At 52.8% G+C, this 57,509-nt stretch carries 53 protein-coding genes and 7 pseudogenes; 42 read left to right on the forward strand and 18 right to left on the reverse strand.

Annotated features, from left to right (window positions below; translation table 11 throughout):
• Positions 1 to 550: 550 nt before the first annotated feature.
• From trxA to yaaA, 4 genes are all read left to right on the forward strand, one after another.
• Positions 551 to 877, forward strand: a complete 327-nt coding sequence (gene trxA, locus ACK8P7_RS07220; RefSeq protein ID WP_410043549.1) for a thioredoxin — start codon at positions 551 to 553, stop codon at positions 875 to 877.
• Positions 878 to 1,039: 162 nt separating this feature from the next.
• Positions 1,040 to 1,972, forward strand: a complete 933-nt coding sequence (gene trxB / locus ACK8P7_RS07225) for a thioredoxin-disulfide reductase (RefSeq protein WP_410043550.1) — start codon at positions 1,040 to 1,042, stop codon at positions 1,970 to 1,972.
• Positions 1,973 to 2,013: 41 nt separating this feature from the next.
• Entirely contained in the window at positions 2,014 to 2,469 is a 456-nt protein-coding gene (bcp, locus tag ACK8P7_RS07230) for a thioredoxin-dependent thiol peroxidase (RefSeq protein ID WP_410043551.1), read from the forward strand.
• Positions 2,469 to 3,233, forward strand: coding sequence for a peroxide stress protein YaaA (gene yaaA / locus ACK8P7_RS07235; protein WP_410043552.1), 765 nt, complete (start codon positions 2,469 to 2,471; stop codon positions 3,231 to 3,233). The genes bcp and yaaA overlap by 1 nt, the downstream gene beginning before the upstream one ends.
• A gap of 30 nt (positions 3,234 to 3,263) precedes the next feature.
• Here the strand turns inward: yaaA and ACK8P7_RS07240 are convergent, their stop codons facing one another.
• The gene (locus tag ACK8P7_RS07240; RefSeq protein WP_410043553.1) at positions 3,264 to 4,376 is read right to left on the reverse strand and encodes a linear amide C-N hydrolase; all 1,113 of its coding nucleotides are present in this window, start codon (positions 4,374 to 4,376) and stop codon (positions 3,264 to 3,266) included.
• A gap of 758 nt (positions 4,377 to 5,134) precedes the next feature.
• Here ACK8P7_RS07240 and ACK8P7_RS07245 point away from each other — a divergent pair.
• From ACK8P7_RS07245 to ACK8P7_RS07265, 5 genes and pseudogenes are all read left to right on the forward strand, one after another.
• Positions 5,135 to 5,674: a flavodoxin family protein gene (locus tag ACK8P7_RS07245; protein ID WP_410043554.1), complete on the forward strand. Its 540-nt coding sequence runs from the start codon at positions 5,135 to 5,137 to the stop codon at positions 5,672 to 5,674.
• A 207-nt stretch (positions 5,675 to 5,881) separates the two neighbouring features.
• The gene (locus ACK8P7_RS07250) at positions 5,882 to 6,337 is read left to right on the forward strand and encodes a low molecular weight protein-tyrosine-phosphatase (protein WP_410043555.1); all 456 of its coding nucleotides are present in this window, start codon (positions 5,882 to 5,884) and stop codon (positions 6,335 to 6,337) included.
• A 360-nt stretch (positions 6,338 to 6,697) separates the two neighbouring features.
• Entirely contained in the window at positions 6,698 to 8,293 is a 1,596-nt protein-coding gene (locus ACK8P7_RS07255) for a diguanylate cyclase domain-containing protein (protein ID WP_410043556.1), read from the forward strand.
• A 97-nt stretch (positions 8,294 to 8,390) separates the two neighbouring features.
• Positions 8,391 to 8,642: pseudogene (locus tag ACK8P7_RS07260) on the forward strand (LysR family transcriptional regulator); the annotation flags it as partial.
• A gap of 68 nt (positions 8,643 to 8,710) precedes the next feature.
• Positions 8,711 to 8,995 (forward strand): annotated as a pseudogene (locus tag ACK8P7_RS07265) (flavodoxin); the annotation flags it as partial.
• Here the strand turns inward: ACK8P7_RS07265 and ACK8P7_RS07270 are convergent.
• Positions 8,965 to 9,219, reverse strand: a pseudogene (locus ACK8P7_RS07270) (cupin domain-containing protein); the annotation flags it as partial. The pseudogenes ACK8P7_RS07265 and ACK8P7_RS07270 sit on opposite strands and share 31 nt — an antisense overlap.
• A 142-nt stretch (positions 9,220 to 9,361) precedes the next feature.
• On the opposite strand from ACK8P7_RS07270, the gene ACK8P7_RS07275 reads away from it, so the two are divergent.
• The 7 genes from ACK8P7_RS07275 to ACK8P7_RS07305 all read left to right on the forward strand — a co-directional run bounded on the left by ACK8P7_RS07275 (position 9,362) and on the right by ACK8P7_RS07305 (position 14,607).
• Complete coding sequence (locus tag ACK8P7_RS07275) at positions 9,362 to 9,700, forward strand: winged helix-turn-helix transcriptional regulator (RefSeq protein WP_410043557.1); 339 nt, start codon at positions 9,362 to 9,364, stop codon at positions 9,698 to 9,700.
• Between the two features lie 20 nt (positions 9,701 to 9,720).
• A complete protein-coding gene (locus ACK8P7_RS07280; RefSeq protein WP_410043612.1) occupies positions 9,721 to 10,218 on the forward strand; it encodes a methylated-DNA--[protein]-cysteine S-methyltransferase in 498 nt (165 codons plus the stop codon).
• 721 nt (positions 10,219 to 10,939) lie between these two features.
• Positions 10,940 to 11,224, forward strand: coding sequence for a hypothetical protein (locus tag ACK8P7_RS07285; protein ID WP_410043558.1), 285 nt, complete (start codon positions 10,940 to 10,942; stop codon positions 11,222 to 11,224).
• Between the two features lie 3 nt (positions 11,225 to 11,227).
• Positions 11,228 to 11,641 carry an EamA family transporter gene (locus ACK8P7_RS07290; protein ID WP_410043559.1) on the forward strand — a complete coding sequence of 138 codons (414 nt, stop codon included), beginning with the start codon at positions 11,228 to 11,230 and terminating at the stop codon, positions 11,639 to 11,641.
• Positions 11,642 to 11,699: 58 nt separating this feature from the next.
• The gene (locus ACK8P7_RS07295; RefSeq protein ID WP_410043560.1) at positions 11,700 to 12,023 is read left to right on the forward strand and encodes an LPS biosynthesis protein; all 324 of its coding nucleotides are present in this window, start codon (positions 11,700 to 11,702) and stop codon (positions 12,021 to 12,023) included.
• Between the two features lie 238 nt (positions 12,024 to 12,261).
• Positions 12,262 to 12,909, forward strand: coding sequence for a hypothetical protein (locus tag ACK8P7_RS07300; protein ID WP_410043561.1), 648 nt, complete (start codon positions 12,262 to 12,264; stop codon positions 12,907 to 12,909).
• A 342-nt stretch (positions 12,910 to 13,251) separates the two neighbouring features.
• Positions 13,252 to 14,607 (forward strand): hypothetical protein, encoded by a 1,356-nt coding sequence (locus ACK8P7_RS07305; protein WP_410043562.1) that lies wholly within the window; start codon positions 13,252 to 13,254, stop codon positions 14,605 to 14,607.
• A 152-nt stretch (positions 14,608 to 14,759) separates the two neighbouring features.
• Here the strand turns inward: ACK8P7_RS07305 and ACK8P7_RS07310 are convergent.
• A pseudogene (locus ACK8P7_RS07310) lies at positions 14,760 to 15,434 on the reverse strand (uracil-xanthine permease family protein); the annotation flags it as partial.
• A pseudogene (locus ACK8P7_RS07315) lies at positions 15,418 to 15,579 on the reverse strand (xanthine phosphoribosyltransferase); the annotation flags it as partial. The pseudogenes ACK8P7_RS07315 and ACK8P7_RS07310, both read right to left, overlap by 17 nt.
• A gap of 331 nt (positions 15,580 to 15,910) precedes the next feature.
• Between ACK8P7_RS07315 and ACK8P7_RS07320 the strand changes: the two are divergent.
• The 26 genes and pseudogenes from ACK8P7_RS07320 to ACK8P7_RS07445 all read left to right on the forward strand — a co-directional run bounded on the left by ACK8P7_RS07320 (position 15,911) and on the right by ACK8P7_RS07445 (position 44,150).
• Positions 15,911 to 17,278: an NAD(P)/FAD-dependent oxidoreductase gene (locus ACK8P7_RS07320; protein ID WP_410043563.1), complete on the forward strand. Its 1,368-nt coding sequence runs from the start codon at positions 15,911 to 15,913 to the stop codon at positions 17,276 to 17,278.
• A 217-nt stretch (positions 17,279 to 17,495) separates the two neighbouring features.
• Positions 17,496 to 18,866, forward strand: coding sequence for a sodium-dependent transporter (locus ACK8P7_RS07325; protein WP_410043564.1), 1,371 nt, complete (start codon positions 17,496 to 17,498; stop codon positions 18,864 to 18,866).
• Between the two features lie 201 nt (positions 18,867 to 19,067).
• A complete protein-coding gene (locus ACK8P7_RS07330) occupies positions 19,068 to 21,158 on the forward strand; it encodes an elongation factor G (protein WP_410043565.1) in 2,091 nt (696 codons plus the stop codon).
• Between the two features lie 247 nt (positions 21,159 to 21,405).
• A complete protein-coding gene (locus tag ACK8P7_RS07335) occupies positions 21,406 to 22,536 on the forward strand; it encodes a GGDEF domain-containing protein (protein ID WP_410043566.1) in 1,131 nt (376 codons plus the stop codon).
• 201 nt (positions 22,537 to 22,737) lie between these two features.
• Entirely contained in the window at positions 22,738 to 23,790 is a 1,053-nt protein-coding gene (plsX, locus tag ACK8P7_RS07340) for a phosphate acyltransferase PlsX (protein WP_410043567.1), read from the forward strand.
• 88 nt (positions 23,791 to 23,878) lie between these two features.
• The gene (gene acpP, locus ACK8P7_RS07345; RefSeq protein WP_410043568.1) at positions 23,879 to 24,115 is read left to right on the forward strand and encodes an acyl carrier protein; all 237 of its coding nucleotides are present in this window, start codon (positions 23,879 to 23,881) and stop codon (positions 24,113 to 24,115) included.
• Positions 24,116 to 24,414: 299 nt separating this feature from the next.
• Positions 24,415 to 25,122 (forward strand): ribonuclease III, encoded by a 708-nt coding sequence (rnc, locus tag ACK8P7_RS07350; RefSeq protein WP_410043569.1) that lies wholly within the window; start codon positions 24,415 to 24,417, stop codon positions 25,120 to 25,122.
• Positions 25,103 to 28,387, forward strand: a complete 3,285-nt coding sequence (gene smc / locus ACK8P7_RS07355; protein ID WP_410043570.1) for a chromosome segregation protein SMC — start codon at positions 25,103 to 25,105, stop codon at positions 28,385 to 28,387. The genes rnc and smc overlap by 20 nt, the downstream gene beginning before the upstream one ends.
• A gap of 282 nt (positions 28,388 to 28,669) precedes the next feature.
• Complete coding sequence (gene ftsY / locus ACK8P7_RS07360) at positions 28,670 to 29,542, forward strand: signal recognition particle-docking protein FtsY (protein ID WP_410043571.1); 873 nt, start codon at positions 28,670 to 28,672, stop codon at positions 29,540 to 29,542.
• Positions 29,543 to 29,640: 98 nt separating this feature from the next.
• Positions 29,641 to 29,955, forward strand: a complete 315-nt coding sequence (locus ACK8P7_RS07365; RefSeq protein WP_410043572.1) for a sigma factor-like helix-turn-helix DNA-binding protein — start codon at positions 29,641 to 29,643, stop codon at positions 29,953 to 29,955.
• An 81-nt stretch (positions 29,956 to 30,036) separates the two neighbouring features.
• On the forward strand, positions 30,037 to 31,422 hold the full coding sequence (ffh, locus tag ACK8P7_RS07370; RefSeq protein ID WP_410043573.1) for a signal recognition particle protein: 1,386 nt from the start codon (positions 30,037 to 30,039) through the stop codon (positions 31,420 to 31,422).
• A 223-nt stretch (positions 31,423 to 31,645) separates the two neighbouring features.
• A complete protein-coding gene (rpsP, locus tag ACK8P7_RS07375) occupies positions 31,646 to 31,885 on the forward strand; it encodes a 30S ribosomal protein S16 (RefSeq protein ID WP_410043574.1) in 240 nt (79 codons plus the stop codon).
• A 23-nt stretch (positions 31,886 to 31,908) separates the two neighbouring features.
• Entirely contained in the window at positions 31,909 to 32,136 is a 228-nt protein-coding gene (locus tag ACK8P7_RS07380; protein WP_410043575.1) for a KH domain-containing protein, read from the forward strand.
• A gap of 32 nt (positions 32,137 to 32,168) precedes the next feature.
• Positions 32,169 to 32,693, forward strand: coding sequence for a ribosome maturation factor RimM (rimM, locus tag ACK8P7_RS07385; RefSeq protein ID WP_410043576.1), 525 nt, complete (start codon positions 32,169 to 32,171; stop codon positions 32,691 to 32,693).
• Between the two features lie 147 nt (positions 32,694 to 32,840).
• The gene (trmD, locus tag ACK8P7_RS07390) at positions 32,841 to 33,593 is read left to right on the forward strand and encodes a tRNA (guanosine(37)-N1)-methyltransferase TrmD (protein ID WP_410043577.1); all 753 of its coding nucleotides are present in this window, start codon (positions 32,841 to 32,843) and stop codon (positions 33,591 to 33,593) included.
• 99 nt (positions 33,594 to 33,692) lie between these two features.
• Entirely contained in the window at positions 33,693 to 34,061 is a 369-nt protein-coding gene (locus ACK8P7_RS07395; RefSeq protein ID WP_410043578.1) for a CAP domain-containing protein, read from the forward strand.
• A gap of 271 nt (positions 34,062 to 34,332) precedes the next feature.
• Positions 34,333 to 34,680, forward strand: a complete 348-nt coding sequence (gene rplS, locus ACK8P7_RS07400; RefSeq protein ID WP_410043579.1) for a 50S ribosomal protein L19 — start codon at positions 34,333 to 34,335, stop codon at positions 34,678 to 34,680.
• A 274-nt stretch (positions 34,681 to 34,954) separates the two neighbouring features.
• On the forward strand, positions 34,955 to 35,482 hold the full coding sequence (gene lepB, locus ACK8P7_RS07405) for a signal peptidase I (RefSeq protein ID WP_410043580.1): 528 nt from the start codon (positions 34,955 to 34,957) through the stop codon (positions 35,480 to 35,482).
• Positions 35,483 to 35,605: 123 nt separating this feature from the next.
• Positions 35,606 to 36,442, forward strand: a pseudogene (gene ylqF / locus ACK8P7_RS07410) (ribosome biogenesis GTPase YlqF); the annotation flags it as partial.
• A gap of 124 nt (positions 36,443 to 36,566) precedes the next feature.
• A complete protein-coding gene (locus ACK8P7_RS07415) occupies positions 36,567 to 37,235 on the forward strand; it encodes a ribonuclease HII (RefSeq protein ID WP_410043581.1) in 669 nt (222 codons plus the stop codon).
• A 113-nt stretch (positions 37,236 to 37,348) separates the two neighbouring features.
• Complete coding sequence (locus tag ACK8P7_RS07420) at positions 37,349 to 37,774, forward strand: YraN family protein (protein WP_410043582.1); 426 nt, start codon at positions 37,349 to 37,351, stop codon at positions 37,772 to 37,774.
• Between the two features lie 44 nt (positions 37,775 to 37,818).
• A complete protein-coding gene (gene trpS, locus ACK8P7_RS07425; protein WP_410043583.1) occupies positions 37,819 to 38,973 on the forward strand; it encodes a tryptophan--tRNA ligase in 1,155 nt (384 codons plus the stop codon).
• Positions 38,973 to 39,545 carry a Holliday junction resolvase RecU gene (locus ACK8P7_RS07430; RefSeq protein WP_410043584.1) on the forward strand — a complete coding sequence of 191 codons (573 nt, stop codon included), beginning with the start codon at positions 38,973 to 38,975 and terminating at the stop codon, positions 39,543 to 39,545. The genes trpS and ACK8P7_RS07430 overlap by 1 nt, the downstream gene beginning before the upstream one ends.
• Positions 39,546 to 39,637: 92 nt before the next feature.
• Entirely contained in the window at positions 39,638 to 40,999 is a 1,362-nt protein-coding gene (trkA, locus tag ACK8P7_RS07435) for a Trk system potassium transporter TrkA (protein WP_410043585.1), read from the forward strand.
• Positions 41,000 to 41,012: 13 nt separating this feature from the next.
• The gene (locus ACK8P7_RS07440; protein ID WP_410043586.1) at positions 41,013 to 42,464 is read left to right on the forward strand and encodes a TrkH family potassium uptake protein; all 1,452 of its coding nucleotides are present in this window, start codon (positions 41,013 to 41,015) and stop codon (positions 42,462 to 42,464) included.
• Positions 42,465 to 43,070: 606 nt separating this feature from the next.
• Entirely contained in the window at positions 43,071 to 44,150 is a 1,080-nt protein-coding gene (locus ACK8P7_RS07445; protein ID WP_410043587.1) for a tyrosine-type recombinase/integrase, read from the forward strand.
• Positions 44,151 to 44,351: 201 nt separating this feature from the next.
• Here the strand turns inward: ACK8P7_RS07445 and lexA are convergent, their stop codons facing one another.
• From lexA to ACK8P7_RS07515, 14 genes and pseudogenes are all read right to left on the reverse strand, one after another.
• On the reverse strand, positions 44,352 to 45,047 hold the full coding sequence (lexA, locus tag ACK8P7_RS07450) for a transcriptional repressor LexA (protein WP_410043588.1): 696 nt from the start codon (positions 45,045 to 45,047) through the stop codon (positions 44,352 to 44,354).
• Positions 45,048 to 45,219: 172 nt separating this feature from the next.
• Positions 45,220 to 45,948 carry a DUF554 domain-containing protein gene (locus tag ACK8P7_RS07455; RefSeq protein WP_410043589.1) on the reverse strand — a complete coding sequence of 243 codons (729 nt, stop codon included), beginning with the start codon at positions 45,946 to 45,948 and terminating at the stop codon, positions 45,220 to 45,222.
• 2 nt (positions 45,949 to 45,950) lie between these two features.
• Positions 45,951 to 46,304, reverse strand: coding sequence for a ribosome silencing factor (gene rsfS, locus ACK8P7_RS07460; RefSeq protein WP_410043590.1), 354 nt, complete (start codon positions 46,302 to 46,304; stop codon positions 45,951 to 45,953).
• 113 nt (positions 46,305 to 46,417) lie between these two features.
• Positions 46,418 to 47,053: a bis(5'-nucleosyl)-tetraphosphatase (symmetrical) YqeK gene (gene yqeK / locus ACK8P7_RS07465; RefSeq protein WP_410043591.1), complete on the reverse strand. Its 636-nt coding sequence runs from the start codon at positions 47,051 to 47,053 to the stop codon at positions 46,418 to 46,420.
• 262 nt (positions 47,054 to 47,315) lie between these two features.
• Entirely contained in the window at positions 47,316 to 47,936 is a 621-nt protein-coding gene (nadD, locus tag ACK8P7_RS07470) for a nicotinate-nucleotide adenylyltransferase (RefSeq protein WP_410043592.1), read from the reverse strand.
• 283 nt (positions 47,937 to 48,219) lie between these two features.
• A pseudogene (locus ACK8P7_RS07475) lies at positions 48,220 to 48,513 on the reverse strand (YhbY family RNA-binding protein); the annotation flags it as partial.
• A gap of 95 nt (positions 48,514 to 48,608) precedes the next feature.
• Entirely contained in the window at positions 48,609 to 50,075 is a 1,467-nt protein-coding gene (gene obgE, locus ACK8P7_RS07480; RefSeq protein WP_410043593.1) for a GTPase ObgE, read from the reverse strand.
• A 354-nt stretch (positions 50,076 to 50,429) separates the two neighbouring features.
• Positions 50,430 to 50,693: a 50S ribosomal protein L27 gene (gene rpmA, locus ACK8P7_RS07485; protein WP_410043594.1), complete on the reverse strand. Its 264-nt coding sequence runs from the start codon at positions 50,691 to 50,693 to the stop codon at positions 50,430 to 50,432.
• Positions 50,694 to 50,718: 25 nt separating this feature from the next.
• Complete coding sequence (gene rplU, locus ACK8P7_RS07490; RefSeq protein ID WP_031553068.1) at positions 50,719 to 51,024, reverse strand: 50S ribosomal protein L21; 306 nt, start codon at positions 51,022 to 51,024, stop codon at positions 50,719 to 50,721.
• Positions 51,025 to 51,246: 222 nt separating this feature from the next.
• Positions 51,247 to 53,838, reverse strand: a complete 2,592-nt coding sequence (locus tag ACK8P7_RS07495; protein ID WP_410043595.1) for a C40 family peptidase — start codon at positions 53,836 to 53,838, stop codon at positions 51,247 to 51,249.
• A 73-nt stretch (positions 53,839 to 53,911) separates the two neighbouring features.
• Positions 53,912 to 54,844: an RluA family pseudouridine synthase gene (locus ACK8P7_RS07500; protein WP_410043596.1), complete on the reverse strand. Its 933-nt coding sequence runs from the start codon at positions 54,842 to 54,844 to the stop codon at positions 53,912 to 53,914.
• Position 54,845: 1 nt separating this feature from the next.
• On the reverse strand, positions 54,846 to 55,358 hold the full coding sequence (gene lspA / locus ACK8P7_RS07505) for a signal peptidase II (protein ID WP_410043597.1): 513 nt from the start codon (positions 55,356 to 55,358) through the stop codon (positions 54,846 to 54,848).
• 114 nt (positions 55,359 to 55,472) lie between these two features.
• Complete coding sequence (gene aroB, locus ACK8P7_RS07510; RefSeq protein WP_410043598.1) at positions 55,473 to 56,558, reverse strand: 3-dehydroquinate synthase; 1,086 nt, start codon at positions 56,556 to 56,558, stop codon at positions 55,473 to 55,475.
• A 401-nt stretch (positions 56,559 to 56,959) separates the two neighbouring features.
• Complete coding sequence (locus ACK8P7_RS07515) at positions 56,960 to 57,490, reverse strand: cell division protein SepF (protein WP_410043599.1); 531 nt, start codon at positions 57,488 to 57,490, stop codon at positions 56,960 to 56,962.
• Positions 57,491 to 57,509 lie beyond the last annotated feature (19 nt).

Genomic DNA, 57,509 nt, shown 5'->3' on the forward strand with positions numbered 1-57,509 from the left:
ACAACAAAAAGGTAGCGTTTTAATTCTGCTCAAAATCAATACCGCTGAAGGAGTTTCTTAACGAAGCTCTGTTAAAGCGCGCCTTCTTTAAAGATTTTTCGCTGGTATTCAATTTTTCGCCACCTTTGTTATATCATCCTTCTGGTAACCAATCTTAAGTTGACCTTGGGTTGACTACATTGGGGTCTGACCCCATAAACTTCAGTTTAGATTCTGTTTAGAAAAATTTAATAGGGTCAGACCCCATTAACTAAAAAACGGCACCGCAACAGGGATAAACCTGTCGTGGTGCCGTTTTTCAATTCATCATTTTATAAGGCGAGCAACGCATCTTAAGAATTTCGTAATGGGGTCAGACCTCTTTTTAGATTTCGCAAAATCTGCGTTTTAGCCTTCCTGGACATTCAAAATCAATAATTATTATTACTTTCTATTGACCAAATCAGGCTTATGCAGTATAACATTAATAGGAATAGTTCTTAATAAAAAATAGTAACAAAGCATAGTTAGATACCCATACAGGGTTAAACAGAAAATGGAGGTAATGTCTATGTCAGCCATCAATATGAATAAAGCTCAGTTTGAACAGTCCATGCATGAAGAGAAGCCGGTCTTAGTTGACTACTGGGCACCGTGGTGTGTCTACTGCCGCAGGATCGCGCCGGCCTATGAGAAAATCGCGGAAGAGTACGGTGATCAGCTTGTCATCGGAAAGGTAAATATCGATGAGGAGTCGCAGCTTGCAGAAGCGGAGAAGATCGAAGTGATTCCGACGCTGGTTTTATATCGCGGCGGAAAGGCGGTCGATTCGATCGTTGCGCCGGATTCGAAGGCTGCGATCGAGCGCTTCATCCAGACCGCTATGGAAAGAGCGTGATCGCATCAGTGATGTCGCCACAGGTGGCCACTTCATCCAGGACGCTATGGAAAGAGCGTGATCGCGTCAGTGATGTCACCTTAGGTGGCTACTTCATCCAGGACGCCATAGAAAGATAGAAGCGCAGGTAACGTGAACGAAAGTGAGCAGGAGGGAAGTTCTATGAATCCGAATCATGTATACGATATGATCATCGTGGGCGGCGGTCCGGGTGGCTATACATCCGCACTCTATGCCGCCAGAGCCGGTCTCGACACGGTGGTGCTGGAAAAGCTGTCCGCAGGTGGACAGATGGCCCTGTCTCAGCAGATCGATAATTATCCTGGTTTCGAGGATGGCATCGACGGCTTCACGCTGGGCGAGAAAATGCAGCAGCAGGCGGAGAAATTCGGTGCCGTTACAGAGTACGCGGAAGTCTCGAAGCTGGAGTTAAGCGAAACGCCGAAGCGAGTGGTAACCAGCTCCGGCACCTATCTCGGAAAGACGGTCGTGATTGCGACCGGCGCGACACCCCGGGTGCTCGGAATCCCCGAGGAGCAGGCCCTGGTCGGCCGTGGCGTCGCTTACTGTGCGGCCTGTGATGGGATGTTCTACCGAGGAAAAACCGTGGTCGTCGTAGGCGGTGGAAACTCCGCCGTCGCCGACGCACTCCTTCTCAGCCGTATCGCGCAGAAGGTCATACTCGTTCATCGCAGAGACAGCTTACGTGCAGAGAAAATCTATCATGACCAGCTCATGCATACGGCCAATGTTGAGTTCCGGTGGAACAGCACCGTCACGGAACTGCTTCATGACGAGCACTTGACCGGCGTCCGCCTGAAGGATACCGTCACGGGCGAAGAGTCAACACTCGCCTGCGACGGCCTGTTTGTCAGCGTCGGTAGAAAGCCCGCCACCGAACTCGTCGACGGACAGCTCACGCTCGACGATCACGGCTATATCGCAGCCGGTGAAAGCACGGAAACCAGCATCCCAGGCGTGTATGCCGTCGGCGACGTCCGGACGAAAGCCCTTCGCCAGATCGTCACCGCGGTGGCCGACGGTGCCGTCGCCGTACACATGGCGGAAGAGTATATCGCGAGAAACGCAAAGTAATACACTATAAAAAGAATGTCACAAAGACGGAGGAATACATAATGCTGGACGTAGGAATGAACGCACCGGATTTCGAGTTACCTGATCAGAATGGAACGATGCACAGATTATCAGATTATGCTGGTAAAAAAGTAATTTTATATTTTTATCCGAAGGATAATACCCCTGGTTGCACGAAGCAGGCATGTGGTTTTTCTGAGAGATATCCTCAGTTTACGGAGAAAGGCGCTGTCATCCTGGGCGTCAGTAAGGATTCTGTAGCTTCGCACAAGAAATTCGAAGAAAAATATGGCTTAGCGTTTACACTATTAGCGGATCCGGAGCGCAAGGTAATCGAGGCATACGATGTTTGGAAGGAAAAGAAAAACTATGGCAAGGTCTCTATGGGCGTCGTACGAACCACATATTTGATTGATGAAAATGGCGTCATCATAAAAGCCAACGATAAAGTCAAGGCTGCTGATGACCCAGAAAAAATGCTTCAGGAATTAAGCTGATGATAATTATACTGTCTCCTGCAAAAAAGATGATTTCAAATGATGACTGCATAGAAGCGGAAGGATTACCAGAATTTCTCGACCATACAGCTGAGATACTCAACTGGATGAAGCATACATCCAAAGAGGAACTGAAAGACATCTGGAAATGTAACGACCAAATCGCAGACGAAAACTTTCACCGACTGGAGTGTATGGATCTTCATCACAGGTTGACGCCGGCGGTCATCGCCTATGATGGCATCGCATACCAGTATATGGCACCATCGGTTTTTGAAGACCATCAGCTGGAGTATATACAGCATCATCTAAGAATACTGTCCGCCTTTTATGGTGTTTTAAAGCCGATGGATGGCGTGACACCATACCGCCTTGAAATGCAGGCCAGGGTCGGAATCGGCGGTACGAAAAACCTGTATGATTACTGGGGAGATACGCTGTATCTCTCCGTGATCGATGACAGCAGAACCATCATAAATCTGGCATCAAAAGAATACTCGAAATCTATCGAAAAATATCTGACACAACAAGATCGGTACATCACGATTACCTTCTGCGAGCGTTCCGGCGATAAAATGGTCACGAAAGGCACCTATGCCAAGATGGCACGCGGTGAAATGGTCCGCTTCATGGCGGAAAATGGCATCGAGAATCCGGAAGACATCAAAAAGTTTGACCGACTTGGCTATATATTCAGAGCTGACTTATCAAGCGATACCGACTATGTTTTCGAACGAAAAATCGCCTCTAGTCTGGCAAACTGAGGCGATTATTTTATCAAATCAGTATGCGGACTAAGTTTCGTTCGTCGTCAGTCCGTAGTGCGTGATATCGTTCCAGTGTCTTCGCAGGACAATGTCGGCGGTAAGGTCGGTGTTGTTGTAGGCGATAGACCATTGCGTGTTGCTCGTGATATCTTCGGGATCTGGCTCCTGCGAGGCTGCAATCAGAGCCGCCCATACGGTATCGTCCGTATAATTTCCGCTTTGCTGTTCAAATACATCTAATACGGCATCATAACGTTCTCTGCCGTGACCATAAATACCGTTTTTCTGATTCGGCAGCACCTTTTCTTTGTATAAGCCGTAAAAGTTTGTTATGGCGTTTATCGGCGTTGCGACAAACTCACGCGCTTTGCTCTCGCAGTCGTATTCGATCACTCTGCCGTCGCCTGTGGCATCGGTGATATAGAAATGATAATCCCTGCCGCTCGAAGCAAACATATCGTATTGCCTGAGAAGCTCAACCGCCTCCTCCGTGCTTGCCGCCCGATCCAGCACCAGGCGGATTGCAAGCGTGGTCGCGATGACGGGCTTCCCCGTATCCTGATGTACAGGCTCACTGTCAAGCGTCAGGACAGCGATGGATACGCCCTTTTCATTTATTCCGTCGAGGCAGATGAACGGAGCAGTCAGGGTTGCGAGCCTTTTTTGCATGCTTTCGTCAGGGGCATTTGCCGATATATTATCGAGTGCCGCGCAGGCGACCGATTTATACCCGCCCTTTGGAGTGCAATAAACAAGCATGCCCGAGCTGTCATTCTTGAAATCGTAGTTGCGCCCCATATGGACATCGCCGTCGGTGTCAGTCAGCGTAAACGCCGTGCAGCCGAAGTCGGGAACCTTGATACTCACGGGGAGCATCGGAAGCGCCTCGTTCAGAATGGCATCGATCATCGTCTGATTATCGGTAATGCCGTAATTAATGACGTCGTCAAGGCTGTAATTGTATTTTACATCCATTCGGTAAAGGTTGTACCCATCGTCATAACTGGTCAGCTTCTCTATGCTGCCAGCTGTTTGAAAACGGGTAAAATACACGCCCGTAAACACAAGCACGCCAGCGAGTAAAACGGCAAGAACCGCACCCAATGAGATCAATGTGATTTTAAGCGGCTTTTTCATCATATTCTTTCCTTTCCGCCGTCTCCGGCAGGGCGTTCACATCCAATCGCTGTAGATAGATGCGCTCACAGTTCCATAAAAAGTATACCATATCCTAAAGGAAGTTTACGGCTTGAACCCTCGTTTTAAAACATTTTTTGCGAAGCGGCATCAGGTCAGAGATAATTTTTTCTTTATAATATGAGAATTTCGTTCCGTGTAGCATGTACAGGAGTGGTTCTGAAATCTGGTGAATGTGTAATCCAACAGCATAGGGCTTCGGCTCTATGCTGTCCTGTGTCTTTTTCGTTTTGACACAAGAGAAAAAGCGTGTTAAGATGAAACTACAAAAGGTGCTACCGATAGACGGTTAGTCCGCATACTAATTTGATAAAATAATCGCCTCAGTTTAGCAGACTAGGGGGCGATTATTTTTTGTGTGATTTATGACCTAGTGTATAGCCAAGCTCAAAGCAGGTTAAGCCGAAGCTTAATACAGCAATGAGACTTTCAATGGTTAACATTGGCACCCCTCCTTTACAAAAGATTTTGTCTATGTAATCAGAGGGTCACAGTCCCTCTGTCGAAGGACTAACCGCCTACCGTATATGATAGCACCTTCTATTATACTACCATAAAGCAAACACATGTTCAAGTTATGGGATATAAAACAACCATATAAAAAATGCATAAAATAATCTTAATAGGGTCATACCCTATAAACCAGCGTCAGGTGCTATCATGAGCATAACGAAAAAATAGAATGTAAGGAGTCTAGTACAATGAAGAAAAAAGTATTGATCATTTCCTCGAGTCCGCGTCAGGGCGGCAATTCTGAAACGCTTGCGGCGTCCTTTGCGAGAGGCGCGCAGGAGGCCGGGCACCTGGTAGAGACAGTGTATCTGCGGGAAAAGCAGATTGGTTTCTGCAATGGCTGCTTTGCCTGCCTCAAGCTCGGTCGCTGCGTGATCAATGATGATGCCGTGGACATCGTCGCCAGAATGCACGATGCCGATGTGCTGGTGTTTGCTACCCCTGTCTACTATTACTGTGTAAGCGGTCAGCTGAAGACCATACTGGACCGCGCCAATCCGCTGTATGATACCGATTATACATTCAGAAAAGCCTACCTGCTCGCAACTGCAGCAGAGGACGCAGCGGAGACCTTCGAGGGCACCGAGAAGGCTGTCCAGGGCTGGGTCGACTGCTTCCCACGCTGCACACTGGCCGGCACGGTGTTCGCTGGCGGCGTAAACGAAGTCGGCGATATCGCCGGTCGCCCAGCATTGGATCAGGCGTACCAGATGGGCAGTGATATCTGACGCCTGGTCGTTCCCGCCGTGTAACTTGAACATGAGTTGTTCTAAAATCTGATACATTTGATCACACAGCATAGAGCTTTGGCTCTATGCTGTTATCGGCGATTTGACTGCTAATTCCAGAGAAGAATTGCCGGAATATGTAGAACGTAGTTATCACGAAGCTTAAAGTACAACGTCCCTGAGAAATAATTAAGGATGATTAAAAATATGATGAAAGTATTATTCGTTTGCCACGGCAACATCTGTCGCAGTGTTTCTGCGCAGTACATTTTTCAGGATCTGGTGAACCGGCGGGGGCTGGCATCGGAGTTTGTGATCGATTCAGCGGCGACGTCGACGGAGGAGATCGGGAATACGATTTATCCGCCGATGAAGGCGGCGCTGGAGCGGAGGGGTGTGCCGGTCGGTACGCATCGGGCGCGGCAGCTGAAGCGCTCGGATTACGAGGCGTATGATCTTCTGATCGGGATGGATGAGGAGAATATGTTCTATATGAAGCGCATCCTCGGGGAGGATCCGGAGGGGAAGATTCATTATCTTATGGAGTACTCCGGTCGCCCGGACGAGATCATCGACGATCCGTGGTACACGCGGAAGTTCGATGCGTGCGCAGCGCAGATAGCAGAGGGGTGTGACGGACTGCTGGCGAAGACATTGGCCTGATGCTAGATGATGTGTAAGACAGAAGAACTGGTTGTGGCATTTTGTCCTAGAAAGTAATTTGTGCAATTTTTGCACGAGTTGCCGATAACGAAAAAACGACGAACAACAGAAGCCTGCCAGAATCACTCCAGCAGGCTGATACTTATGACAGTTTACGGAGTTGACAGAAATAAACTTAGAACTTATTCTAATGTCCGAAAATGACATTGCTGAATTTAAGAAAAATGTACAGTGTGCATTTTAAAAAGGATTTGAAGATGTGTTTGGTAAATGTGAAGAAACGATTCTTCCAGAAAAGGACATAGACCAATCCTTAAATGGTAAAGCGGTAATTGAACAGAGTTTGAAGAGAAAAAACGTATGAATCAAATTGTTTCGTTGTTTATGTTTAGTCGTGGTGATTATGAGAAAGTAAAACAGGATGTATGGGAAGAAAACTGGAAAGCCATGCGGCTGTATTCTGTTGTGGCGCTTGTTGCCTTTGGAGTCATAACGCTGGTGAGTGTGTTTTCTCTGAGTATCGGAAAATATGAATGGGTGTATCTGGTCTATACGTTCCTTTCTTTGGTCTATTTTTGCATTTCTCGTTGTCAAATTAGAAGCTTCTTGGGGAAAAAACTGGTTGTATACAGCTTTTTTGCCGCGCTGCTGCTGTTCGGCATTATTACGGGAACGCTGATTGCACCGGAGGAGCTCACTGTTAACTACATTGTGTTCATACTGGCAGCGCCGCTGCTGTTTACCGCCAGAACGGCGGTCATGAACGGGCTGATTCTGAGCAGTATGCTGCTCTATATCGGACTTGCTTTCTTTGCGCAGCACACCCCAATTCTATCCAAAAACCTAGTGAATGTTATTCTGTACGGGGTGCTGAGTATGCTTCTGACTGCCACGATGATGCGAAGCAAGCTCCAGAAAATCCTGTACCATAAGGAAAAGGAAATGTTGGAAGTCAGCAAGCGCGAATCGCAGGAACGAATCCTGAATTACGAGAGATTCCTCACGGACATGGTTCGGTATGCCGCTTCAGAAGAAAATCCGGACAAAGTACTGAATCAACTGGTGGAGTATATCGGACAGCGTATGACCGCCGATCGAGCGTACATCTTTGAACAGAATGACCGCGGAACGTTTGACAACACCTACGAGTGGTGCAAAGCGGGCGTATCCAAAGAAAAAGATAACTTGCAGGATGTGCCGTATGAAGGCATCATTGAAGCGTGGTTTGCACAATATCAAGAATCCAACAATGTCATCATCCATGACATTGAAGAATGCAAAAAAACAAGCGAAGCCATCTATGAACGGCTGAAACCTCAGGGTGTCAATACCCTTGTGACAGGGCCAATCAAAATCAACGGCAAGATGGTCGGATTCTACGGTGTGGATAATTCTCCCGAAGAGAAATTGCATGAGATCTCGAATCTGATAGATATGATCGAGTTTATGATCTCTTTTATGATAAGACTGCGCGATAATGCAGATGCACTGGAGCACAGTGCATTATATGACCAGCTCACAGATTGTAAAAACAGAAAAGCTCTGGATTGGGCGTACACAGAAAAGCTGGAGAAGTACTTTCCCCTGGCGATTGTCATGTGCGACATAAATGGCCTAAAGGAAATAAATGACCAAAAGGGACATGACGCCGGTGATAAATTCATTGTGCAGACCGCACAGACGCTGAAATCTGTGTTCGGAAAGCGTCATGTGTATCGGTTTGGCGGAGATGAGTTCATTGCGGTTCTGCCAAACATCACATATCCGGCGTTTCAGAAACTACTGGAAACGGCAAAAAGACAACTGGGTGCTACCGCGTCCCTCGGTACGACGATAAGCGGTACAAAGGACACGGATTTTGAGTCGCTTCTGAAAGCCGCAGATGCGGAAATGTATGAAAACAAGAAGCAATACTACATCGTGACAGGAAAAGATCGGAGAAAGCACAGCTTGTGAGAGGGAAAGTCTTGTTTTGATGCTTTATCGCCTTGGTTCACATTCTGAGCTGTTTAAGAGAAATACGTACAAATTGGAAGTTGTGGGAATAAAAAATATGGAATTAAGACTATTGCGATATTTTCTGACGGTGGCAAAAGAACAGAGCTTTACAAAAGCAGCAGAACAATTGCATATTACCCAGCCAACGCTATCCAGACAAATGGCGGCATTTGAAGAGGAGCTTGGAGTAATATTATTTATTCGAAGCGGGAAGAAAATTTCGCTTACTGAAGAGGGGATTTTATTAAAAAGGCGTGCCAATATAAGCATTAGACATAATAAAAATATCAGGTATAAAATAGATGTATAAGAGAGATTCAAATCTTATACATCTATTTTTATACGAAAAATTCGCAAAGAAAGGGGATTTTTATTATGAGTAAAAATTTAGTCGCATTTTTCAGTGCAAGCGGGACAACAAAAAAAGTAGCAGCAATGATTGCAGAGGAAGCAAAAGCGGATTTATTTGAGATTGAGCCAAAAGTTCCATATACAAAGGCGGATCTTGACTGGATGAATAAAAAATCCCGCAGCAGTGTGGAAATGAGTGATAAGAAATACAGACCGGAGATTATAAAGAAAAAGATGGATATGAGTTCTTATGACGAGATCCTTCTGGGATTCCCAATCTGGCGCTTTGCAGCAGGTGCGATTTTCAGCCAGTCTCCCGTTGAAAGACTGATTTCTTCTCCATCAATTATGGCTTTGCCGTTACCTGAAAGAATTCCATAGATTTCTTCATTTTCTTTATGAGAATGAACGAATGGGACACTTGCTCCTGCAGGTAGTTCGTTTAAACTGATTTCTGCACCAGTTAAAGACAGCTTTTCATGCAGCTCAATTCGATTTTCCTTTCCAATCGTTGTTTTTGTGTAATTTGCCATAATAATACCTCCATAGTGAATTTGTAGTTTCTGTTTGCCAGGTATTAGTATGGTGTGAGACACATACAAAAACAAGTACGCACCTTTTTATAACTGCACACTTAAAATTGAATGTGTTACAATAGACGCGGAGGTAAGAATTATGCGAACAAAAGAAGAATTACCAGAATGCCCAGTTGCAACAGCAGTATCTCTCATCGGAGGAAAATGGAAACTGCTGATTTTGCGTAACTTGAAAGATCGTCCATGGAGATTCAATGAGCTACAACGAAGTCTAGATGGTATTTCACAAAAGGTTTTGACAGATAGTTTAAGACAAATGATGAGTGATGGACTGGCATATCGCCACGATTACCATGAACAGCCACCGAGAGTTGAATACGGTTTAACAGAACTCGGAACAAAAATGCTTCCAATTATTAATTCACTTGCTGACTTTGGTAACTACTATAAATCAATTATTGAACAGAATTTGGCATAGCTTATGAGGTGACAATTAAAATGACATCTATTCAATACTATGATTCGCCGTTGGGGCGCATACGGATGGAGGCAGATGAGGTCGGTCTGACAGGACTATGGTCTGAAGGCTCAAAATACGATCGGATACCGAATGAATACTTAGAGCAGGAGACGGAGATTCTGTTGGAAGGGAAGCGATGGCTGGATCAATACTTCTGTGGGCAGAAACCGGATTTCCTACCGCCATTACATCCGAAGGGATCCGCGTTCCAGATGACGGTCTGGGATATACTTCTGAAGATTCCATATGGTGAGACGATAAGCTACGGTGAGATCGCACATAAAATAGCTGAGAAGCGAGGGATTTCCAGGATGTCAGCGCAGGCCGTCGGCGGAGCAGTCGGACATAATCCCATCGCGATCATCATTCCATGTCATCGGGTCGTGGGCGCAGATGGCAGCTTGACGGGGTATGCCGGCGGGCTTGATAAAAAAATCAAACTGCTGGAACTGGAGCATACTGCCTCTGTATTGTGAGATGATGAACATTCCATGGTGTGCATGGAATTGACAAGAAGAATCAACAGTACAAATTGGAATTTATGTAGGTGTTTAGAATGAAACAGAAAGTACCTATGATAGGCAACATTGTGAGTCTCATTCTGTTGATTGTATTTGTTATTAAGAGCATCGTTGATTATACTCAATACTCAACATCGCTAAACTCTGCGCCTTTTTATTTGTGGGTGTTAGTAAATGCTTTGTTTTTGGTAATTCCTGCAATTATTGTGTTCGTTATTGGTTTCGTTGTAAAGAAGAAACAGTAAACAATTTTCAGCTTGTCTCTGCCACGCTGATGAAAGCGTCTGGAAGTCAAGTGGAAGTTCATCTATTCCTATGGTATATTGAACGAGGTGCTTCTGAATCGAATACGGTGAAATATGGAGCACAGAGCATTTTCTACCCTGTGCTTCTTTTTATAAAGACCTATCGTTAAAAATGCAACCCCCTAGAGAAATTTTGCACCCCCTAGGGTAAAAAACGGGAAGTCTACCTTATAACGATAGAAAATGCGAAAAATGCGCGGTATTCCTGCACCCCCTTGGAGACTACGATTTGACTACTATCGACTTCCGCATTTTGCTCGTTTACGCCCTTTTATGCGGTTTCTGTAAAAGAACGCAGATGTCGAGCAAATGCAGACACTGCGCATAAAGCGCAAAAATACGTCGTTTTAAGGCATAGAAGGAGAAAAATAATGAGACATCGCATACTTTTCGTGTGCCACGGCAACATCTGTCGCAGCGTTTCTGCACAGTACATTTTTCAGGATATGGTGAACCGGCGGGGGCTTGCCGGAGAGTTCGTGATCGATTCGGCGGCGACGTCGACGGAGGAGATCGGGAATGCGATTTATCCGCCGATGAAGGCGGCGCTGGAGCGGAGGGGTGTGACGGACTACTGGCGGAGACATTGGCCTAAGGTGTATGATAGGGGCATACGCTTTCAGAAAGCGCAAATGAATGACTTGAATGGAGGCTAGGTTATGTGGTTTGTTTTCGCGTTACTGTCTGCGGTGTTTGCGGCGCTGACATCGATTCTTGCGAAGATCGGGATCGAAGGTGTGAATTCGAATCTTGCGACGGCGATTCGGACGATGGTAGTTCTCGCGATGGCATGGGGAATGGTGTTTCTGACGCATGCGCAGAGTGGGATCGGATCGATCAGTCGGAAGAGCTGGCTGTTTCTGATTCTGTCCGGACTCGCGACCGGTGCGTCGTGGCTCTGTTACTATCGTGCGCTGCAGGTCGGAGAGGCCTCAAAGGTGGTGCCGATCGATAAGCTGAGCGTGGTCATCACCCTCGTGCTGGCATTTTTGCTGCTGCATGAAGAGGTATCCGTGAAGGATGTTGTAGGCTGTGTACTGATCGGGGCAGGTACGCTGATGATGGTACTATGAGATAACTTGGAATTTATCAAAAAATGAGGAATAGTTGAAATGGAGGCGCTATAATAACATGAAGATTGAAGGGAACCAGAAAGAACTGGATGCAATGGTAGAATTTCATAAGGGAAACCGTGTCGAGGGGCTGAGACTGCAAGAAGAATTTGCAGCGGAATTTCGTAAGGAGTATAGAGACAAAGATCACTGTCCTTGCCCGAAAGCCTGTCGTTACCACGGAAACTGTAAGGAATGTGTAGCAATCCACAGAGCCCATCAGGAACATGTTCCAAATTGTATGCGACCATTGATTAATAAAAAGTTGAAATTGATGTCAGAATTGACAGAGCATACCCTGGCAAATGAAATAGAAGCTCCACATGAGATTTTAAGAAAATAGGCAAGTCAGATTCCAGCTTGTCTCTGCAATGCTGATGAAACACGCTGATGAAAGCAGATATGATCGAAAAGGCGATGGGGATAATAGACATAGATCGCGGAGGGATGTGACGGACTGCTGGCGGAGACATCAGCATAAAAGCCTTGAGCTCAGATGGTAAAATCAAGAGAAAAAAGCTGATACCATGTTATAATAAATGCAGGTAGGAATTCAGACTTTGCAGAACAGGAGGCAGCATATGAAGAAACTGGTGATTGCAGCGGGCGGAATCGTGATCGTCATCGTAGCAGCTTTCTTCCTGTACCGTCATTTTGTTATAAACAGCATTACGGATGGACCATTCATGGAAAATATAACCCCGGATGAAAGCGAGGCGGAGCATGAGTCAGCAAGAGAACCAGAGGCAGCGTCAGCACAGAAGCCAGCGCCAGCGTCAGCGCGGGAGCCGAAGCAGGCGATGACGCTGGCGCTTTCGAAAACAGCAGCTCTGGTGGAGCTTTCCTGGCATCAGAGTGCGATGAATCATGACGAGTGTTTCGATTTCTGTTTGAAGACCACGGAGGAGAATCCGGATCAGCCGTATCTTTACTGCTCCTATACAGATCCAGAGACGCGTGAGCGCTTCGAGCTCGGAGATGAGATGTTCATCTACAAGCTGGAGCGCTGCCCGCGTATCCCTCATGAGCGCTGGCAGGAGCTGGCGAACTATCTGCGAAAAGCAGAACTCGCTCCATATCAGTCACCGAACCCGGAGCTTCTCGACGGCACCGACAGTAAGCTGGAGCTCACCTGGTCTGCAGACGGACAGCAGCTCACGGAAAGCTTCGATGGCAGATCTGCCGACGGCCTCCTCGAACTGCTGCAGGACATCACGAAAGGGGTCTGACCCCATTAAATATTTCTAAACAAAATCTAAAATTCAAGTTTATGGGGTCAGACCCCCTTACAAAATTCTTAAGAAAAGAAGTGCGGAGATCCGTTTCCGGCACTTCTTTTTCGTATCTTAAAAATCTGTAAAACGAGGTGAAATTTCTTAAGAAACTATGGTGAAACTGTAAGATGTGCGATATTGATATCAAGAATTTTATTCTGTAATATGGATGATAGAAGAAGATATTTTTATCTATCATGTTCGCAATTGCAGGTTCGATGCGAAGCCGACACGCAGCAGGCCCTCTCGCTTACTTATGCCGACTGCCTTTGCACTCTATGATGAAAGGAGCATCCTATGAAGCACCGTACATTTAAACTTTTCGCTTCGGCTGTTGTTTTCGCGGCATTGACCTCATTCACCGCACTGGCAGCTACGGCGATCAACTCCGTGAATTTCACCTTTACGATCGACGGCGACACGAACATCGCGGATGGCTACAACGAACCGACGATCGACATTAGCTCCCAGTATGGCTATGAGGTGTACGACTGCACCGTATCCGCCAGCGACACTTCCCTCGCTTCAGGTAAGAACCCGGTGAGCTATACATTGACCCTCACCGCAGACCGGGGCTACTACTTCCCGAACGCGAACAGCATCCAGGTGACCGGAAACGGCATCACGGAAATCACGAAGAAAACGACGAGCGACTGGGACGACAGTGAACTGACCATCAAGTTCAAGGCCTATCCATATGTCCGTCTCGCGGCACCGTCCTTCGAAACAGATTTTGACAGTGTGAAGGGCAGCAAATCGAAGACCCAGTCCAGCGGGCGGGACACCTCTGTAAGCATTAACAAAAACGGCGCTTCGAAGATCGAGTTCGTGGTGAGCTACGTCGATCAGGACGGCGAGTACCGGACGAAGGGCGGCAGCGTCACCGGCTCCACAATCCAGGTCGGCAGCTACAACAAGCAGTACACCGGCAGTAACAAGTATAAGCAGTCCGCCTATATCCGCGGCATCGCGATCCGGGCGGCGGATGCGAAGAGCTCGAACCCGCACCTCGCGCCGAGTAAATGGGTTTACATCTCCAGCGGCATCACCGGTATCGACACCGACGAGTACTTCACCGACTATGCGACCTGGTACGATGTACTCGCACGCAGCGGCGGCTCCGGCAGCACCACCTCCCCGTCGACCGGTGGAAGCGTAGGCAGCAACGGCTGGCAGGTGATCAACAACTACTGGTACTACTTTAGTAACGGTCGCATGATGACCGGCTGGGTTTACGACGGCAGCAACTGGTACTACTGCAATCCGCAGAGCGGCGCGATGATGGCAGGCTGGATCCAGGATCCGACGGGGCACTGGTTCCTTCTGAATCAGGCACATGACGGCAGCTACGGACGCCTCCTGTCCGGCTGGCAGCAGGATGGCGGTCGCTGGTTCTACCTGAATCCGAACCACGACGGTACCTTCGGCGCCCTTCAGACGGGCTGGCTCAATGTAAACGGCCAGTGGTACTATCTCAATCCGAATCATGATGGCAGCTATGGGGCCGTGATGACCGGATGGCTGAACCTGAACGGTGCGTACTACTACCTCGACCCGAACAGCGGTAACCCGCGCGGTGTGATGACGACCGGCACGAAGTACATCGACGGACGCGTCCGCGTCTTCGGATCGAACGGCGTACTGATCCGTTGAGATCAACATAGAACGGTTTATAAGAAAAGAGGGATGCGTCGCATCCCTCTTTTTTTCTTCGTCATGGGGTCTGACCCCATTAAATTTTTATAAACAAAATCTAAAGTTTCAGTTTATGGGGTCAGACCCCATAAACTGCCGGTGGATATAGATTACTCCTGTACCGCTTCCATGTTGGCCGGGAGGATCAGGTTCAGAATGATCGCCACGACGAAGACGACTGCGACGCAGTTCTGCGCGAAGACGGTCTGGATGATATCCGGGAAGATCGCGAAGCGGTCCTGGCACTGGGTGAAGCCGAGTCCGATACTGAGCGACAGGGCCGCGATGACGGTGTTTCGCTGTGAGAAGCCGCACTTACTGATCATCTGAAGGCCGCTGACGACGATGGTGCCGAACATCATGATGGTGCAGCCACCGAGTACGGCATCCGGAAGGGTCGCGAGAAGCGCACCGAACATCGGGAAGATCCCGGCGAGAATCATGATCACAGCGCCGGTCGCGATGGTGAAACGGTTGACGACCTTCGTCATCGCGACGAGTCCGACGTTCTGGCTGAACGAGGTGATCGGCAGGCAGCCGAAGAGCGAGGACAGCGAGCTGATGAAGCCGTCGCAGCAGATGGAGCCGGAGGTTTCCTTTTCCGTCGCATCACAACCAAGGCCAGACGCTGCCAGCGCTGAAGTATCACCGATGGTCTCTGTCGCGGACACCAGGAAGATCAGGATGGTCGGAAAGATCGCATCCGCACGGAACTCCATATGGAACGGCATCAGCTGCGGGATCGCGATGATCGAGGTGCCCGCAAGAGAAGAGAAGTCGACCATGCTCTGCGTCCATGCTCTCGACGATGGCGAGCGACTCGAGCTGATATCCGAGGTTACGGATAATCCGTCCGCCCTGCTGGAAGCCCTTCTCAACCGCGATGCCGATGCCCTCGACCGTGCCGCCGGCCTGTGCGACGATGTCCATACGCATGGTGCCGGATGTAGGCATTGCTCAAAACAGCGTTTCGAAAGTTGACAGACTGTGCTATACTTATAAAGGTATAGTCTGCAAAACGGGCAGACGTTTCTACCAGGCGCCAAACAGCTTGACTACCATCACGATAGTCAGCTTTTTTTATGCCATTTCACACGCATGCAGAGCGTCTCGAGGGGGCTTCACGCCTCCGTAAAGAAGTGATGAATCCGAACGAAACCGCTCGCAAACAGCAGCGATACGTCTCGCGTCCGTAACGAAGCGCAGGCGGTAGTCTGAAAACCGGCATATATGAATGATTTTTATTTTTGGAGGTAATCCTATGAGTATGTATGATGTCTTAATTATCGGTGCGGGCCCGGGTGGTATTTTCACTGCCTACGAGCTGATCGAGCGCCGTCCTGATCTGAAGATCGCGATTTTCGAGCACGGTCACGAGCTCAGCCGTCGTAAGTGCCCGATCGATGGTGAAAAGATCAAATCCTGTATTCACTGTAACTGCTGCTCGATCATGAGCGGTTTCGGTGGTGCCGGTGCTTTCTCGGATGGAAAGTACAACATCACGAACGATTTCGGCGGCACGCTCTACGAGTATATCGGAAAGAAAACTGCCATCGAGCTGATGGAGTATGTCGACAAGATCAACCTCAAGTTCGGCGGCGAGGGTACGAAGCTCTACTCGACAGCCGGCACGAAGTTTAAGAAGACCTGCATGCAGCATGGTCTCCATCTCCTCGATGCCTCCGTACGTCATCTCGGCACCGACATCAACTATGTCGTGCTCGAGCATCTCTACGATCACCTGAAGGATAAGGTCGATTTCTACTTCGACTGCTGCATCGACACCGTCGAGAAGACCGAAGAGGGCTATAAGATCTACAGTGGTGAGCGCTCCTTCGAAGGAAAGAAGTGCGTGATTTCAGCTGGTCGAAGCGGCAGTAAGTGGATGGAGAAGGTCTGTGCGGACCTCGAGATCCCGACGAACTCGAACCGTGTGGACCTCGGCGTACGTGTCGAGCTGCCGGCCGAGATCTTCTCAGACCTCACCGACGAGCTCTACGAGAGTAAGATCGTCTACCGTACCGAGAAGTACGAGGATAACGTCCGTACCTTCTGTATGAATCCGAAGGGTGCCGTGGTCAATGAAAACACCAACGGGATCGTCACCGTAAACGGCCATAGCTATGAGGATCCCGCGAAGCAAACGAAGAATACGAACTTCGCCCTGCTCGTGGCGAAGCACTTCTCCGAGCCATTCAAGGATTCGAACGAATATGGTGAGAGTATCGCGCGTCTCAGCAACATGCTCGGCGGCGGTGTGATCGTGCAGCGCTTCGGCGATCTTATCCGTGGTAAGCGCAGTACCGAGCAGCGTATCCGGGAATCCTTCACGGTTCCGACGCTGAATGCTGCTGCCGGTGACCTGAGCCTCGTGCTTCCGAAGCGTATCCTCGACGGCATCATCGAGATGATCTACGCCCTCGATAAGGTCGCACCAGGTACTGCAAATGACGACACCCTGCTTTATGGTGTCGAGGTCAAGTTCTACAACATGGAGGTCGAGGTCGACGAGAACCTCATGACCCGTCACGACGGACTCTACGTCATCGGGGACGGCAGTGGTATCACCCACTCCCTGTCGCACGCCTCCGCCAGTGGCGTATATGTCGCACGTCAGCTGACGAAATAAAGAGAGCACCGGACCGGCAACTGTAGTTCTTTGCTGCAGTTGCCGGTCTTTTTACGCAACCATCTCGAATATAACAGTTCAGGCAGGGGTCCTTGCCTGAACTGCTGTGTTTAAGCTATAGAAGACAGAAGTAAATTTCATGCAAAGCCTTGTTTATAACTTCTCTTTATGTTAATGTTTGACTTTAGTGCTTTAAATTAAAGGGAGACATGTGATTATGAATCAGCATAAAAAGAGAAGCTCGTTCTCCGGCAAGATCGGTTTCGTTCTGTCGGCAGCAGGCGCTTCGGTAGGACTTGGTAATATCTGGCGATTCCCATACCTCGCGGCGAAGTATGGTGGAGGTATCTTCCTGATCGTCTACATTTTTCTCGCGATGACCTTCGGTTATACGATGATCATCGCTGAGACCGCACTCGGTCGTATGACGAAGAAGAGCCCGGTCGGTGCGTATGACAGCTTCGGAAAGTCGAAGTGGCTTTCCCTCGGTGGCTGGATCAATGCGATCATTCCGATCCTCATCGTGCCATATTACTCTGTCATCGGCGGCTGGGTCATCAAGTACCTCGCCGAGTACCTCGGCGGGCAGACACAGCTCGTCGCGCAGGACGGTTATTTCGGCGAGTTTATTTCCAACGGGCTTTCACCGGAAATCTGCTTCATCGTCTTTTCCGTCGTCGTCATCGCCATCATCTATGCCGGTGTACAGAACGGAATCGAACGTGTTTCGAAGCTTATGATGCCGATTCTCGTCGTGCTGTCCGTGATCATCGCCGTCTATTCCGTGACGAGACCAGGTGCCTTCGAGGGCGTGAAGTACTTCCTCGTACCAAATGTGAAGAACTTCTCCTGGATGACCGTCGTAACCGCGATGGGCCAGATGTTCTACTCCCTGTCGATCGCCATGGGTATCCTTGTCACCTTCGGCTCCTACATGCGGAAGGAAACCGAAATCGAAGCGGCGACCGAGCAGGTTGAGATCTTCGATACCGCGATCGCCATCATGGCGGGTCTCATGATCATCCCGGCGGTCTTTGCCTTCAGCGGCGGAGATGCCGCGACCCTTCAGGCGGGTCCGTCTCTCATGTTCATCACGATCCCGAAGGTCTTCGCAAGTATGGGCTTCGGAACCCTGACCGGTGTGATGTTCTTCGTGCTGGTGCTCTTCGCGGCCCTCACCAGCTCCATCGCGCTGACCGAGAGTGCGGTTTCGACCTTCGAGGATGAGTTCAAGTGGAGCCGTAAGAAGTCGACGACCATCATCGGCCTCATCATCGTATCCCTCGGCACCCTGTCCGCCCTCGGCTACGGTCCACTCGCAGAGGTCACCATCATCGGCATGCAGTTCCTGGATTTCTTCGATTTCCTCACGAACACCGTCATGATGCCGATCGCCGCGATCGCCACCTGCCTGCTCGTCTCAAGAGTGATCGGTGTAGAGAAGATCGAAGCGGAGGTCACCGCAGACGGTGCACCGTTCAAGCGGAAGAAGATCTTCGCTTTCATGATCCGCTTCCTCTGCCCGGTCTTCGCCGCCATCATCCTGATCAGCTCGATCGCAAACGCCTTCGGCTGGATCTCGATGTAAGATTTTACCTCGTAACGATTAAAAAGCTGACGCTTCTGCGCCAGCTTTTTTTGTTCACGGATCCGATTCCGGCCACCTGTCTGAACTCTAATAAACCTCCATCTGATTTGGTATAAAATTCACAAATTTCTTGTATTAGGCTTTATTTTTTAGTAGAATACTAACTAATGAATACTTCGTATGCACAGGAGGGAAAGACTTATGAAGGTATATGACACCGGAAACATACGTAACGTTGTTCTTTTGGGACATGGCGGCGCAGGTAAGACGACCGTAGCAGAGGCTCTGGCCTATGTCACCGGCACCACCACCCGGATGGGAAGCGTCCCTGAGGGCAACACAGTTTCGGATTACGACAAGGAAGAAATCAAGAGAAAGTTTTCGATTTCCGCAACCACCGTTCCGATCGAGTATAAGGGTGAGCACGGAGATCTCAAGATCAATATACTGGACACTCCGGGTTATTTTGATTTCGTGGGCGAGGTGGAGGAAGCGATTTCTGTAGCGGATGCTGCCATCATCGTGGTGAACTGTAAGGCTGGCATCGAGCCGGGCACACTGAGAGCATGGGACATCTGTGAGAAGTTCCGCATCCCACGTCTTTTCTTCGTGACGAACATGGATGACGATCACGCATCCTTCCGTCAGCTGGTACTGAATCTGGAGAAGCAGTTCGGACGTTCCGTCGCACCGTTCCAGATCCCGATCCGCGAAAATGAGAAGTTTGTCGGCCTCGTAAATGTCGTAAAGATGGAGGGCCGTAAGTTCACGAAGCCGAACGAGTATGAGCCTTGTGAGATCCCAGAGTACGTTAAGAAGAACCTCGGTATCGCAAGAAATGCTCTTCTGGAGGCCGTTGCAGAGACCTCCGACGAGTTCATGGAGAAGTATTTCGGTGGTGAGGAGTTCACCGTCGAGGAGATCCAGACCGCACTTCGTCAGAACGTGAAGACCTGCAGCATGGTTCCGGTGCTCATGGGCTCCGGCGTAAACGTACAGGGCTTCAATGTCCTTCTTCAGGTCATCGACAAGTACTTCCCGGCACCGGACGAGTTCGAAACCGTCGGCGTCGATGTATCGAACGGCGAGCGTTTCACCGCGAAGTATAATTCTGATGTAACCCTGACTGCGAAGGTATGGAAGACTATCGTGGATCCGTTCCTCGGAAAGTACTCCCTCATGAAGGTCTGCACGGGTACCCTGAAGCCGAACACTGAGGTCTATAACGTAAATAAGGAAACCACCGAGAAGATCGGTAAGATCTACGTTCTCCGCGGTAAGGAATCCATCGAGGTTCCGGAGCTTAGGTCCGGTGATATCGGTGCCGTTGCGAAGCTCAGCGTCACGGCGACCGGTGATACAATGGCAGTTCGTAATGCGCCGATCATGTACCACGGCCCGCAGTTCTCGACCCCCTATACCTTTAAGGCATACGCTGCCGAGAATAAGACCGAGGAAGATAAGCTCGCGACCGCTCTCGCCCGCATGATGGAAGAGGATAAGACCCTCAAGACCGTTTCCGATCCGGAGAACCGTCAGTCCCTCATCTATGGTATCGGCGACCAGCAGCTCGACGTCGTGGCTTCTGAGATCAAGGAGCGCTACAACGTAACCCTCGTCCTGTCGAAGCCTCGTTTCGCATATCGTGAGACCATCAAGAAGAGCGCGAAGATACAGGGCAGATATAAGAAGCAGTCCGGCGGACACGGCCAGTTCGGTGATGTCATCATGCAGTTCGAGCCGTCCGGTGATCTCGATCATCCATACGTATTCGAGGAGAAGGTATTCGGCGGATCCGTTCCGAAGAACTACTTCCCGGCGGTTGAGAAGGGCGTACAGGAGGGCTGTGAGAAGGGTCCTCTGGCCGGATATCCGGTAGTCGGTGTGAAGGCGATCCTCCTCGATGGTTCCTACCATCCGGTTGATTCCTCCGATATGGCGTTCAAGACGGCCTCGAACATGGCGTTTAAGGATGCCTTCATGAAGTGTCAGCCGATCCTTCTCGAGCCGATCGCGTCCATCAAGGTCACGGTTCCGGATGCCAATACCGGCGATATCATGGGTGATATGACGAAGCGCCGCGGCAGAGTCCTCGGTATGGAGTCGATCGGCCATGGCAAGCAGGTCATCCAGGCGGAGGTTCCGATGTCCAATCTGTACGGCTACGGCACCGACCTTCGTTCCATGACCGGCGGTACCGGCGATTATGAGTACAGCTTCGCTCGCTATGAGCAGGCACCGGGCGACGTTCAGAACCAGATCGTAGAGGAGAACGCAGCACAGGGAAACTAAGCCACTGTCATACGTAGTAAACCATATTCGGGCAATGTCTACATCAGGCATTGCCCGTTTTTTGCCGAATAAACAGGGCACAGCGGGCGGTGATAGACGCTCCTGCAGAAACATTGGCCAAACAACTGCCTGTTTTTTCACGTAAATTTCTGCATTCGAATTGCATTAAAGGCGTCGAAATTTTATACTTTAAGAGCAAAAGTGTCGATTTACTGAATGAAATAAAGAGATTGAGCAGGACAAAACTATGATTTTTGAAGAGATTTTTATGGTGAATGGCACCGCTATCATCATGATGGCGTTTCTGTTGTATTGCCGCCATCGAAACAGAGAGAGCATACATGGGGATGATCGAATCTATGACTGGATGACGCTCATCACGCTGCTGGGGGCCGTGAATGACACCCTCACGTTCCTCGTGGATGGGCAGAGCTTCGTCGGCGCGCGCTTCCTGAACTATCTCACGAACAGCCTTGCGTATATGGGCACGGTCGTTATCGGTTTCCTCTGGTGTCTCTATGTCGACCTGCATATCTATAAGAACCATGCGCGGTATCGGCGGAACCTCCGCTACGTCGCGCTCCCGCTCCTGTTCGAGTTCGGCTGTCTCCTGTATAACCTGTGCGGGAACGGCTTCATGTTTACGATTTCAGCGGACAATATGTACAGCCGCGGCTTCTACTCGATCATCGGTTTTACCTCGGTTTATCTGTATCTGCTCTACAGCATTTACCTCGTATATCACTCGAGGGAAGTAGGCATAAACCTCGATTTCTTCCCGATTTTCTACTTCATAGGACCTTGCGTGCTCGGTATCGTCATTCAGTTCCTGTGCTATGGCATCACGAGCTCCTGGATTTCGGTCGCCATTTCGCTTACCTTCGTGCAGATGCAGGTGTACTCCGAGAATATCTCGACGGACTCGCTGTCGGGACTCTATAACCGACGTTACCTCGACCGTGTGCTCGCAAATAAGGAAAGACTATCGCGTTTATCCGTCTTCGGGATCATGATGGATGTCAATGACTTCAAGCAGATCAACGACCACTACGGTCACAGCATGGGGGACCAGGCGATCCGCGTGATGGGCAATATCCTCTCGAAGGCTCTTCCGGACGGGGGAATTCCGATCCGCTATGCTGGTGATGAGTTCGTGGCGCTGCTGATCTGCGAGGACTCGAACGAGGTCTTCGCGACCATGACGGAAATCAACCGTCGCCTCGATGTCTTCAACCGCTCCGGTGCGGAGCCGTTTAAGATCAGCGTCTCGATGGGTTATGCGAAGCTCGACCCGAGTGACACCGAAACCTTCCTCCGCGAGATGGACGAGCGGATGTATGAGGAGAAGCGACGCTATCATCAGCTGATACATGCGTGATTACGTGATTTCATGCTTTCAGAGCCCCGGAGGGCCTGCCTGAACCTTAAATGCAATTCTTGCAAAATGACTGTGTTCATATTAGAATAAAATGATGTTTTGATGTTAAATTCGAGATGTTTGCATCCAGAGTCTGAGCGATAGCGATGAATAGCAGCACGAAATTCCGGATACGGCAGTTCTCGAACAAAAAGGAGTATTATGGTCAGAATAGCAATCGACTGTATGGGTGGTGATCAAGCGCCTTCCGCGATCATGGATGGTGCGCTTCGTTCCCTTGCAGCTACGAAAGATACGAAGCTTTTTCTTTTCGGTCCGGAGGGACTTCTGAAGGAGGAGCTTCAGAAGAGTGCGAAGGCAGCCGGGGTGTCGGAGGCGGATCTCGCGGCGCGTGTCGAGATCTGTGATGCGGCGGAGGTGATTTCTCTGCATGAGGCACCGGTGCTTGCAATCCGTCGCAAGAAGGATTCCAGCATCGTGAAGGGTCTTCATTTCGTGAAGGAGGGCCATGCGGATGCCTTCATTTCCGCGGGCTCCAGTGGCGCGATTCTCGCCGGTGGTCAGCTCATCATCGGACGTGCGAAGGGTGTGCCACGTCCACCGTTCGGCGCACTGATTCCGACCAGCAGGGGCGTGACCCTGCTTCTCGACAGTGGTGCCAATGTTGACGCCAAGCCGGAGTGGCTGGTCCAGTACGCGAAGATGGGCTCCATCTATATGAAGGAGGTCTGCGGTATCCAGAACCCGACGGTCGGCCTCGTCAATGTCGGTGCCGAGGAGGAGAAGGGCAATGCCCTCGTGAAGGAGACCATGCCGCTCCTAAAGGAAGTGAAGGACATCAACTTCATCGGTTCCTGCGAGGCACGTGAGATTTCCTTCGGTGCCTGCGACGTCGTCGTATGTGACGCCTTCGTCGGCAACTGTATCCTGAAGATGTATGAGGGCGTCGGTAAGATGCTCCTCGGTGAGATCATGAGTGCCATCAAGTCCACCCCGATCTCACTCATCGGCGGTGCCCTCATTAAGGGCACACTCAAGGGTACGCTGAAGAAATTTGATGCGAAGCAGTATGGCGGTGCACCGATCCTCGGTCTCCGTGGCCTCGTCGTAAAGGTGCACGGTAACACCGACGGTCGCGAAATCACACACGCCATCCAGCAGTGCTACGACTTCGTCCACGCCGACGCGGTGCAGAAGATCGCCGCCAGCATCGAAGCCGAGAACGCCCGTGCGGAAGAAGCCGCGCAGCCGTAAAAGGGGGTCTGACCCCATTAAATTTTTATAAACAAAATCTAAAGTTGAAGTTTATGGGGTCAGACCCCATAAACAGATAGGAGAAACCATGGAATTTGAGAAGCTGAAGCAGATTATCGTGAATGAGGTACCGCGTGTGGATCCTGCGAAGATCACCCCGGAGGCTCGCTTCGTGGATGACCTCGAGATGGACTCCCTCGATGTCGTACAGGTCGTGATGGCCATCGAGGATACCTTCGGTATCCAGGTGCCGGATGACGCCACTGAGCACATGAGCACCGTTCAGGACGCGGTCGACGCCATCCGGGAAGCGGTCAATCAGTAATTCTTAATCAAGCGGACGAAGTCGGAGCACAGTATGCACGGCGCTGAAGATGTTTTGCCTACGGCAAAACTCTGAATGCGTTCGCCACTAGGGCATCACGGGGGACCCCGCGCTTTAGGCGCACCCCCGTGATCAGCCTTAGTTCAAAGTACAGAACCTTCAGCGCTGTTCGTGACTGACATACAGGCAAGCCAATCTGTCAGTCACGGACATCTCTGAAGAACCTGTTCTTTGAATGCGCAAGCTCGTGCATACTGTACCTCCGACTTCTGTGTAATGACGATCCTAAAAGGAGTTTTATGGAACAGAATTTAGATGTATTACAGGAGGCGATCGGTTATCGCTTCCGGGATGTGTCTCTTCTGAAGCATGCGTTGACGCATCCTTCGTATAGTAATGAGAGCGGAGAACCGAAGGAGGCTTCGAATCAGCGTCTGGAGTTTCTCGGGGATGCTGTGCTGGAGCTGGTTTCCAGCGTTTTTCTTTTTAACCGCCGTCCGGTGATTCAGGAGGGTGTCATGACCAAGATTCGTGCCGCACTGGTATGTGAGCCGACGCTCGCAGAGGCAGCCCGAAAGGTGAACCTTGGTGATTACATCATCCTCGGAAAGGGCGAGGCGCGCGAGGGCATCAACCGTCGGGATTCCGTCATTTCCGACGCCTTCGAGTCCGTGATCGGCGCGATGTACCTCGATGGTGGCTTCGCACCGGCGGAGAAGTTCGTGCGTCGTTTCGTGCTCTGCGACATCGAGAACGCAGGGCTCTATCGTGATGCGAAGACGGTGCTTCAGGAGTACGTGTCACAGAATAAAAAGTCCCTCGAGTACCGTGTTATCGAGGAATCCGGTCCATGTCACGACCGCTACTATCGAGTCGAGGCAGTGATTGATGGAGAGGCCTACGGGATCGGCGAGGGCTCCAGTAAAAAGAAGGGCGAGCAGGGCGCAGCGTACCAGACACTCAAGCGCATAAAGGCGGAAACAGGTTATGTATTTAAAATCTATTGAGATTCAGGGCTTCAAGTCCTTTGCGAACAAGACCGTCCTGGATTTCAGTAAGGGCATCACGGGCATCGTCGGCCCGAACGGCTCCGGAAAGTCGAACATCTCCGACGCGGTGCGCTGGGTACTCGGTGAGCAGAAGGTGAAGCAGCTGCGTGGAAGCTCCATGCAGGATGTCATCTTCGCCGGCACACAGCTCCGCCGCCCGCAGAGCTCGGCCTTCGTGGCGATCACCCTCGATAATTCGGACCGCATCCTGAACATCGATTACGATGAAGTCACGGTTTCCCGTCGCCTCTACCGCTCGGGCGAGTCCGAGTACATGCTGAACGGCACCGAGTGTCGTCTGAAGGACATCAACGAGCTTTTCTACGATACCGGTATCGGTAAGGACGGCTACTCCATCATCGGACAGGGGCAGGTCGACAAAATCCTCTCCGGTAAGCCGGAGGAGCGTCGTGACCTCTTCGATGAGGCCGTCGGTATCGTGAAGTTCAAGCGCCGGAAGGCCCTTGCCGAGAAGAAGCTCAGCGACGAGGAAGCGAACCTCACGCGTGTGACGGACATCCTCACCGAGCTCGAGCGCCAGGTCGGCCCGCTGAAGCGCCAGTCCGAGCAGGCCCGCGAGTACCTTTCGATCCGTGACGAGCTCGTAAACGCCGACGCGAACCTTTTCGTACGCGACATGGAGGACACGCTGAAAGGCCTAGACACGGTAAATGCGAGTGCAGACACCGTCGAGCAGGACCTCGCCGCAATCAAGCAGGAGTCCGAGCAGCTGAATGGCAAGTACAACGCGCTCGAGGAGCAGATTCACGCCCTCGATGAGAAGCTTCAGCAGGCGAAGGATACCGTCAGTCAGTCGGATGTCCTGAAAACAAACCTCCAGGGACAGATCGATGTCCTGAACGAGCAGATCAACACCGAAAAGAACAACGCACTGCACTACACGCAGCGAATCAACGCCCTCGGAAAGGACGTGTTCGACCGTATCGCGCAGATCGAGGATAACCGGAGTCTTCTTCGCTGGATCCGTGATCAGATCACCTTCATCCGTGACAACAAGGCGGCGACCGACGAGATGATGGAAAACATCGATCTCGATCTCGAGATGATCGGCTCCACGATGGACGAGACCGAGCTCACCGTGTCGAGCTGCATGGGCCCGGACTTCGAGCTCGAGGAGCGTCCGGTGAAGGAAGCCGAGTCGAGCTCCCCGGTGAAGAACGACCACTTCCTCACGAACATCGAGGACCAGCGGAAGGAGCTCGCCGCGCTCGGTCAGCGCCTCGAGGAGGTCAATGCCATCATCGCGAGTGATACCGCGCTGGTGGATCGGCTCGGCACCGAGAATCAGCAGCTGCGTGAGCGGATCGTCGAGAAGAACCGTGAGCTCGATCGTCTCAAGAACCGCCTCGAGACCCTGCGTAACCTCGCGGAGCGCTATGAGGGCTACGGCAATGCGGTCAAGATGGTCATGGACCAGCGTGACCGTAGACGCGGCATCCTCGGCGTCGTAGCAGACCTCATCGAGGTCCCGGCGAAGTACGAGACGGCGATCGAGACGGCCCTCGGCGGCGCGATTCAGAACGTCGTCACCGAGGACGAAGCTACGGCGAAGGACATGGTCCAGTTCCTGAAGCAGCACCGCTACGGACGTGCCACCTTCCTCCCGCTCAGCAACATTCGCGGACGCCGCGATAACAACTGTGAGCAGGCGTCGCATGAGCGCGGCGCCATCGGACTCGCGTGCGACCTCATTGACCTCGACAAAAAGTACATCAGTCTCGCAGAGTTCCTGCTGGGCCGTGTGCTGGTGGTCGACAACATTGACAATGCACTGCAGATCCAGCGGAAGTACCGGCAGAGCCTCCGTATCGTAACGCTCGAGGGCGAGCAGCTGAATCCGGGCGGTTCGATCTCGGGTGGTGCCTTCCGCAACAGCTCGAATCTGATGGGCCGGAAGCGCGAGCTCGACGAGATCGAGGCGCAGATGCTCGAGGGCGAGAAGCAGGCTGCGGAGCTGCGTGCGAAGCTGAGCGAGGGCGAGAACCGTCGTGCGCTCGCGAAGGCGTCCGTGGAGGCGCATCACGAGGAGATCGAGCAGTTGAAGCTCGATCAGAACACGAAGACGATGGCGATCGCGTCCCAGATCAATGTCGAGTACTCGTCCCTGTCGACCCGTACCGACTTCGTGACGGAGACCCTGCACCGCCTGAACGGCGAGCTCGAGGCCCTCACGACCGAGAAGGGTGAGATGGAGGATGCGCAGCAGAACAGCGACCAGGTGCTCGCAGAGAAGGCGGATCGCATCACCGAGCTCCAGGATCTGATCGTCCATGCAGACAACGTGGCGGCAGAGGCCCAGGCGGAGACAGCGCGGGCCACGGAGGAGAAGGAGAAGCTCGTCGCCGAGCGGAAGTCCTTCTTCGGCCGCAAGGATGAGATCTCGCAGCGACTGCTCGATATGGAGAAAGAGTCGATGCGTGTGCAGAATAAGAAGGAGAAGCTCGACGAAAAGATCGACAAGCTCACGAGCTACATGTTCGACGAGTACGGGCTCACCTTCGATGAAGCGAAGAAGCGCTATTCCGAGGAGTATAAGAATACCTCGGAGGTGCGTTCCCTCGTGTCGAAGCTGAAGAATCAGCTGAAGGCGCTCGGTCCGGTGAATGTCGACGCGATCGAGCAGTATAAGGAGGTCAGCGAGCGTTACGAGTTCCTGAATAATCAGTACCTCGACCTCACGGAGTCCGCGAAGTCGCTCGGGAAGGTCATCGAGGAGCTCGACCAGGGCATGCGGAAGCAGTTCAATGAGAACTTCCAGCGCATCCAGGTGGAGTTTGACAAGACCTTCAAGATCCTCTTCGGTGGCGGACAGGGCCGTCTGGAGCTCGACACTTCGGATCCGGATGTGCTGACGACCTCGATTTCGATCATCGCCGAGCCGCCTGGAAAGAAGCTGCAGAACATGATGCAGCTGTCGGGTGGCGAGAAGGCGCTGACGGCGATCGCGCTGCTCTTTGCGATCCAGTGTCTGAAGCCGTCGCCGTTCTGTCTCCTCGACGAGATCGAGGCGGCACTCGACGACTCGAACGTTTCGCGTTTTGCCGAGTACCTGCATAATCTGAACCAGACGCAGTTTATCGTCATCACGCACCGTCGTGGTACCATGGAGAATGCGGATCGCCTGTTCGGAATCACCATGCAGGAGAAGGGTGTGTCGACGCTCGTGTCGGTGGATCTCGTCGCGGATCAGCTCGACGCGTGATTTAACCAGACGGATTCTGGACCACCCCCAGAGAGCACTCACTCAGTTCAAAGTACAGAACCTTCCGCCTTGTTCGTGCCTGCCATTACAGGCAAGCCTGTATGGCAGGACACGTACAATTCGGAAGAACCTGTTCTTTGAATTCGCAATCAGCCCCATATAACGGCTCGAATTTTCCTGTTGGTTTATAAAACAGCATTTGTTTTGATTTAAATAAATACAAAAGAGACAGTTACTTTCTGTTGTTTGATAAATATATTACGAAAGACTAAAGGAGCTTCTATGGCAAATTTTTTCTCGAGATTAATTAATAATATATTCCAGTCAAATGAGGTCGCGGATGACGCGTTCTATGAGGATCTGGAAGATGCGATGATCATGTCAGATGTGGGTGTGACGACGACGCTGAAGATCATTGATGCGGTGAAGTCGGAGGCGAAGCGTCAGGGTGTGAATACGACGCGTGAGGTGAAGAAGATTCTGAGGGACTATCTGTATGAGCTGATGCGTGTGGATGAGTCCTACTATGATTTCGAGCGGCAGAAGAGTATCATTTCGGTCATCGGTGTCAATGGCGTGGGCAAGACGACGTCGATCGGTAAGATGGCGTACTTCTTCCAGCGTCAGGGAAAGCGGGTGATCCTGGCGGCGGCGGATACCTTCCGTGCGGGTGCGATCGAGCAGCTGAAGGAGTGGGGTAAGAGGATCGATACGGATGTCATCGCGCAGAAGGAGGGTTCTGATCCGGCGGCGGTGGTGTTTGATGCGCTGCAGTCCTTCAAGTCGAAGAACGCGGATCTGCTGATCATCGATACGGCGGGTCGTCTTCATAATAAGAAGAATCTGATGCAGGAGCTGGGAAAGATCAACCGTATCATCGATAAGGAGTTCGCGGAGGGCTTCCGTGAAACCCTGGTCGTACTGGATGCGACGACGGGGCAGAATGCGATGTCACAGGCGGAGATCTTCAAGGATGCCTGCCAGGTGACCGGTATCATCCTCACGAAGATGGATGGCACCGCGAAGGGCGGCATCGCCCTCGCGGTCCAGTCCGAGCTCGGTATTCCGGTGAAGTACATCGGCACCGGCGAAAAGGCCACCGACCTGCGCCGCTTTGATGCTAAGGAGTACGTCGACTCGATCTTCGCGGATTAACAGCTTTAGAACGGGCCACGGGACATTCATATGCTGTCAACAAAAATAGTTGACAGCATATTTTTATGTGCTATACTAGCAAAGGTTTGAGGGTGATTATGGATGAATTTGTAGTGCGCGGCAACCTTTTCGAGCTGTATGGCGGGTTGCTGAATGAAAATCAGCGGAAGGTATATGAGTACCATGTCATGGACGACATGAGCTTCACCGAGATCGGTGAGGAGCTGGGCGTCACACGGCAGGCAGCGCAGGAGCTGTTCCGTCGCGCGGATAAGAAGCTGCAAAGCACAGAGGAAATCCTCGGACTTCAGCATAAGCTGGTGAGCATTCGTGAGAAGGCGGAGCGGATCTTCGATCTAAGCGGAGATGACGCGATTCGAGCCCTCGCGGGTGAGATCATAGATGGCGTCTGAGACTGCGTAAAGGCCAGAAGCATTGGCCGGACGAGGGGCAGACGCAGATGCACAGAGACGTTTGAAAATGCAGGAGAGTATATGGCATTTGAAAATCTGACAGATCGATTAAGTAATGTATTTTCAAATCTCGGTCGGAAGGGAAAGCTTTCCGAGGACGATGTCAATCAGGCGCTCCGCGAGGTGCGTATGGCACTGCTCGAGGCCGATGTCAACTTCAAGCTGGTGAAGGAATTCATCGCGAAGGTGAAGGAAAAGGCCATCGGTGAGGAGGTGCTGAACAGCCTCACACCGGCGCAGACGGTCGTGAAGATCGTCAACGACGAGCTGACCGAGATGATGGGCTCGGAGACCACCGAGATCACACTTCGTCCGGCGAGCGAGATTTCCGTCATCATGATGGTAGGTCTTCAGGGTGCCGGTAAAACCACGACGGCAGCGAAGCTGGCCGGAAAGTTCAAGTCGGCGGGCCGGACGCCTGTCCTCGTCGCCTGCGATATCTACCGTCCGGCGGCGATCGATCAGCTGCGTGTCAATGCTGAGAAGGTGAAGGTTCCGTTCTTCTCCCTGGGCGACAAGATCAGCCCGGTCGAGATCGCGCGGAGAGCCATCGAGGAGGCGAAGGCCCAGCACTACAACGTGGTGATCCTCGATACGGCGGGTCGTCTTCAGATCGACGAGAAGCTCATGGATGAGCTCCAGAACATCAAGAAGGCGGTCGATGTACAGTGGACCGTCCTCACAGTCGACGCGATGACCGGTCAGGAAGCGGTCAATGTTGCCGAGACCTTCACTGAGAAGGTGGGCATCGACGGTGTGATCCTCACGAAGTGTGATGGTGATACCCGTGGTGGTGCGGCGCTTTCCATCAAGGCGATGACCGGGAAGCCGATCCTGTACTTAGGTATGGGCGAGAAGCTCGACGACCTCGAGCAGTTCTATCCGGATCGTATGGCGGGTCGTATCCTCGGCATGGGTGATGTCCTTTCTCTCATCGAGAAGGCACAGAAGAACATCGATGAGGATAAGACGAAGGAGACCATGGGAAAGATCACCCGTGGCAAGTTCGACTACAACGACTTCATGGATCAGATGGAGCAGATGAAGAAGCTCGGCGGCTTCGGCGGTATCATGAAGCTGCTGCCTGGTATGTCGGGGCTCGGTGACATCGATACAGACGATGCTGAGAAGAAGATGAATCAGGTGAAGTCGATCATCCAGTCCATGACACCGAAGGAGAGAGCGAACCCGGATCTCATCAATCCGTCCCGTAAGCGTCGGATCGCGCGCGGTGCGGGTGTCGATATCGCAGAGGTGAACCGCCTTGTAAAGCAGTTCGAGCAGATGCGGAAGATGATGAAGCAGTTCGGCGGTGCGATACGCAGCAAGCATGGCCGCGGCGGTTTCGGAAACCTCGGCGGACTCGGAAATCTCGGCGGCTTGGGCCGTGGCCGGTTTCCGTTCTGATAAAGATTCTTAATAGGAATCGCAGTTTTCGGAATCGGGACGGAATTTCCGTTCGTATAAGCCTTCCGGACAGCGTACGCAGCACGGAAGGCAACCGCACCGTCCCCGGGCGGGTACGTGCACAGAGGCCGATGACATTGGCCTCCCGATAAGTAACAGGATTCAACAGCACTGCTGTTAATCATATATATGTACATTTATTTTTAAAACAGGAGAAAAAGACATGTTAAAGATCAGATTAAGAAGAATGGGACAGATTCACGCACCGTTTTACAGAGTTATCGTAGCAGATTCCAGATCCCCGAGAAACGGCCGTTTCATCGAGGAGATCGGTACCTACAATCCATGCGTAGAGCCGTCTGAGATCAAGATCGACGCTGAGAAGGCGAAGCAGTGGATTGCAAACGGTGCACAGCCGACCGAGTCCGTTGCAAAGCTCCTCAAGAAGGCTGGTATCTGCTGATTATTTAGCCGAGAGGAGACCTCATGAAGGAATTACTCGAAACGATTGCTCGGGCGCTGGTGCAGAATCCGGACGACGTCAAGGTCGTCGAGGAAGATAAGGACGGCGAGATCGTGCTCACCCTCTCTGTAAATGAGCAGGATATGGGAAAGGTCATCGGTCGTTCCGGTCGCATCGCCAAGGCGATTCGCTCAGTGATGTCTGCCGCTGCCAGCAAGGCTGACGTTAAGGTTTCCGTAGACATCCGCTGAGACCATCCGATTACGGATCATAAGGATTTAATATGCAGGAAAAACTGAGAGTTGGTACAGTTGTTACCACCCATGGCCTCAAGGGCGAGGTGAAGGTTTATCCTACGACAGAGGATCCAGACAGATTTTTCGATTTAGATAAAGTCTGGCTGGATCTTTCCGGTTCTATGGAAAACCTGCGCGAGCTCCACGTCGAGCGCGTGCGCTTCTCGAAAAACCTGGCCATCGTAAAATTCGAGGGCATCGACTCGATCGATGATGTCCTCCCGTTCCGCCACGGCGAGCTGTACGTGGATCGCGCCGATGCGATCCCGCTCGAGGAAGGCGAGTATTTCGTCGGCGATCTGATCGGCATCGACGTCCTCGACGATGTGTCCGGCGAGTGCCTCGGCACCGTCAAGGACATCCTCGAGACCGGCGCGAATAATGTGCTGATCGTGGAGAATCAGAAGAAGGACCTCATGATCCCGTATGTACGCGGCCAGTTCGTCACGGACGTACAGCCAGAGCAGGGATTCCTGAAGGTGCATCTGATTCCGGGCATCCTCGATCTCTGATACCTGGACCAGGCTATGCCAATGTTTCCGACGGACAGCAGATGGCTGTCCGCTGCAGAACCGGCTTCATCCATCTATGCGGCTGGTTTTCGGCGGACAGAACACTCCTGTCCGTCGATGATTTCTTATCCCCAGAAAGGCGGACGAATGAAAAACTACTATGTGATGACCCTCTTTCCGGAGATGATCGAAAACGTCGTCCGCGAGAGCATCAGCGGTCGTGCTATCAAGGCAGGACTTATGAATGTCGAGGCCTTCAATATCCGCGACTATACGAAGGACGCGCATAACCACGTCGACGACTATCCGTATGGCGGCGGTGCCGGCATGCTCATGCAGGTGCAGCCGATCGTCGACTGCTATCAGCATATCGTCGATCAGATCGGCCATCGCCCGGCCCGCGTGCTCTTCATGTCGCCGCAGGGACGCACCTTCGATCAGAGGATGGCCGAGGAGCTCGCTGCGGAAGAGGATATCCTGTTCCTCTGCGGACACTATGAGGGCATCGACGAACGCGCCCTCGAGATTCTCGACGTCGAGCATGTCTCGATCGGTGATTACATCCTGACCGGCGGTGAGCTGCCGGCGCTCAGCATGATCGATTCTATCTCGCGTCTCGTGCATGGTGTCCTGAATAAGGATGCCTCGCATGAGATCGAAAGCTTCTCCGACGGCCTCCTCGAGTACCCGCAGTACACGCGCCCGGAGGTCTACGAGGACCGCCGCGTTCCAGCGATTCTCCTCTCCGGAGATCATAAGAAGGTCGATGAGTGGCGCCACCAGATGAGCCTTGAGCGCACGAAGGAACGCCGCCCGGATCTGTATGAGGCGTATGTCGCCTCGCATGCGAAGGAGTTCGCACCGAAGAAGCCGAAGCGCCGCCGGAAACGTACTGAATAGTAGCTGACTACTTCCGGAAAAAGAATTGCCATTTGATTGATTAATGGTAAAATTATTTATATAAGTTGATCAAGAGAAACGGACGGAAGGAGTAAGCGTATGGCTACACAGAACATGGGTATGGATATTCTCACGAGGGTAAATGGAATTCGCGCTGCAAACGGATTGAAACCACTTCGGTACGATACGAATCTGGATGCGCCTGCACTCGTAAGAGCGACCGAAGCTTCTACATTTTTTTCTCACACAAGACCAAACGGAACCGAATGGTACACTGTAAATGAGAACCTTATGTATGGTGAGAATCTGGCGGAGGGCTACCACACTGCAGATGAAGTTGTCAATGCATGGATGGCATCTCCTGAGCATAAGGCCAATATCTTAAAGCCGGATTTTACCACGATGGGCATCGGAATCGCAAATAAGAACGGAAAGAACTACTGGGCTCAGATTTTTGGCATGGCCTGAATGCCAGCATGCCTGCGTGGCGAAGAGCACAGCGTATAAAGTACGGAAAATCCCATGATGGAGCCTCTGTCATGGGATTTTAAATGCGTTCAAAAGACTCGTCCGGAAGGTAAAAACCGCTTGCAATTCCTCCGTATCTATGGTAAATTGTCAAGGTTGTGACTAAGAGAGATATTCCGCTGACGGTTCCATCTGCTTGGAATAGGTGATTCGGCTCGGGCCGAACGAGAAACTCCGTGAATGAATGTCGAATAGTACTAGGAGGTACACAATGTCTAATAACGAGATTATCAAGAACATCGAGCAGGGTCAGCTCAAGGCTGAGGTTCCAGCATTCAACACTGGTGACACCGTTCGCGTTTACAACAAGATCAAAGAGGGTAACCGTGAGAGAACTCAGATCTTCGAGGGTACTGTTCTGAAGATCCAGGGTGGTTCCAACAGAACTACTTTCACCGTTCGTAAGTCTTCCAACGGCGTAGGCGTAGAGAAGACCTGGCCGCTTCACAGCCCGATGGTTGAGAAGGTTGAGGTCGTTAGAAAAGGTAAGGTAAGAAGAGCAAAGCTCACATACCTTAGAGAGCGTACTGGTAAGGCTGCCAAGGTTAAGGCACTGTAATCAGAAGCGATGAATCATTGGGGGCGTTCCGTTTTACGGGATGCCCCTTTTCAATGGTTTTATTTACTGGTAAAATCCCAGTTATGAAATGGTTTATGGGAAGGGGTCTGACCCCATACGGGGTCAGACCCCTTGGCCTCCCGGCAGGTTATGGAGGGCGTTTTCCGGCCTTCGGATGAGTTTGCCAGCCAGGCAGAAGATCCGGTCGGTGACTGGATTATCGTTGCGGGAAAGGGGTCACCCCTGGCTTCCCAATATTGTTATGAGGTGAAGAATGCGAGAGAAGAGTCCGATTCAGAAGTTTGTCGGCACGGTTACGAACGTGATCGTCGTGATCGCGCTTGCGTGGTTTCTGGTGCACAGCTTTCTGACGACCGAGGAGATTTCCGGTCACAGCATGGAGCCGGCGATATCCGCGAGCGATCTCGTGCTGGTCGATCGGCTCACGTATAAGTTCATGAAGCCGAAGCGTATGGATGTCGTCATCTTCCAGCGAAGCGACGCGACACGGAACGTGAAGCGCGTCATCGGACTGCCGGGCGAGACTGTCGTGATCCAGAACGGTCGCATCTACATCGACGGTACCCTGCTGGAGAGTGATCAGATCTCCGACATCTCCCTCGGCGGTATCGCGGAGAAGCCGGTCGAACTGATGGAGGACGAGTATTTCCTGATCGGGGACAATGCAGACTCCTCCGAGGACAGCCGCTTCATCAATGTCGGTAATGTCAAACGCTCACAGATCCTCGGACGCATCTGGTTCCGGCTGTTGCCGTTTAAAAAGATCGGTTTCATCCGATGATGCTGCCCACTGCATCCGCAGCTTAAAGTGCATCTGGTTCCGGCTGCTGCCGTTTAAGAAAATCAGTTTCATCCAATGATGCAAGGTAATGGACATATAAGAAGTATAGAAGACAGGTGAATTATGACGATTCAATGGTATCCAGGCCATATGGCCAAAGCAAAACGAAACATCCGTGAGGACCTGAAGCTGGTCGATCTCGTCATCGAGGTCATCGACGCCCGCTGCCCGGAATCCTCCCGTAATCCGGACGTCGACAGCTTCGCGAAGGATAAGGCCCGCATCCTCCTTATCAATAAGGCGGATCTCGCGGATCGTCGTGAGACGAAGCGCTTCGCAGACTACTTCGCCGCCCGCGGCTACTATACACTCGAAATCGATGCGCGAAACAAGGGCAGCCTGAAGAAGCTGAATCCGCTCATCGATGAGGCGACGAAGGCGCTCGTCGAGAAGAACCTGAAGCGCGGCATCAAGACCCCGGTCATCCGTGCGATGGTTCTCGGTGTGCCGAACGTCGGCAAGTCCACCTTCATCAATTCCTATGTCGGAAAGTCCATGGCGAAGACCGGAAACAAGCCGGGCGTCACCCGTGGTAATCAGTGGATCAATGTCAATAAAAAGCTGCAGCTGCTCGACACCCCGGGTATCACCTGGCCGAAGTTTGAGCGCGAGATCGTCGGCCTGAATCTGGCCCTCATCGGCTCCATCAACGACCAGATCCTGAACATTGACGAGCTCGTATTCTACCTCATCAAATACCTCGTGCGCTATTACCCGGAGGCACTGATCGCGCGCTACGGCAGCTCCCTCGAAGGCCTCGAGGAAGCGATTCAGGTCTTCGACGAGATCGGCCGCCGTCGCGGCTGCATCATGAAGGGTGGAAACATCGACTACACGAAAACCGCGAAGATCATCCTCGACGACTTCCGCAGCGGACGCCTCGGCGCCATCACCCTCGAGCACGTTCCGACCACGGCCAGCCAGGAGACGGCAGAAGCAGACGCAGTGGAAAGCCAAGGGGGTCAGACCCCTTTCCCAACACCATTTCACAACGATACCAGTAACAACCAGAAAGAGGAATTTCATGTCGAGAGAACTGAAGGGCGAGCGTCTGGAGAAGGAGCTCGCGCGTTTAGCAGCGATGCACGAATATGAAAACGCACATGCCGATGTCCGCTTCATCGCCGGCATCGACGAAGCCGGCAGAGGTCCGCTGGCGGGCCCAGTCGTGGCCGCCTGCTGCATCCTCCCGAAGGATGCCGTGATCCTCTATCTCAACGATTCGAAGAAGGTGACCGCACTCCGCCGCGAAGCGCTGCTGCCGGAAATCCAAGAAAAAGCCATCGCCTACGGCATCGGCATCGTGGATGAGAAACGGATTGATGAGATCAACATCCTTCAGGCGGATTATGAAGCGATGCGCATCGCAGTTCAGAAGACGAGCGCGATGCTCCAGGCGAAAGGACTCGCCGACGCACCAGGTCTCCTGCTGAACGACGCCGTCACGATCCCAGGCCTCGAGATCCCACAGGAGTCGATCATCAAGGGCGACGCGAAGTCCGTCTCCATCGCCGCCGCCAGCATCCTCGCGAAAGTGACGAGGGATCAGCTCATGGAGGCGTACGACGCGCAGTATCCGGAGTACGGCTTCGCCCGTAATAAAGGCTACGGCACGAAGAAGCACATCGAAGCCCTGAAACGCCTCGGCCCATGCCCGATCCACCGTCGCTCCTTCATCGGCCATTTCGTCTGACCCCTGTTGCTCACCGATTCCCGAGAGGCCAAGGGGTCTGACCCACGCGTGAATTCTGCGACCCCCTTTCGGCTTTTGGAAGGGGGTCTGACCCCTGAAACTAAAGGAACATCATGTACTTCAAAGAACTCCCCAAAATATTCACCGAGAAAATCGAGGATCCGAAACCTAGTCAGAAGCGCTCCGACGCGCGTCGTGGCAACCACGCAGACGGTGTCCGCGGGGAGGACATGGCCGCAGCATACCTCGAGACGGCGGGCTACCGGATCGTCGCACGAAACTGGCGCTTTCACCGGAACGAGATCGACATCATCGCGATGGACGGCGACACGCTCGTCTTCGTCGAGGTGAAGAAACGCCAGGACAGCGCCCACGGCTACGGTTGCGAGGCCGTAGACCATGCGAAACAGCAGCGGATCCGCCGGGTAGCGGAAGCCTATCTCGCCTGCACGAAGCGCTCACAGGCCGACACGAAGTGCCGCTTCGACGTCGTCTCGATCGACGATGACAAGATACTACTGTTTAAAAACGCATTTTAGTATGCTATACTCATGATAAGTTTGTGCATTTTATGGAGGCAGGCATGTTAGCAAAAGATTGTAAGCGTAAAGTTATCCTGACGGGCGATCGTCCGACCGGAAAACTTCATTTAGGACACTTTGTGGGTTCTCTCCAGCGGAGAGTACAGCTTCAGAACTCTGGTCAGTTCGACGAGATCAACATCCTCGTCGCGGACGATCAGGCTCTGACCGATAACTGGGATAACCCGAAGAAGGTACGTGATAACATCATCGAGGTCACCCTCGATTATCTCTCCGCAGGTATCGACCCGGATAAGTCCTTTATCTGCATTCAGTCCGGCATCCCGGCACTGCACGCACTGACGTTCTACTATATGAACCTCGTAACTACCCAGCGTCTGTCCAGAAACCCGACCGTCAAGTCCGAGATGCTCATGCGTGGCTTTAACGGCAGCGAGTCGGAGGATGACAATGTTGCCGGCCTTCCAGCCGGATTCTTCACCTATCCGGTATCGCAGACCGCCGATATCACAGCGTTCAAGGCGACCACCGTACCAGCCGGTGAGGACCAGATGCCGATGATCGAGCAGGCACGCGAGATCGCACATCGTTTCAACACGATCTACAAGTGCGATGTCCTCGTCGAGCCGGATATCCTGATTCCGGAGAATGCGGCACAGCGTCGTCTCCCGGGTATCGATGGTAAGGCGAAGATGTCGAAGTCGCTCGGCAACGGTATCTTCCTGTCCGATGACGCCGCGACCGTAAAGAAGAAGGTCATGAGCATGTACACGGATCCGACGCATATTAACGTTGCGGATCCTGGTCATGTCGAGGGCAATATGGTCTTCACCTACCTCGACGCCTTCCTGCGTGATGACAGCCAGTTCGCGGACTATCTCCCGGATTATAAGAACCTCGAGGAGATGAAGGAGCACTACCAGCGTGGTGGTCTCGGCGATATGAAGTGCAAGAAGTTCCTTCTCAAGGTCATGGAGGATCTCCTTCAGCCGATTCGTGAGAACCGTGCGAAGTGGGAGACAAACATCAACGACGTCTATGACATCCTGAAGGCCGGTACGGATCATGCGGTGCAGGTAACGAACCAGACCCTCCACGAGTGCCGTGATGCGATGCGCATCAACTACTTCGATGATAAGGACGCGATGGTGAAGAGCTGGGAGTCCTGGCTGAACGAGAGCCATACGAAGAACTGATGGGCACCTGGAAGTCCCGCGGGCTCCGTGGCTCACAGCTGGAGGAGCTCATCAACCGGACGAACGAGGCCTACCTAGAGAAGAAGCTGGCGGTCGTGCAGAAGATTCCGACGCCGATCACACCGATCAACATGAACGAGGACCATACGCAGATCACACTGGCCTACTTCGATCAGAAGTCCACGGTCGACTACATTGGCCTCGTACAGGGCATCCCGGTCTGCTTCGACGCGAAGGAATGCGCCACGAATTTCTGGCCGCTGCAGAATCTGCATCCGCACCAGGTCCGATTCATGCAGGCCTTCGAGGAGCAGGGCGGCATCAGCTTTATCATACTTTCATTTACGACCCGGAAGGAGATGTACTACATTCCCTTCCGGGATATTCAGTATTTCTGGAACCGTATGCAGAACGGCGGTAAGAAATCCTTTAATATTCAGGAGATCGATCTGAACTACCGGATCCGGTCTCACAAAGATATGTTTGTGCATTATCTGGAGCCGCTGCAGCGGGATCTCGACGAGCGGGACCGCGCCGGATCGGCAGAAGAGGATGGTGCAGACATCCCGTGACCCGAACCGCCTGGGTGGATCGTACGGATATCCTCAGGATGGATGCCGGTCGACACGGATCAGTTCGATAGACGATGGAGGAGCGTAGAGCTATGAACATTATTGTGGTTGGCTGTGGTAAGGTGGGATATTCTCTCGCCAGTCAGCTGAACAGGGAGAACCATAACGTAACGATCATCGACAACAACGAGAAGGTTCTTCGACATGCGGTAGATTCACTGGATGTCATGGGTATCAACGGAAACGGCGCGATGCTGGCGATCCAGCAGGAGGCCGGTGTCAAGAATGCAGATGTCCTCATCGCCGCAACCAACTCCGATGAAATCAACATGCTGTGCTGCCTGATCGCAAAGAAGGAAGGTAACTGTAACACCATCGCGCGTATCCGTAACCCGGAGTACAAGGATGAGATCACCTACCTCCGTGATGAGCTGAACCTCGCGATGGTCATCAATCCGGAGATGGCGGCCGCAAAGGAGGTCGAGCGTCTGCTTCGCTTCCCGTCGGTCATGAAGATCGACAGCTTCTCCCGTGGCAAGATCGACCTGATCCGCGTCAAGGTGCCGGAGAACAGCAACATCGTCGGTATCCGCATGTATGACATCCCGCGTATTCTGAAGGTCAACGTCCTGATCTGCTCGATCGAGCGTGGCGATCAGATCATCATCCCGAGTGGTAACGACGCCATCATGAACGGCGATGTCATCAGCTATATCGCGAATGCGGATCAGTCCAACGAATTCGTCAAGCAGCTGGGCGTCGATTATAAGCCGATCCGCAGCTGCATGATCGTCGGTGGCGGCAGGGTCACCTACTACATCGCGAAGTACATGCACGACTCCCATATGAAGTGCAAGCTGAAGGTGATCGATCACGATCGTGACCGCTGCGAGTTCCTTGCCGGCGAGTTCCCTGATGCGACCATCATCAACGGTGACGGTACCGACCAGGATCTTCTGATCCGCGAGGGCATCGAGAAGACCGACGCCTTCTGTTCCCTGACCGGCTTCGACGAGGAGAACATCATGCTGTCTCTCTATGCAGGCAAGCTTTCCAACGCGCGTCTCATCACGAAGATCAACCGTATCGCCTTTGAGAACGTCACCTCTGAGATGAACCTCGGCTCTGTCATCTACCCGAAGCAGATCGTCGCGGATCACATCGTACAGTATGTACGTGCGTTGAAGAACTCTGAAGGTTCGAACGTCGAGACCCTGTATAAAATCGCCGATGGAAGAGCAGAGGCCCTCGAGTTCAAGGTGGGCAATGATCCCGCCCTCTGCAATCATACCTTCGCGGATCTGACATTTAAGAAGAACGTTCTGATCGCGGCCATCGTCCGTGAAAACCAGATCATCACGCCGCGCGGCTCCGACTTCATGCTGCCGGGCGACAGCGTCATCGTGATCACCACGAATACCGGTTTCAACGATCTCAAGGATATTCTCGCATAAGGAGCGTTCGGTAATGAACTTTAGTATGATTATTTACGTGCTCGGATGGGTGCTGAAGCTGGAAGTCGTCATCATGATCCTGCCGATCATCTGTGCACTGATCTATCAGGAATTCTGGGCTGTACAGGCCCTGGCGGTTTCCGCCGTGCTAGCGCTCGTCATCGGTACCCTGGCCACCATAAAGGGGCCGAAGCGTACCGACTATTATGCGCGTGAGGGCTTCGTCATCTGTGCACTGAGCTGGATCGTAATGTCGCTGATCGGCGCATTGCCGTTTTATCTGACCGGCACGATTCCGTCCTACATCGATGCGGTCTTCGAGATCGTATCCGGCTTTACGACGACCGGTGCCTCGATTCTTGCGGAGGTCGAGCACCTTGGCAAGGGACTGCTTTTCTGGCGTTCCTTCAGCCACTGGGTCGGCGGCATGGGCGTTCTCGTCTTGGTTCTGACGATCCTTCCGCTCGGCGGCGGCTACAATATGATGATCATGAAGGCCGAGTCCCCGGGACCGGATGTCAGCAAGATTGTGCCGCGTGTTGCAGATACCGCGAAGGCACTGTATAAGATTTATGCTGCATTGACCCTCTTCTGGATCATCCTTTTCCTCCTGAGCGGCATGAGCATCTATGACTCGATCTGTATCGCCTTCGGCAGCGCCGGCACGGGTGGATTCGCCGTCCGTAACTCCGGTATGGCCGACTACAGCATGCTGAGCCAGTTCCTGATCGCCGTGTCGATGATCATGTTCGGTGTGAACTTCAATGTCTACTACCTGATGCAGAAGCGGAAGTTTCACGATGCGTTCCAGTGTGAGGAAGCGCGTGTCTACCTCGGCATCGTCGCTTTCAGTACCTTTTTCTTCGCGTTCAACATCGTGAAGATGTACGGCGGTGACTTCCTGTATGCACTGCATCACAGCTTCTTCACAGTCGGCGCGATCATCACGACCACCGGTTACGCGACCCTCGATTTCGCGACCTGGCCGCAGGCGAGCCAGATGCTCCTCCTGTTCCTGATGTTTACCGGTGCCTGCGCAGGCTCCACCGGCGGTGGCTTCAAGATTTCCCGACTCATCATCATGGTGAAGGAGATTGGAAAGGAGCTTCTCGTACTGGTACACCCGGAGGCCGTCAAGCACATCCGCCTCGAGCATAAGAGCCTCGAGCACAGCGTCGTGCGTTCCGTCAACTGTTACCTCATCATGTACGTGGTGATCTACATGGTCTCCGTGTTCCTGATCGCATGGGCAGATGATTTCGACTTCACGACGAATTTCTCCGCCGTAGCTGCGACCTTCAACAACATCGGACCGGGCCTCGCAGCCGTAGGTCCAACCTGTAATTTCAGCGCATATTCCGATTTCAGTAAAATCGTCCTGACCTTCGATATGCTCGCCGGAAGACTGGAGATCCTCCCGATGCTGCTTTTATTCCTGCCGAGAACCTGGCGGAAGTCGAACTGATGCTTCGGCATCCAGCTGGGAAACCCGGTGGAAGGCGAAGCAGATTCGTTGGCATGTACGCCATCGACAACATGCTTCATGATACGTTATATTTTGAAAGAAGGATGCATCGCGCATCCTTCTTTTTTTCGAGAGACCACTCATTTATCTTAAGAATTTCGTAATGGGGTCTGACCCCATTAAATTTTTATAAACAGAATCTAAACGGAAGTTCATGGGGTCTGACCCCGTTAAATTTTTATAAACAGAATCTAAAGTTGAAGTATAAGTCAGCCCTTGTAAACTAAAGAGTGGTGATTAAACGGCATGTGTCGAGCAAATTTATGGTGATTCCGTGAATAACGTTTGATTTTAGCACAATATTGCGTTAAACTATGGTTATGCGCAATAATTCGGATTGCGAAGTGTCCGGGTGCTCTGCTTCACGGATGCCCGTGTTCCGGCCCGCTGCCCCTGAATATATAAATATATATATTCTATTTATCATGTCTGTGGTCAAGCATTTATAATATATCCGGTGGATATTTATTTCTTCGCGCGATGCATGAACGCGATCTGCAGATGCAGACATGCACGCACTTATGAATTATACAGAAGGTGTTTCTTATGGCTTTAAAATACTATGAACAGATCGACCGTGACAACACAAAAAAACTTCGTGAACTGCTCGATGAGCTTCCATATTTCTGCACGATGTATTTTCGTGGCATCGAAACGACGACGAGCTCACGTACCCGCATTGCCTATGCACGTGATCTGAAAATATTCTTCCAGTTTCTTATCCATGAAAACCCGCTCTATAAGGACTACTCTCCGCGTGATTTCCAGCTGGAGGACCTTGATCAGCTTAGCGTCACGGATCTCGAGGATTATCTCGAGTACATCAAATACAGAACAGATGTTTTTGAAGATAAACATGGCAATAAAATCGAAAAGGAAGTCATCAACTCGAGAACCTCGATCAAGCGCAAGGTCGCGTCGATCCGAACCTTTTACCGGTATTTATACAGAGACCGTCTGATCAAGACGAATCCGGCGGATCTCCTGCAGATGCCGAAATTAAAGGAAAAAGATATCATTCGTCTCGACGCAAACGAGGTAGCGGACCTTCTCGACGAAGTCGAGAACGGCGAAAAGCTGACCCGTCAGCAGCAGGTCTTCCACGATAAGACGGAGCTTCGGGATGAGGCCATGATGACGCTGATGCTCGGTACCGGCATCCGTGTATCGGAGTGCGTTGGCCTCAATATGAACGACGTCGACTTCAACAACGATGGCATTCACATCCATCGTAAGGGCGGCAAGGAAGTTACCGTCTATTTCGGTGACGAGGTCGAGAATGCACTCCGCCCGTATGTCGAGTGGCGGAAGCACCAGGTCACGGCACCAGGCCATGAGGACGCCCTCTTCCTCTCCCTCCGTATGCAGCGCATGAGTGTCCGCTCCGTCCAGTACATGGTGAAGAAATATGCGAAAACCGTCACACCGACGAAGCATATCACACCACATAAGCTGCGCTCCACCTATGGCACAAACCTCTATAAGGAAACTGGCGATATCTACCTCGTGGCGGATGTACTCGGCCACAACGATGTCAACACCACGAAAAAGCACTACGCCGCCCTCGAGGATGAGCGTCGACGCAGTGCCCGCAACAAGGTCCATCTGCGCTCGGATGACGAGTGAATTTATAAAAATTTAATAGGGTCAGACCCCATTAACTTCCGTTTAGATTTTGTTTAGAAAAATTTAATAGGGTCAGACCCCATTAACTTCCGTTTAGATTTTGTTTAGAAAAATTTAATGGGGTCAGACCCCATTAACTGGCGCGCGGCAACAAAAAGTGGCAGGCTCCGTGATGGAGTCTGCCACTTTTAAAAATCATATTCACTTCATGCCGAGTCGCACGAGGCCGATGACCTTTCCGAGGATCTGGCAGTCCGGAACGATGATCGGATCCATGCTGTCGTTTTCCGGCTGGAGACGGATGTGGTCCTTTTCCTTATAGAAGCGCTTCACGGTCGCACTGTCGTCGACCAGCGCGACGATGATCTCGCCGTTCTCGCAGGTGTTCTGCTGCTCCACGATCACACGGTCACCGCTGAGGATACCACAGTTGATCATGGAATCACCCTTCACGGTGAGCATGAAGACCTTCTTATTCGGCAGCATATCGACCGGCATCGGATAGTAATCCGTGATGTTCTCCTCCGCAAGCAGCGGTAGACCGGCAGCTACCGTACCGACCAGCGGAATCTCTGCGATCTCCCGCTCAGAAGAGGTCACTGTCGCACTCGCGGCACGCTCCGCGAAGGAATCACGCATCGTATCCTGACGGAACTCCTTCTCCGTGATCATCAGCGCACGAGGATGCGCCGGGTCCTTCTTGATGAGGCCCATCGTCTCGAGGTCGTTAATATACGTAAATACACTGGATGTAGACTTGAGTCCGACGGCCGCGCAGATATCACGCACGGATGGCGGGTAGTTCCGCTCCAGCACACACTGCTTGATATAGTCAAACACGGCCTGCTGCTTCGGCGTCATATGATTCGGATCTGGCTGCTTCTTATGTCTGCCCATGGTATACTCCTTTTCATTCTATGTTGTTTCCATAATACCACGAACAGGCGTTCATTGCAAGACAAACATAAACATCTGTACTTAGAAATGACGACTGGATGTAACTGTTCAGGCAGGAGCCCAGGATCCTTGCCTTTGACTTCGCTATAGACCGTCTTTTCGTGTGGCGCCATCAGAGAATCGGCATGATGACATTGACCCAGAACCAGCTGATCGGCATCACGAGGACCATCGCCGGAATCATATCTGCGGTCGGGAACATCTTCACCTTGATCATGCGGAAGCCGGTCGCAAGGAGCAGGATGCCGCCGCAGGCCTTGAAGTCACCGATCATCGCCGGGGTCGTCAGCGGATAGATCACGCCTGCGAGTACGTACAGCAGCATGAAAATCACGAACTGCGGAAGCGCGATGAAGGACACGACCGGACCGAGGAGACAGGCGAAGATCATCGCCGTAAAGATATCGAGGATGGACTTCGCGATGAGGATCGTCTGATCGCCGGTCATGCCGGCCACGATCGACCCATAGATGCCGGTGCCGCTCGCACAGAACAGCACGATGATCGTGATCAGTGTCGCACGGAACTCCTCCTCACTGATCGCGGACTCCTTTTTCGGCAGGACCTTCGAAACCAAGCCCTCCATCACGGCGCATCCCTTCGCGATGAGCGCACCGAAATGAATCGCGAGACCGATCGCCGTGCCGACCACCACGGAGAAGATGACCGCCGGCATATTTTCCATGAGCACGATGCTGCTGATGCCCATCGTCATGGCACAGACGCCGAAGATCATATTCAGATTTTCCTTGAAATCGAGGCTCAGCTTATGGCCGACCAGCGTGCCGACGAGTCCTCCGATCGCAACCGATAGTACATTGATGATGATTCCTGTAGGCAAGGTCACAGCTCCTCCACTGATACGATCTTCTTTCCATCCGACCAGATGCGCTCGAGGTCGTAGAAGAGACGCTGCTCCTTATCGAAGATGTGCACGATGATATCGTTGTAGTCGAGGAGGATCCAGCCGCTGTTGGTCACACCCTCACGGCGGCGAAGCTCGTAGCCGTGCTGTGCCATCTTATCCTCGACCTCGTCGCAGAGTGCATCCACCTGACGGATATTGTCCGCGGTCGCGATCACGAAATAATCCGCGATGACCGACACGCCGCCGATGTCCATGATGGAGATGTCCTTGCCCTGCTTCTCCTCGAGTGCAGCGTAGACTACCTTTACCATATCCTTTGAATTACTCATTTCGTTCTCCTTTTTCTAAGGTTTTCTATGTCTGTTTAATGCCGGCGGCTGCTCGTGTACCGCTCCGGCTTGCGAAGGCCCGCCACTGTAGGAAGCCTCAGGCTGTCAGTACATCAATCCGAAACCGTCAGGCCTCTCTCCTGCATCCGTGTGCGGTAGTACTGATAGGTATCGTACGAATCCTTACAGATGTAGCCGCCGGATGCCTCGAGGTAGTGGATCGTATCGTGATTGATCTCATAGACCGCTCGCTCGAGGTCAGTAAATGCGAGCTGCCGGATCTCCGGGAGCCGTGCCGCCTTATCCCGCCGCGCCTCGATGTAGTCTGCCGTAAACACGATGGCCTCCAGAAGGCTCATATCCGGCTTTCCAAGCGTGTGGAAGTAAATGGCGGACAGAATCTCCGGATCCTCGATCCCGAAGCAGGTACGGGCGTACGTGGCGCCGTAGACGCTGTGAATCACCTGCGGTGCCCGCAGCATATCCTCCGTCAGCGCCACGCCGTCCTGCGCGCACGCCTTCAGGAGCTCCTCGTTCGAAAACTGCTTCGCACAGTCATGCACGAGCCCCGCAAGCTCCGCCTGATGGAGATCCACGCCATAGCGCATCGCGAGGCAGATACAGGTGAAACTCACACTCAGCGAATGCTCATAGCGCGACGGCTTCAGCATCGTCTGCAGCTTCGCACGGATCTTCAGGATGTTCTCCAGATCGGTCTGTCCGTTTTCAGTACCCATATGATTTCCCATAATGCTCCTTTCTTAGCCGCTGCCCCGGAGGGCCGGCAATGGAGGCCATACGGAGAGACCGTGTGAAATCAAGCCGGGTCCCCTTAGCGGCACTTGGTGTTATCTCTCCTTGGAACCCTCTAGCAACGCTGAGTTTTCATCAAGAAAACTCAGCGATTGCAGAGGGCCTAGTGCCGCTTAGGGTCCCCGGCTTAGAGTTCACCGGTCTCGGAGTACTGTGCCTCCATTGCCGGCCCCTCCGGGCAGCGCTCTGCACTGAACTTCAGCGATACAGCTGATGCGCCTCGATGTACGCCGCGACGGCCGCCGGCACGAGCGCGGTGATGTCCTCGCCGCGCGCCGCCCGCGCACGGATCTCCGTACTCGAGATATCCATCTCCTCGAACGGAAGCACCGCGACATCCGCGCCATAGCACTCCTCGAGATAACGCACCTGAGCCCCGAAACTCCGCGGCCGGTCCGCATACTCCCGCTCTGCCGCCACCAGCGTTGCAAGACGCAGGATCGTCTCCGGCGCATGCCAGCGCTCGAGCTGGTAGAGGGAGTCCGAGCCGACGATGAAGTAGAAGTGTACGTCCGGATACCGCGCATGCAGTATGGTCAATGTCTCTGACGTGTAGGTTTCACCGCTCCGTTCCATCTCGAGCCGCGACAGGCGGAAGCCCGGATGACCCTCGATGGCGAGCGCCGTCATCGCCGCACGATCGGCGGCCGGACTTACCTTCCGGCTGTGCTTCAGGTACGGATCCCCGGCCGGCATAAACCAGACCTCATCGAGCGAGAGCTGAGCCTTCGCACACTCCGCAAGCGCGATATGCGCGTGATGGATCGGGTCGAAGGTCCCGCCCATGATCCCCACGCGTTTCCTGTTCTCCTTCTCCATCGCCTGCCTCACTTTCTATCCGCACCTGGACTGAAATCCAGCTGCACCGCATAAACCATCTGTGCAGTCTGTCCCGTCGTACGCACCCGCGTCCGCAGATGCATCCTCACGGCGATCACTCGCCGTCAAACACGTTATCGAACTCCTCGTCGTCTTCCTCGACGAAACGAAGACTGAAACCGCCAGATCTCGCTGCATTCTTCGCATCCGCGATCTCCTGCTTGTGACCGGGACGCTTCGTACCCTTCGTCTGCTTCTCGAGCTCTGCCTTCGAGGTCTCGTACTTCCGCTTCTTGAAATCCGGATTCGGCTTATACAGCACGATCTTCCGACCGATCACCTGTACCACCTCGGACTGTGTACGTCCCGCAAGTGTATACGCGATCTCATTCGCATCATCATCGCAGTTCTTCAGAATATTGATCTTGATGAGCTCGTTCTTCACGATGTTCTCACGAACCGCATCGATAAACTCCGGTGTCAGGCTGTTCTTACCGATGGAAAGCACCGGCTCGATGGTCATAGCTGCGCCCTTCAGCTGAGAACGCATCTTACTGTCTCTGATATATTTCTTCATTTTATTCTCCTGTGTTCAACGATTTCACCTTCCCATGCCCCGGATCAGACTCCTCGACCGCTGCGTCCGGTGAAACCGTACATCTCTGTTCCCGCTTAGTTCTCTGTGTCATCCTCGTCGCTGAGCTCGAGGGCCTCTGCGTAGTCGTCCTCGTTACCCTCGTTGTAGCCAATACCTTCGTCCTCGACCTCGTCACCCTTCTCCGCATGTCGCTTCGGGAAGGCCAGATCGATGGCCGACTGGAGGTCGCCCTCCTCATACGCATCGGTATCATAGAACTCGAAGGTATGACCATAGATCTTGATGGTATCGCCCTCCTGGATGCCCATCTTCTTCAGCTTCCGGATGATGCCCTGATCCACCAGGAACTGCTGGAAGAACTCGAAGCCCTTCTCTGCCTGCAGGTTCGTATAGCCGAGCATCTTCTCGATCTTCGGACCCTCGACGGAGTAGGTATCCGCATTCAGCTTCTTGAACTCGATGGCGAGCTGCTCCTTATGACCGAGCGTCTCGAGATCGACCTCGCTCTCATAGACCTCCGTCTTCTCCGCACCCGCTGCCTCGACATAGGTCCAGGCGGCCTCGAGCAGATCGCGAAGACCAGTATTCGTCGCTGCAGAAATTGCAAAGACCTTCACGCCCTGTGGCTCGTAGATCTCCTTGATGCGCGTGAGTGCACAGTCCGTCCCCTGCTCATCGATGATGAGATCCGTCTTATTGCATGCGATGATCATCGGCTTCTGGAGAATCCGCGGATCATACTTCGCGATCTCATCATTGATCGTCCGAATATCCTCGACCGGATCTCTGCCCTCCGAGCCGGAAGCATCGACCACGTGGATCAGCACCTTACAACGCTCGATATGACGCAGGAACTCGTGACCGAGGCCGACCCCCTCCGAGGCACCCTCGATGAGACCCGGAATGTCCGCCATGACGAAGCTGCGGTCGCCCTTCAGGCCGACCACACCGAGATGCGGCGTCAGCGTCGTGAAGTGATAGTTCGCGATCTCCGGACGCGCATTACTGCACATCGAAAGAATCGTCGACTTACCCACGTTCGGAAGACCGACGAGACCGACATCCGCGATCACACGAAGCTCCATCTGTACCCAGAGCTCACGGGAATCCTGACCCGGCTGCGCGAACTTCGGTGCCTGCATGGCCGGTGTCGCGAAATGCATATTACCGAGACCGCCCTTACCGCCCTTCAGCAGAACCATACGCTGGTTCTCGCCGGACATATCCGCGATGATCTTCTTTGTCTCGAAATCACGAATGATCGTTCCCTCCGGAACACGGATCACCAGATCCTTACCATTCTTACCATGCATACGCTTTCCGCCGCCTTCTTCACCCGGCGTCGCGATATACTTCTGACGATTACGGAAATCCTCGAGCGTATTCAGACCCTTATCCACCTCGACGATGATATCACCGCCCTTACCGCCATCACCGCCATCCGGACCACCCGCCGGCACGTACAGCTCACGACGGAACGACACATGACCATTTCCGCCCTTACCACTCTTGATGAAAACCTTTGCAATATCTGCAAACATAGAATCTTTCTCCTTTCCCGACTGTATCCTAGCGCCAGCTACAGAAGCCGTCGCTAACAACCGGAGAGCCATTAATATAACAGATACATTATATACTATGTATTCACAAAACAGAAGCCGAAGCATGGCGGGCACTAGCTTGCGCATTCAAAGAACAGGTTCTGCTTTATGGTACGTGTTCTGGCATACAGCTTGCTGCTATGACAGACGCGAACCATAAAGCAGGTTCTGTACTTTGAACTAAGTGAGCAGTGCCCACCATGTTCGGCTTCGTACGGAACATAATATAGGTAGCAAAAACCCTGTACTGAAGATTCAGTACAGGGTTTGATTCTTGTAGAAGCGCTCAGTAAATTACTCAGCATCCACTGGCATAACGGAAACCTGCTTCTTGTCTCTGCCGAGGCGGCCGAACTTAACGACGCCATCAACCTTTGCAAAAAGAGTGTAGTCATTGCCGAGACCTACATTAAGACCCGGGTGAATTCTTGTTCCGTTCTGCTTGTAAAGAACATTGCCAGCCTTTACGAACTGACCATCTGCTCTCTTCTGTCCAAGTCTCTTGGACTCCGAATCTCTACCATTCTTGGTAGAGCCCATACCTTTATGATGAGCCATGATTATCCTCCAAAAAACAAACTGATTAGCCGATAGAATCGATCTTTACTTCTGTAAAGAGCTGTCTGTGACCATTCTTCTTATGGTATCCAGACTTTCTCTTGTACTTGTAAACGATCACCTTCTTGGCCTTGCCATTCTTAGTTACAGTGGCAGATACCTTAGCACCATCAACGACCGGTGTACCGATCTTCATAGCGCCATCATTAAGAACAAGCACCTGATCGAAAGTAACCTTGTCGCCTTCCTTTACATCAAGCTTCTCAACTCTAATGATATCGCCTTCGCTTACCTTGTACTGCTTTCCACCTGTAAGGATTACTGCATACATTACGAGGGTCCTCCTTTTTATCATTACTCGCTGGCTTCGGTGGTGTTTTCACACACTTCTACCTCGCCACGCGGCATACTCATATAAATTACTCTTCCATACTCGATTTGTCAATAAGTTTTGCAAAATTTATTTCACAGGATTCGACCCTCCGTAACAGTTCAGACGACAGGGAGGGGACCCGGAGGGCCCCATCATCTGAACGGTTACGACCTCCGGGCCTTATTCGATCAGTTTCCGATAGTACGGATAGTTCGCCGTCACCTCACTCACCGACACGTTATTCGCGCCGGAGTTCTCATGGATAACGATCATGTTTCCGTTGCCGGCCCAATGCAGGAACATCACGACATGCGAGTCCGCGCCGACACGAACGATGATATCGCCCGGCTGCAGCTCCGATCGCCGGATCTTCTGTCCCTCACCGATGAGCGTCGCCGTACTGCTCGCACCATTCAACCGGTTCCCGATCGCCGACCAGTAGACCCACTGTACCCAGCCGGAGCAGTCGAGCCCCCGCAGCACACGTCCCTTATAGTCCGCCTCGATGACACGACCGAAGCCGTTCTTCTCATAGCTCGCCGCACTCGCCTTTCCGCCCCAGTAATACGGGATCTTGCCGACCGATGAAAGCGCAAATTTGATAACCGCCTTCCGCGCCTCTGAAATATCGTCCGGCAGCGAGGACAGGTACTTCGAGATCTCCTCCTCTGTCAGCGGCTGCTTCGGATTGATGGTCGAGATCGAGAGACCATAGGTCTTGAACCAGTCCTGCGAAATCAGCTTCTGCACATAGCCCATCTGCTCCTCGGTCCAGCCATTCCAGCCATTCCGCGCGAGCGCTGCATCGAGGCTCTTCGTCGCCTCGTTTTCGTCCTGATCATCCGCCGAGAGCGCCACCGTGCGGAGGCCCTTCGCATCCTCGAAGCCGTAGATCGTCACCTTCACATAGAGGTCCACATGCCCCGGACAGTAGTTCTTGCTCTTGACATCGGTCTCCGTGTTCGCGCTCTGCTTCTCCTCTTCGGCTGCGAGGCTCTGCTGCACGAGCTGGCGAAGCGTATTCTCGTCCATGTTCTTGAGCTGCTCCCCCGTGAAGGCACCAATCACGGTCTGCGCGCTGTCGGCCAATGCAGTCGTCGACTGAACGTCACCACCCACACTGCTGTTCGCGTCCGCTGCGGTTGTCGCCTGCTTATTCACCTCATCGATGCCCTTACCGGCCTCATAGCCCGCATAGCGCTTCTTTTTCTGCCCGTTCTCGTCCGTCTCGTACGTCGTATCCTCGGTACTCGTCGGCGTCGTCTGAGAAACGGCAGCCTGCGTCTCACTCGCTTCGGTCGAAACCGCTGCTGTCTCCGGCACGGCACTCGCGGCTGCAGTATCACTGTCTCCGAAGACCAGCATGCTGCTGGTCAGGGAAGCCGCTGCACGCGCGTTTTTCTGCGCCTCCGCATACTCCCTCGCCGTACCATAGCTGCCCGGCGCACCATAGTGAACGCCATCCAGTGATGCCAGCGTCTCCTGCGCGGCCTGCGCGCTGCGCTTCGACATCTTCTTCACCGGCTTCATCGCCCCGAGCACCAGCATGCCACTGTTGCCGGACGCGGCCTGCGTCTGTGCGGCTGCCGCCTGGGTCTGGGACTGGGTCGGTGCAGCAGTCTGTGCCGGTGCTGCCGTCTGTGCGACTGCCTGCGTCTGGGCTTCCGTCGAGGCCGCCGCACTCTCCGGCACACTCGTCACTGCACTCTGGCTGCCTGCGCTTCCGCTGCCGCTGCCATCCGAGTGAAAGATGATCCCCTTGCCGCCGGCATTGCCCTCGGCGTCGATCTGGGTTTCATAGTTCTTCATCTCCGCCGTCGTCGTGGTGCTGTCACCCGTCAGATTCAGTACCTGCTGGTTCTCAGCGGAAATCGCCGCGCTGCCCGCGGACAGTGCGTCCTGCGTGAGGAGTCCCTCGCTCCGGTTCGTCGCCGCCTGAAGCTGCAGCTTCAGCGCAGCCAGTGCCTCCTCGACCTTCTTCGCATCATCCGCCTCTTCCTTCGCCGTCCGGTTGATACAGCCGCTGTCGTAGTAGACCTTGCCGATGCTGATCGTGTAGCTTCTGGACTTGCTGTACAGCTCCTCACAGTACTTCTCGAAGGTATCGACGTCGAGGTAGTTGTGTGCGTAGCAGTACACGGACGCCATCGCCATGATGTCCTTGACGTTCGAGTACTCGTTCACCTGCTCGCCATCTGCGTTGTAGAAGGAGACATTGACATTTTTAAAGTTCGGGATGTACCAGGTCGAGGCATCATTCGGATCCTGCCCGCCGGCGTTCGGGTTATACTTACCCATGACGCGGCTTGAGCTCACGCCGAGGCGCTTCGCGAGATTGAGCGGCGATACGCCCGCCTCATCGTAGATCTTCGCCAGGTACTCGTTATCCGCCGTCATCAGCTTCTGGTACACCTCACCGGCGTAGCTGTGGATGGTATCGCTGGTATCCGCGCCGTCGCGGTAGAAGTACGCGAGGTTCAGCTTATCCGGCGCCGGCTGGAACTGCGACGCGCTCTCACTGTCCATGAGGTTCGCGAGGGAGGAACGCAGCCCACCGAAATTGAGGCCGTTCGCCTTCGGCAGCTCGCTGAGCGTGGCCAATGTTTCCTCCTCGACGACAGTCTCGGCCTCTGTTTCTTCAGCCGCCGTCTCCGTCGGTGCTGCGCCGTAGTGCTGGGCCGCGATGGACACAACAAGACCGGCAGCCAGTAAAACTGCTGTGGCTGCCGTCTGCTTTTTATTCATATGTAAATGGGAATCTTTAATTTTCATAGGCTTCATCATAGCACAGCTCAGCGCCCGAATATTTTAATTTTTCTTGAATTTCAGCGAAGGGTCCCCTGCCTTAACTGTTATATTTATTCCGAAGCTTCGTCAGAAGCTCCTCGAAATACGCCGGATACGGCGAGCTGAACTCGACGTACTCCCCGGTCCGCGGATGAATGAAGCCCAGCACCTGGGCATGGAGACATTGGCCCTCTAGATCAAACGGGCACTTCTTCGGCCCATAGACCTCGTCTCCGAGCAGCGGATGGCCGATAGAGGCCATGTGCACACGGATCTGATGCGTACGCCCTGTCTCCAGCGTGCACTGCACGAGGGTGTAGGCCCCGCCGAAGCGCTCGAGTACGTGATAGTGCGTCACCGCCGGGCGGCCGTTCAGCTCATCGATGGCTTGCTTCTTCCGGTCCTTCTTCGAGCGGCCGAGCGGTGCATCCACGGTGCCCTCGTCCTCCCGGAGGTTCCCGATCACGATCGCCACATAACGGCGGGTGATGGAGTGGACCTTCAGCTGCGCCGCGAGTGATTTATGAGCCTGATCATTCTTGCAGACCACAAGCAGTCCCGTCGTGTTCATATCGATGCGGTGGACGATGCCCGGACGCATCACCCCGTTGATGGAGCTCAGCTCCGAACCACAGTGATACATCACTGCATTCACGAGCGTGCCCTGCGCATGCCCCGCCGCCGGATGCACGACCATCCCCTTCGGCTTATTCACGATCAGCACATCCTGATCCTCGTAGATGATATCGAGCGGGATGTCCTCCGGCTCCACGTCGAGGGCGACCGGTGCCGGCAGGTCCAGCGACAGTACATCGCCTGCCTTCAGCTTCGTGCTCGCCTTCGCCGGCTTTCCGTTCAGAAGGATACGCTCCTCCTTCAGCAGCTTCGCCGCATAGCTCCGCGAGATCTCCGGCTCCTTCAGCGTCGCGAGATACTGATCGATCCGGACCGGACACAGCGCCGATGGTACACGGATTTCTACGAAATTCATCTCACACCTCTTTGCTGCGATGCAGGAAGCCAAGTTCCTCATCCTTATAGTAGAAAAGGAAAAGCACGACCATCAGGGCGCAGCCCACCGTAACGTAGATATCGGCGACATTGAACACCGGAAAATCGATCGGGCTGAAATAGATGAAATCGACGACATACTGCTGACGGACACGATCGATGAAATTACCGATCGCACCCGAAAAAATCAGCTCGCATACGAGCAGCAGCGGCAGAAAATGCCGGTCTCCCTGCGGGATGCGGTGCACGACATAGACGATGCCGCACAGCACCACCACGGTGATGATATAGAAGAAAATCTGTGCCCCCTGCAGGCTGCCGAACGCTGCCCCGCGGTTCTCGATATACAGAAGGTACAGCACATTCCGGATGATCGGCACACGGTCTGCCCCCATGAGATGCTCTACCGCAAGCTGCTTCGTGAACTGATCGAGACCGACCAGCAGCAACGCAAGCAGCAGAAAAATACCCCAACGTTTCAAATTCTCTTTCATCTTACTCCCTGTTTTCCAGTGCTTCGCCCGCCTTTCACGGCCGCCGCACGGTTCTCATCCCGTGGCATAAATCAGCGCACCGACAGCGCCCGGCCCGCACTCCATGTTTTGTTCTCAGTCTGTCTGCATGATGGACCGAAGCCCCTCGAGCATCTGCGCATCCGACACGGCAAGATCGATATAGGCCTCGCCGAGCTGCCGAAGCAGGATGAAGCGCACATGACCATGGTCCATCTTCTTATCCTTCCGCGTCGCCTGGAGGATCTCCTCCTGGTTCATCGCCCGGCAGCGGGTCTCGAGACCGACCGCCGCCATCAGTCGCTCAATGCTGTCGACCTCCGCCGCCGTCATCGTCCCGGAAATCTGCATCGCCGCGAGACAGCCGAACGCCACGCACTGGCCATGGCTGTAGCTGAAGTTCGAGCACTTCTCGATCGCATGTCCTAAGGTATGACCGAAGTTCAGCAGCTGACGCTCCCCCTTCTCGGTCGGATCGACCTCGACCACCGCACGCTTGATGAGATTACTCTGATAGACAGTCTCCATCAGTACGGCCATATCCCGAAGCTCCAGCTCCGCCTGATGTGCCTTCAGGTAGTCGAAGTAATCACGGCTCCGGATGAGGGCATGCTTGATGACCTCCCCCATACCGGAGGCATACTGGATCGCATCCAGACTCCGAAGTGTCGCCACATTGCTATAGACGAGCGACGGCATGTGGAAGGCACCGACCATGTTCTTATAGGCGCGGAAATCAACGCCCGTCTTTCCGCCGATCGAGCTGTCGACCTGAGAAAGCAGGGTCGTCGGAATCTGAATGAAACGGATCCCGCGCATATACGTCGCTGCCGCAAAGCCCGTCATATCCCCGACGACACCACCACCGAGGGCGACGAAGACATCATTTCGGTCGAAGCTCGCCTCGACCGCCGCCGCATAGATCTCCGCGATGGAATCTGTATTCTTATGCTCCTCCCCCGGCACCAGCACCAGCTCATGAAGCTCACGGAAGCACGGACGAAGCGCCGCGCGCACCTCCTCGAGATACAGCGGTGCCACATGCGCATCCGTCACGATCAGCGCACGCCGCTCACGAAGCCCCAGCGTCTCTACAGCCGCTGCCAGCCCCGCGAAACTCTCCTCGATATAAATCGAGTAGGAAAAAGCCCCCTGATACATCACATCTAATTCTCTCGCCATCGATCGATCCCCCTGCAAAAAACTCTTCTCATTCTATCATACAGATCCCATAAAATACAGTTCAGAAAACTACTCACTGAGATACCTTACAGTTACATCCGTAATCTTTCAGGCAGGTGCCCCGGAGGGCCGGCAACAGAAGCCATACGGAGCGGTCGTGAAAGATCAAGCCGGAGCCCCTTAGCGGCACTTGGTGTTATCTCTCCTTGGAACCCTCTGCAACGCTGAGTTTTCATAAAGAAAACTCAGTGATTGCAGAGGGCCTAGTGCCGCTTAGGGGCTTCGGCTTAGAGCTTTCCGAGCGCGCAGTACTGTGCTTCTGTTGCCGGCCCTCCGGGGCACCTGTCCTAAGATGTAAAAAACGGAGGGACCTGCGTCCCTCCGCCCTGTATCCGTTTCGATTAAACCCGAAGATTCAGACCACCGATGTTTACATCTGCGCTCGCTGCCAGAATATTCTGGAAATCACCGGACAACTCCACATTTGGCGGTGTCGCGATGAAAATATAGTTCGAGATCTTCTGAAGATTTCCCTCCAGAGAATACGCTGAACCGGATGTGAAATCGATGATGCGCTGCGCGATCTCCATATGAAGGCCCTCCATATTGAGAACGACCGCCTTCCCCTGAAGCAGGTAATCACAGATCTCTCTGGAATCATCCATCGAGGTCGGCTTGATCATGGTGACCTCCATACCTCTATGTGTCGGCTGCGGCTGTGACTGTGACTTTCTGGAGAAAAGTGTCGGCTTTAACGGGCGATCCTCTGCCCTGTCGTCGTCCATATCCTGCGACTTTGATCTCGTGAAGATGTTACCACCACGCTGTGACTCCTCATCATAATCGTCGTCATAATTATAATCGTCATCCAGATCGTAATCATCATCCTGATCGACGCGCATGGATTTCATGATATTACTGATAAAGCTCATTTACTTAACCCCCGTGTAC

Origin of the sequence: Oribacterium sp. P9, assembly GCF_046365365.1 — a bacterium.
Taxonomy (GTDB): domain Bacteria; phylum Bacillota; class Clostridia; order Lachnospirales; family Lachnospiraceae; genus Oribacterium.

Excerpts from the sequence above, each read along its gene's own strand:
- trxA (WP_410043549.1), top strand. The coding sequence starts at position 551 with ATGTCAGCCATCAATATGAATAAAGCTCAGTTTGAACAGTCCATGCAT.
- trxB (WP_410043550.1), top strand. The coding sequence starts at position 1,040 with ATGAATCCGAATCATGTATACGATATGATCATCGTGGGCGGCGGTCCG.
- bcp (WP_410043551.1), top strand. The coding sequence starts at position 2,014 with ATGCTGGACGTAGGAATGAACGCACCGGATTTCGAGTTACCTGATCAG.
- yaaA (WP_410043552.1), top strand. The coding sequence starts at position 2,469 with ATGATAATTATACTGTCTCCTGCAAAAAAGATGATTTCAAATGATGAC.
- ACK8P7_RS07240 (WP_410043553.1), bottom strand. The coding sequence starts at position 4,376 with ATGATGAAAAAGCCGCTTAAAATCACATTGATCTCATTGGGTGCGGTT.
- ACK8P7_RS07245 (WP_410043554.1), top strand. The coding sequence starts at position 5,135 with ATGAAGAAAAAAGTATTGATCATTTCCTCGAGTCCGCGTCAGGGCGGC.
- ACK8P7_RS07250 (WP_410043555.1), top strand. The coding sequence starts at position 5,882 with ATGATGAAAGTATTATTCGTTTGCCACGGCAACATCTGTCGCAGTGTT.
- ACK8P7_RS07255 (WP_410043556.1), top strand. The coding sequence starts at position 6,698 with ATGAATCAAATTGTTTCGTTGTTTATGTTTAGTCGTGGTGATTATGAG.
- ACK8P7_RS07275 (WP_410043557.1), top strand. The coding sequence starts at position 9,362 with ATGCGAACAAAAGAAGAATTACCAGAATGCCCAGTTGCAACAGCAGTA.
- ACK8P7_RS07280 (WP_410043612.1), top strand. The coding sequence starts at position 9,721 with ATGACATCTATTCAATACTATGATTCGCCGTTGGGGCGCATACGGATG.
- ACK8P7_RS07285 (WP_410043558.1), top strand. The coding sequence starts at position 10,940 with ATGAGACATCGCATACTTTTCGTGTGCCACGGCAACATCTGTCGCAGC.
- ACK8P7_RS07290 (WP_410043559.1), top strand. The coding sequence starts at position 11,228 with ATGTGGTTTGTTTTCGCGTTACTGTCTGCGGTGTTTGCGGCGCTGACA.
- ACK8P7_RS07295 (WP_410043560.1), top strand. The coding sequence starts at position 11,700 with ATGAAGATTGAAGGGAACCAGAAAGAACTGGATGCAATGGTAGAATTT.
- ACK8P7_RS07300 (WP_410043561.1), top strand. The coding sequence starts at position 12,262 with ATGAAGAAACTGGTGATTGCAGCGGGCGGAATCGTGATCGTCATCGTA.
- ACK8P7_RS07305 (WP_410043562.1), top strand. The coding sequence starts at position 13,252 with ATGAAGCACCGTACATTTAAACTTTTCGCTTCGGCTGTTGTTTTCGCG.
- ACK8P7_RS07320 (WP_410043563.1), top strand. The coding sequence starts at position 15,911 with ATGAGTATGTATGATGTCTTAATTATCGGTGCGGGCCCGGGTGGTATT.
- ACK8P7_RS07325 (WP_410043564.1), top strand. The coding sequence starts at position 17,496 with ATGAATCAGCATAAAAAGAGAAGCTCGTTCTCCGGCAAGATCGGTTTC.
- ACK8P7_RS07330 (WP_410043565.1), top strand. The coding sequence starts at position 19,068 with ATGAAGGTATATGACACCGGAAACATACGTAACGTTGTTCTTTTGGGA.
- ACK8P7_RS07335 (WP_410043566.1), top strand. The coding sequence starts at position 21,406 with ATGATTTTTGAAGAGATTTTTATGGTGAATGGCACCGCTATCATCATG.
- plsX (WP_410043567.1), top strand. The coding sequence starts at position 22,738 with ATGGTCAGAATAGCAATCGACTGTATGGGTGGTGATCAAGCGCCTTCC.
- acpP (WP_410043568.1), top strand. The coding sequence starts at position 23,879 with ATGGAATTTGAGAAGCTGAAGCAGATTATCGTGAATGAGGTACCGCGT.
- rnc (WP_410043569.1), top strand. The coding sequence starts at position 24,415 with ATGGAACAGAATTTAGATGTATTACAGGAGGCGATCGGTTATCGCTTC.
- smc (WP_410043570.1), top strand. The coding sequence starts at position 25,103 with ATGTATTTAAAATCTATTGAGATTCAGGGCTTCAAGTCCTTTGCGAAC.
- ftsY (WP_410043571.1), top strand. The coding sequence starts at position 28,670 with ATGGCAAATTTTTTCTCGAGATTAATTAATAATATATTCCAGTCAAAT.
- ACK8P7_RS07365 (WP_410043572.1), top strand. The coding sequence starts at position 29,641 with ATGGATGAATTTGTAGTGCGCGGCAACCTTTTCGAGCTGTATGGCGGG.
- ffh (WP_410043573.1), top strand. The coding sequence starts at position 30,037 with ATGGCATTTGAAAATCTGACAGATCGATTAAGTAATGTATTTTCAAAT.
- rpsP (WP_410043574.1), top strand. The coding sequence starts at position 31,646 with ATGTTAAAGATCAGATTAAGAAGAATGGGACAGATTCACGCACCGTTT.
- ACK8P7_RS07380 (WP_410043575.1), top strand. The coding sequence starts at position 31,909 with ATGAAGGAATTACTCGAAACGATTGCTCGGGCGCTGGTGCAGAATCCG.
- rimM (WP_410043576.1), top strand. The coding sequence starts at position 32,169 with ATGCAGGAAAAACTGAGAGTTGGTACAGTTGTTACCACCCATGGCCTC.
- trmD (WP_410043577.1), top strand. The coding sequence starts at position 32,841 with ATGAAAAACTACTATGTGATGACCCTCTTTCCGGAGATGATCGAAAAC.
- ACK8P7_RS07395 (WP_410043578.1), top strand. The coding sequence starts at position 33,693 with ATGGCTACACAGAACATGGGTATGGATATTCTCACGAGGGTAAATGGA.
- rplS (WP_410043579.1), top strand. The coding sequence starts at position 34,333 with ATGTCTAATAACGAGATTATCAAGAACATCGAGCAGGGTCAGCTCAAG.
- lepB (WP_410043580.1), top strand. The coding sequence starts at position 34,955 with ATGCGAGAGAAGAGTCCGATTCAGAAGTTTGTCGGCACGGTTACGAAC.
- ACK8P7_RS07415 (WP_410043581.1), top strand. The coding sequence starts at position 36,567 with ATGTCGAGAGAACTGAAGGGCGAGCGTCTGGAGAAGGAGCTCGCGCGT.
- ACK8P7_RS07420 (WP_410043582.1), top strand. The coding sequence starts at position 37,349 with ATGTACTTCAAAGAACTCCCCAAAATATTCACCGAGAAAATCGAGGAT.
- trpS (WP_410043583.1), top strand. The coding sequence starts at position 37,819 with ATGTTAGCAAAAGATTGTAAGCGTAAAGTTATCCTGACGGGCGATCGT.
- ACK8P7_RS07430 (WP_410043584.1), top strand. The coding sequence starts at position 38,973 with ATGGGCACCTGGAAGTCCCGCGGGCTCCGTGGCTCACAGCTGGAGGAG.
- trkA (WP_410043585.1), top strand. The coding sequence starts at position 39,638 with ATGAACATTATTGTGGTTGGCTGTGGTAAGGTGGGATATTCTCTCGCC.
- ACK8P7_RS07440 (WP_410043586.1), top strand. The coding sequence starts at position 41,013 with ATGAACTTTAGTATGATTATTTACGTGCTCGGATGGGTGCTGAAGCTG.
- ACK8P7_RS07445 (WP_410043587.1), top strand. The coding sequence starts at position 43,071 with ATGGCTTTAAAATACTATGAACAGATCGACCGTGACAACACAAAAAAA.
- lexA (WP_410043588.1), bottom strand. The coding sequence starts at position 45,047 with ATGGGCAGACATAAGAAGCAGCCAGATCCGAATCATATGACGCCGAAG.
- rsfS (WP_410043590.1), bottom strand. The coding sequence starts at position 46,304 with ATGAGTAATTCAAAGGATATGGTAAAGGTAGTCTACGCTGCACTCGAG.
- yqeK (WP_410043591.1), bottom strand. The coding sequence starts at position 47,053 with ATGGGAAATCATATGGGTACTGAAAACGGACAGACCGATCTGGAGAAC.
- nadD (WP_410043592.1), bottom strand. The coding sequence starts at position 47,936 with ATGGAGAAGGAGAACAGGAAACGCGTGGGGATCATGGGCGGGACCTTC.
- obgE (WP_410043593.1), bottom strand. The coding sequence starts at position 50,075 with ATGTTTGCAGATATTGCAAAGGTTTTCATCAAGAGTGGTAAGGGCGGA.
- rpmA (WP_410043594.1), bottom strand. The coding sequence starts at position 50,693 with ATGGCTCATCATAAAGGTATGGGCTCTACCAAGAATGGTAGAGATTCG.
- rplU (WP_031553068.1), bottom strand. The coding sequence starts at position 51,024 with ATGTATGCAGTAATCCTTACAGGTGGAAAGCAGTACAAGGTAAGCGAA.
- ACK8P7_RS07495 (WP_410043595.1), bottom strand. The coding sequence starts at position 53,838 with ATGAAAATTAAAGATTCCCATTTACATATGAATAAAAAGCAGACGGCA.
- ACK8P7_RS07500 (WP_410043596.1), bottom strand. The coding sequence starts at position 54,844 with ATGAATTTCGTAGAAATCCGTGTACCATCGGCGCTGTGTCCGGTCCGG.
- lspA (WP_410043597.1), bottom strand. The coding sequence starts at position 55,358 with ATGAAAGAGAATTTGAAACGTTGGGGTATTTTTCTGCTGCTTGCGTTG.
- aroB (WP_410043598.1), bottom strand. The coding sequence starts at position 56,558 with ATGGCGAGAGAATTAGATGTGATGTATCAGGGGGCTTTTTCCTACTCG.
- ACK8P7_RS07515 (WP_410043599.1), bottom strand. The coding sequence starts at position 57,490 with ATGAGCTTTATCAGTAATATCATGAAATCCATGCGCGTCGATCAGGAT.